55 protein-coding genes and 1 tRNA gene (2 of these 56 running past the window's edge) are annotated in these 55,456 nt (G+C 61.8%); 28 read left to right on the top strand and 28 right to left on the bottom strand.

Translation table 11 applies throughout. From position 1 onward, the window contains the following. Window positions 1-581 carry the 5' portion of an SDR family oxidoreductase gene (locus Q1K29_RS13590; RefSeq protein WP_300395644.1) on the bottom strand. Its footprint begins 193 nt before the window's first position, so the window shows 581 of its 774 coding nt (coding positions 1-581); its start codon is at window positions 579-581; the stop codon falls past the left edge of the window. Window positions 582-750: 169 nt separating this feature from the next. Here Q1K29_RS13590 and Q1K29_RS13585 point away from each other — a divergent pair, with 169 nt between their 5' ends. Further along, entirely contained in the window at window positions 751-2,451 is a 1,701-nt protein-coding gene (locus Q1K29_RS13585) for an ATP-binding protein (RefSeq protein WP_300395643.1), read from the top strand. Here Q1K29_RS13585 and Q1K29_RS13580 read toward each other — a convergent pair. The 6 genes from Q1K29_RS13580 to Q1K29_RS13555 form a co-directional block, all read right to left on the bottom strand. Then, window positions 2,448-2,738 carry a 4a-hydroxytetrahydrobiopterin dehydratase gene (locus tag Q1K29_RS13580; RefSeq protein ID WP_300395642.1) on the bottom strand — a complete coding sequence of 97 codons (291 nt, stop codon included), beginning with the start codon at window positions 2,736-2,738 and terminating at the stop codon, window positions 2,448-2,450. The genes Q1K29_RS13585 and Q1K29_RS13580 overlap by 4 nt on opposite strands. 5 nt (window positions 2,739-2,743) lie before the next feature. Next, the gene (locus tag Q1K29_RS13575) at window positions 2,744-3,355 is read right to left on the bottom strand and encodes a hypothetical protein (RefSeq protein ID WP_300395641.1); all 612 of its coding nucleotides are present in this window, start codon (window positions 3,353-3,355) and stop codon (window positions 2,744-2,746) included. Next, on the bottom strand, window positions 3,337-3,990 hold the full coding sequence (locus Q1K29_RS13570) for an HAD-IA family hydrolase (RefSeq protein ID WP_300395639.1): 654 nt from the start codon (window positions 3,988-3,990) through the stop codon (window positions 3,337-3,339). The genes Q1K29_RS13575 and Q1K29_RS13570 overlap by 19 nt, the downstream gene beginning before the upstream one ends. A gap of 20 nt (window positions 3,991-4,010) precedes the next feature. Then, complete coding sequence (gene bioB, locus Q1K29_RS13565; RefSeq protein ID WP_300395638.1) at window positions 4,011-5,042, bottom strand: biotin synthase BioB; 1,032 nt, start codon at window positions 5,040-5,042, stop codon at window positions 4,011-4,013. A gap of 138 nt (window positions 5,043-5,180) precedes the next feature. Further along, window positions 5,181-7,625: a PAS domain-containing sensor histidine kinase gene (locus Q1K29_RS13560; RefSeq protein WP_300395637.1), complete on the bottom strand. Its 2,445-nt coding sequence runs from the start codon at window positions 7,623-7,625 to the stop codon at window positions 5,181-5,183. A 123-nt stretch (window positions 7,626-7,748) separates the two neighbouring features. Continuing rightward, window positions 7,749-8,672: a DUF2785 domain-containing protein gene (locus Q1K29_RS13555; protein WP_300395636.1), complete on the bottom strand. Its 924-nt coding sequence runs from the start codon at window positions 8,670-8,672 to the stop codon at window positions 7,749-7,751. Window positions 8,673-8,794: 122 nt separating this feature from the next. Here Q1K29_RS13555 and Q1K29_RS13550 point away from each other — a divergent pair, with 122 nt between their 5' ends. Beyond that, entirely contained in the window at window positions 8,795-11,197 is a 2,403-nt protein-coding gene (locus tag Q1K29_RS13550) for a S8 family peptidase (protein ID WP_300395635.1), read from the top strand. Between the two features lie 9 nt (window positions 11,198-11,206). Continuing rightward, window positions 11,207-11,608: a hypothetical protein gene (locus tag Q1K29_RS13545; RefSeq protein WP_300395633.1), complete on the top strand. Its 402-nt coding sequence runs from the start codon at window positions 11,207-11,209 to the stop codon at window positions 11,606-11,608. A 10-nt stretch (window positions 11,609-11,618) separates the two neighbouring features. Here Q1K29_RS13545 and Q1K29_RS13540 read toward each other — a convergent pair whose 3' ends face one another. The 6 genes from Q1K29_RS13540 to Q1K29_RS13515 all read right to left on the bottom strand — a co-directional run bounded on the left by Q1K29_RS13540 (window position 11,619) and on the right by Q1K29_RS13515 (window position 17,580). Further along, a complete protein-coding gene (locus tag Q1K29_RS13540) occupies window positions 11,619-12,539 on the bottom strand; it encodes a hypothetical protein (RefSeq protein WP_300395632.1) in 921 nt (306 codons plus the stop codon). Window positions 12,540-12,630: 91 nt separating this feature from the next. Next, window positions 12,631-12,900 (bottom strand): DksA/TraR family C4-type zinc finger protein, encoded by a 270-nt coding sequence (locus tag Q1K29_RS13535; RefSeq protein WP_300395630.1) that lies wholly within the window; start codon window positions 12,898-12,900, stop codon window positions 12,631-12,633. Window positions 12,901-12,972: 72 nt separating this feature from the next. Continuing rightward, window positions 12,973-14,025, bottom strand: a complete 1,053-nt coding sequence (locus Q1K29_RS13530) for an SO2930 family diheme c-type cytochrome (protein ID WP_300395629.1) — start codon at window positions 14,023-14,025, stop codon at window positions 12,973-12,975. Beyond that, a complete protein-coding gene (locus Q1K29_RS13525) occupies window positions 14,022-15,284 on the bottom strand; it encodes a parallel beta-helix domain-containing protein (protein WP_300395628.1) in 1,263 nt (420 codons plus the stop codon). Before Q1K29_RS13525 ends, Q1K29_RS13530 begins: the two co-directional genes overlap by 4 nt. Before the next feature lie 143 nt (window positions 15,285-15,427). Further along, a complete protein-coding gene (gene ahcY / locus Q1K29_RS13520) occupies window positions 15,428-16,828 on the bottom strand; it encodes an adenosylhomocysteinase (RefSeq protein WP_350212251.1) in 1,401 nt (466 codons plus the stop codon). A 140-nt stretch (window positions 16,829-16,968) separates the two neighbouring features. After that, entirely contained in the window at window positions 16,969-17,580 is a 612-nt protein-coding gene (locus tag Q1K29_RS13515; RefSeq protein WP_300395625.1) for a tail fiber protein, read from the bottom strand. Window positions 17,581-17,756: 176 nt separating this feature from the next. On the opposite strand from Q1K29_RS13515, the gene Q1K29_RS13510 reads away from it, so the two are divergent. The 6 genes from Q1K29_RS13510 (at window position 17,757) to Q1K29_RS13485 (ending at window position 23,308) form a co-directional block, all read left to right on the top strand. Further along, the gene (locus Q1K29_RS13510; protein ID WP_300395624.1) at window positions 17,757-18,323 is read left to right on the top strand and encodes a hypothetical protein; all 567 of its coding nucleotides are present in this window, start codon (window positions 17,757-17,759) and stop codon (window positions 18,321-18,323) included. A gap of 74 nt (window positions 18,324-18,397) precedes the next feature. Further along, a complete protein-coding gene (gene polA, locus Q1K29_RS13505; RefSeq protein WP_300395623.1) occupies window positions 18,398-21,190 on the top strand; it encodes a DNA polymerase I in 2,793 nt (930 codons plus the stop codon). Window positions 21,191-21,201: 11 nt separating this feature from the next. Next, the gene (locus tag Q1K29_RS13500; protein ID WP_300395622.1) at window positions 21,202-21,666 is read left to right on the top strand and encodes a hypothetical protein; all 465 of its coding nucleotides are present in this window, start codon (window positions 21,202-21,204) and stop codon (window positions 21,664-21,666) included. A gap of 188 nt (window positions 21,667-21,854) precedes the next feature. Next, entirely contained in the window at window positions 21,855-21,980 is a 126-nt protein-coding gene (locus Q1K29_RS13495) for a hypothetical protein (protein WP_300395621.1), read from the top strand. Between the two features lie 142 nt (window positions 21,981-22,122). Then, the gene (locus Q1K29_RS13490) at window positions 22,123-22,860 is read left to right on the top strand and encodes a VOC family protein (protein ID WP_300395619.1); all 738 of its coding nucleotides are present in this window, start codon (window positions 22,123-22,125) and stop codon (window positions 22,858-22,860) included. Window positions 22,861-22,951: 91 nt separating this feature from the next. Then, a complete protein-coding gene (locus Q1K29_RS13485) occupies window positions 22,952-23,308 on the top strand; it encodes a hypothetical protein (protein WP_300395618.1) in 357 nt (118 codons plus the stop codon). Between the two features lie 23 nt (window positions 23,309-23,331). Here the strand turns inward: Q1K29_RS13485 and Q1K29_RS13480 are convergent, their stop codons facing one another. The 4 genes from Q1K29_RS13480 to Q1K29_RS13465 form a co-directional block, all read right to left on the bottom strand. Further along, a complete protein-coding gene (locus Q1K29_RS13480) occupies window positions 23,332-24,585 on the bottom strand; it encodes a sensor domain-containing diguanylate cyclase (protein ID WP_300395616.1) in 1,254 nt (417 codons plus the stop codon). A 110-nt stretch (window positions 24,586-24,695) separates the two neighbouring features. Continuing rightward, window positions 24,696-25,469 carry a phosphatase PAP2 family protein gene (locus Q1K29_RS13475; protein WP_300395615.1) on the bottom strand — a complete coding sequence of 258 codons (774 nt, stop codon included), beginning with the start codon at window positions 25,467-25,469 and terminating at the stop codon, window positions 24,696-24,698. After that, window positions 25,469-27,136 (bottom strand): energy-dependent translational throttle protein EttA, encoded by a 1,668-nt coding sequence (ettA, locus tag Q1K29_RS13470; RefSeq protein ID WP_300395614.1) that lies wholly within the window; start codon window positions 27,134-27,136, stop codon window positions 25,469-25,471. Before ettA ends, Q1K29_RS13475 begins: the two co-directional genes overlap by 1 nt. 195 nt (window positions 27,137-27,331) lie before the next feature. Beyond that, the gene (locus Q1K29_RS13465) at window positions 27,332-28,768 is read right to left on the bottom strand and encodes a hypothetical protein (protein WP_300395613.1); all 1,437 of its coding nucleotides are present in this window, start codon (window positions 28,766-28,768) and stop codon (window positions 27,332-27,334) included. A 146-nt stretch (window positions 28,769-28,914) separates the two neighbouring features. Here Q1K29_RS13465 and Q1K29_RS13460 point away from each other — a divergent pair, with 146 nt between their 5' ends. The 7 genes from Q1K29_RS13460 (at window position 28,915) to Q1K29_RS13430 (ending at window position 37,067) form a co-directional block, all read left to right on the top strand. Further along, window positions 28,915-31,245, top strand: a complete 2,331-nt coding sequence (locus tag Q1K29_RS13460) for a S9 family peptidase (RefSeq protein ID WP_300395612.1) — start codon at window positions 28,915-28,917, stop codon at window positions 31,243-31,245. A 123-nt stretch (window positions 31,246-31,368) separates the two neighbouring features. After that, on the top strand, window positions 31,369-32,739 hold the full coding sequence (locus tag Q1K29_RS13455) for a trehalose-6-phosphate synthase (RefSeq protein WP_300395610.1): 1,371 nt from the start codon (window positions 31,369-31,371) through the stop codon (window positions 32,737-32,739). Beyond that, the gene (gene otsB, locus Q1K29_RS13450; RefSeq protein WP_300395609.1) at window positions 32,739-33,470 is read left to right on the top strand and encodes a trehalose-phosphatase; all 732 of its coding nucleotides are present in this window, start codon (window positions 32,739-32,741) and stop codon (window positions 33,468-33,470) included. Before Q1K29_RS13455 ends, otsB begins: the two co-directional genes overlap by 1 nt. After that, window positions 33,467-35,236, top strand: coding sequence for a glycoside hydrolase family 15 protein (locus Q1K29_RS13445; RefSeq protein WP_300395608.1), 1,770 nt, complete (start codon window positions 33,467-33,469; stop codon window positions 35,234-35,236). The genes otsB and Q1K29_RS13445 overlap by 4 nt, the downstream gene beginning before the upstream one ends. Window positions 35,237-35,284: 48 nt before the next feature. After that, window positions 35,285-35,701: a DUF1330 domain-containing protein gene (locus Q1K29_RS13440; protein ID WP_300395606.1), complete on the top strand. Its 417-nt coding sequence runs from the start codon at window positions 35,285-35,287 to the stop codon at window positions 35,699-35,701. A 76-nt stretch (window positions 35,702-35,777) separates the two neighbouring features. Continuing rightward, window positions 35,778-36,329 (top strand): YbjN domain-containing protein, encoded by a 552-nt coding sequence (locus Q1K29_RS13435; protein ID WP_300395605.1) that lies wholly within the window; start codon window positions 35,778-35,780, stop codon window positions 36,327-36,329. A 33-nt stretch (window positions 36,330-36,362) separates the two neighbouring features. Beyond that, entirely contained in the window at window positions 36,363-37,067 is a 705-nt protein-coding gene (locus Q1K29_RS13430) for an HAD family acid phosphatase (RefSeq protein ID WP_300395604.1), read from the top strand. Window positions 37,068-37,077: 10 nt separating this feature from the next. On the opposite strand, the gene Q1K29_RS13425 is transcribed toward Q1K29_RS13430, so the two are convergent. Continuing rightward, window positions 37,078-37,545, bottom strand: coding sequence for a GAF domain-containing protein (locus Q1K29_RS13425; protein ID WP_300395603.1), 468 nt, complete (start codon window positions 37,543-37,545; stop codon window positions 37,078-37,080). Between the two features lie 149 nt (window positions 37,546-37,694). Here Q1K29_RS13425 and Q1K29_RS13420 point away from each other — a divergent pair, with 149 nt between their 5' ends. The 7 genes from Q1K29_RS13420 to Q1K29_RS13390 are packed head-to-tail and all read left to right on the top strand — an operon-like array spanning window position 37,695 to window position 44,350. Continuing rightward, the gene (locus Q1K29_RS13420) at window positions 37,695-38,438 is read left to right on the top strand and encodes a hypothetical protein (RefSeq protein WP_300395601.1); all 744 of its coding nucleotides are present in this window, start codon (window positions 37,695-37,697) and stop codon (window positions 38,436-38,438) included. Beyond that, entirely contained in the window at window positions 38,435-39,655 is a 1,221-nt protein-coding gene (locus Q1K29_RS13415) for a DUF4350 domain-containing protein (protein ID WP_300395600.1), read from the top strand. Before Q1K29_RS13420 ends, Q1K29_RS13415 begins: the two co-directional genes overlap by 4 nt. Beyond that, window positions 39,642-40,598, top strand: a complete 957-nt coding sequence (locus Q1K29_RS13410; RefSeq protein ID WP_300395598.1) for a MoxR family ATPase — start codon at window positions 39,642-39,644, stop codon at window positions 40,596-40,598. The genes Q1K29_RS13415 and Q1K29_RS13410 overlap by 14 nt, the downstream gene beginning before the upstream one ends. Further along, the gene (locus Q1K29_RS13405; protein WP_300395597.1) at window positions 40,595-41,908 is read left to right on the top strand and encodes a DUF58 domain-containing protein; all 1,314 of its coding nucleotides are present in this window, start codon (window positions 40,595-40,597) and stop codon (window positions 41,906-41,908) included. The genes Q1K29_RS13410 and Q1K29_RS13405 overlap by 4 nt, the downstream gene beginning before the upstream one ends. Next, the gene (locus tag Q1K29_RS13400; protein ID WP_300395596.1) at window positions 41,905-42,903 is read left to right on the top strand and encodes a stage II sporulation protein M; all 999 of its coding nucleotides are present in this window, start codon (window positions 41,905-41,907) and stop codon (window positions 42,901-42,903) included. The genes Q1K29_RS13405 and Q1K29_RS13400 overlap by 4 nt, the downstream gene beginning before the upstream one ends. Next, window positions 42,900-43,865: an RDD family protein gene (locus Q1K29_RS13395; protein WP_300395595.1), complete on the top strand. Its 966-nt coding sequence runs from the start codon at window positions 42,900-42,902 to the stop codon at window positions 43,863-43,865. The genes Q1K29_RS13400 and Q1K29_RS13395 overlap by 4 nt, the downstream gene beginning before the upstream one ends. Then, complete coding sequence (locus tag Q1K29_RS13390) at window positions 43,862-44,350, top strand: DUF6265 family protein (RefSeq protein WP_300395594.1); 489 nt, start codon at window positions 43,862-43,864, stop codon at window positions 44,348-44,350. The genes Q1K29_RS13395 and Q1K29_RS13390 overlap by 4 nt, the downstream gene beginning before the upstream one ends. Before the next feature lie 130 nt (window positions 44,351-44,480). On the opposite strand, the gene Q1K29_RS13385 is transcribed toward Q1K29_RS13390, so the two are convergent. Next, window positions 44,481-44,557: transfer RNA gene (locus tag Q1K29_RS13385), tRNA-Ile, on the bottom strand. Between the two features lie 102 nt (window positions 44,558-44,659). On the opposite strand from Q1K29_RS13385, the gene Q1K29_RS13380 reads away from it, so the two are divergent. Continuing rightward, window positions 44,660-45,421, top strand: coding sequence for an SIMPL domain-containing protein (locus Q1K29_RS13380; RefSeq protein ID WP_300395592.1), 762 nt, complete (start codon window positions 44,660-44,662; stop codon window positions 45,419-45,421). A gap of 109 nt (window positions 45,422-45,530) precedes the next feature. Then, window positions 45,531-46,994 (top strand): hypothetical protein, encoded by a 1,464-nt coding sequence (locus tag Q1K29_RS13375; RefSeq protein WP_300395591.1) that lies wholly within the window; start codon window positions 45,531-45,533, stop codon window positions 46,992-46,994. Between the two features lie 6 nt (window positions 46,995-47,000). Here Q1K29_RS13375 and panD read toward each other — a convergent pair whose 3' ends face one another. The 5 genes from panD to Q1K29_RS13350 all read right to left on the bottom strand — a co-directional run bounded on the left by panD (window position 47,001) and on the right by Q1K29_RS13350 (window position 49,924). Continuing rightward, the gene (gene panD / locus Q1K29_RS13370; protein ID WP_300395590.1) at window positions 47,001-47,366 is read right to left on the bottom strand and encodes an aspartate 1-decarboxylase; all 366 of its coding nucleotides are present in this window, start codon (window positions 47,364-47,366) and stop codon (window positions 47,001-47,003) included. A gap of 164 nt (window positions 47,367-47,530) precedes the next feature. After that, on the bottom strand, window positions 47,531-48,538 hold the full coding sequence (locus Q1K29_RS13365) for an NAD(P)-dependent alcohol dehydrogenase (protein WP_300395589.1): 1,008 nt from the start codon (window positions 48,536-48,538) through the stop codon (window positions 47,531-47,533). 81 nt (window positions 48,539-48,619) lie between these two features. After that, the gene (locus Q1K29_RS13360) at window positions 48,620-49,009 is read right to left on the bottom strand and encodes a VOC family protein (RefSeq protein ID WP_300395588.1); all 390 of its coding nucleotides are present in this window, start codon (window positions 49,007-49,009) and stop codon (window positions 48,620-48,622) included. Next, window positions 49,009-49,431, bottom strand: a complete 423-nt coding sequence (locus Q1K29_RS13355) for a secondary thiamine-phosphate synthase enzyme YjbQ (RefSeq protein ID WP_366524218.1) — start codon at window positions 49,429-49,431, stop codon at window positions 49,009-49,011. Before Q1K29_RS13355 ends, Q1K29_RS13360 begins: the two co-directional genes overlap by 1 nt. 73 nt (window positions 49,432-49,504) lie before the next feature. After that, a complete protein-coding gene (locus Q1K29_RS13350; RefSeq protein ID WP_300395585.1) occupies window positions 49,505-49,924 on the bottom strand; it encodes a VOC family protein in 420 nt (139 codons plus the stop codon). Between the two features lie 77 nt (window positions 49,925-50,001). On the opposite strand from Q1K29_RS13350, the gene Q1K29_RS13345 reads away from it, so the two are divergent. Continuing rightward, on the top strand, window positions 50,002-50,649 hold the full coding sequence (locus Q1K29_RS13345) for a metalloregulator ArsR/SmtB family transcription factor (RefSeq protein ID WP_300395584.1): 648 nt from the start codon (window positions 50,002-50,004) through the stop codon (window positions 50,647-50,649). 102 nt (window positions 50,650-50,751) lie between these two features. Further along, window positions 50,752-52,041, top strand: coding sequence for an O-acetylhomoserine aminocarboxypropyltransferase/cysteine synthase family protein (locus tag Q1K29_RS13340; RefSeq protein WP_300395583.1), 1,290 nt, complete (start codon window positions 50,752-50,754; stop codon window positions 52,039-52,041). 57 nt (window positions 52,042-52,098) lie between these two features. Here the strand turns inward: Q1K29_RS13340 and Q1K29_RS13335 are convergent, their stop codons facing one another. After that, the gene (locus Q1K29_RS13335) at window positions 52,099-52,893 is read right to left on the bottom strand and encodes a transglutaminase family protein (protein WP_300395582.1); all 795 of its coding nucleotides are present in this window, start codon (window positions 52,891-52,893) and stop codon (window positions 52,099-52,101) included. A 218-nt stretch (window positions 52,894-53,111) separates the two neighbouring features. On the opposite strand from Q1K29_RS13335, the gene Q1K29_RS13330 reads away from it, so the two are divergent. After that, window positions 53,112-53,591, top strand: a complete 480-nt coding sequence (locus tag Q1K29_RS13330; RefSeq protein WP_300395581.1) for a DUF3592 domain-containing protein — start codon at window positions 53,112-53,114, stop codon at window positions 53,589-53,591. Window positions 53,592-53,597: 6 nt separating this feature from the next. On the opposite strand, the gene Q1K29_RS13325 is transcribed toward Q1K29_RS13330, so the two are convergent. The 3 genes from Q1K29_RS13325 to rpoD all read right to left on the bottom strand — a co-directional run. Continuing rightward, a complete protein-coding gene (locus tag Q1K29_RS13325; protein ID WP_300395580.1) occupies window positions 53,598-54,341 on the bottom strand; it encodes a DUF72 domain-containing protein in 744 nt (247 codons plus the stop codon). Between the two features lie 68 nt (window positions 54,342-54,409). Further along, window positions 54,410-54,892 carry a GFA family protein gene (locus Q1K29_RS13320; RefSeq protein ID WP_300395579.1) on the bottom strand — a complete coding sequence of 161 codons (483 nt, stop codon included), beginning with the start codon at window positions 54,890-54,892 and terminating at the stop codon, window positions 54,410-54,412. 130 nt (window positions 54,893-55,022) lie between these two features. Continuing rightward, window positions 55,023-55,456: the 3' end of an RNA polymerase sigma factor RpoD gene (gene rpoD / locus Q1K29_RS13315; protein WP_300395577.1), read on the bottom strand. 1,537 nt of this gene lie beyond the right edge of the window; 434 of the gene's 1,971 nt are visible here — the last part of the coding sequence; its start codon lies off the right edge, out of view — the gene reads right to left on this strand; the stop codon is at window positions 55,023-55,025.

The raw sequence follows: 55,456 nt of genomic DNA, 5'->3' as shown, positions 1-55,456 counted from the left end.
GTGTTGATAAAAACGGGGTGCACCGAATTGCAGCGGATCTTGCCACCGGTCTTGGCACAGTGCAGCGCAATCGACTTCGACATATGACGCACTGCCGCCTTCGCCGTATTGTAAGCAATGTAATTGCCACTCGCGACAATGCCGGCGATGGATGAGATGTTGATGATCGAGCCAAGGCCGTGGTCACGCATCAGCGGGATCGCATACTTGCAGCCATGGAAAATGGAGTCGACGTCGACTTCCTGGACCTTGCGGAAAGTCTCGTAATTCTCGTCCTCGACCGAGCCAAGCGAGCCGATACCGGCATTGTTGACCAGGATATTCAGACCGCCCATGGCCTCATGGGCCTCTTTCAGCACGGCCTGCCAGCGATCCGCATCGGTTACATCATGCTGCCAGGCAAAGGCGGTGCCCTCGCCCAGCTCTGCATTTATCTCGGCAGCGACCTTCGTCGCGCCTTCACCATTGACGTCCGTCACGGCGACCTTGGCGCCTTCGCGCGCCAGCATTTTCGCGGTTGCCTCGCCGAGCCCCTGCGCCCCGCCAGTCACCAGCGCCATCTTTCCTGCTACGCGGCCCATGCCTCTCTCCCTTCGCATGTATTCTTGATCATGGTGCCTCAGTTCCAGCTTGGCCGGCAAACGTCAAGCAGACTTCTGGCTCATGGGCGTCTCGCGCTCATGAAGAATTTCTCAACGATTCTAATGCAATTTGGGGCAAACGCGGGGGAAAAGCGTGGGAGGAAAGTACGTGCCAAAGAGAAAAGCCCTGAACCTGAGTTTGGATCAGATGCTGGAAGCCGTGGCGCAGATCGACAACGGCTTCGCCTTGCATGCTTCCGATTTCAGCCTCCTCTACGTGAACGAGACCGCCCGCTCGCACTTTCCCGAATTCTATCGTCTGCTCGATGAAGGCCAGTCGCTGGAAGACGCGATGTACAACAGCACGCGTGCCATCCTTGCAACAGGCGTCAAATTCGCCGCGCAAGGCATAGATCTTGAGACATATACCAAGCATCTGGTAACGCAGGTCAGGAACTTCGGCACAATCGATGTCGAGACGACGGATGGCCGGGCGATCAAGGCCACGTTTTCGAAACTGCCGGACGGCACCGTTCTCTGCATCAGCTCCGACATCACCGACGTCCGCGAACACGAACGAAAGCTCCGTCATGCCAAGCGTGAAGCGCTTGCCGCCAGCGAGGCAAAGTCGGAATTTCTCGCCTCCATGAGCCATGAAATCCGCACGCCGCTCAATGGCATACTTGGCATGGCGCAGGCGCTTGGTCATCGTGACCTGAAGCAGGATGAATGCGAAATGGTCGAGGCGATACTCGACTGCTCGAAATCGCTGATGACGCTGCTCAATGATATTCTCGACCTGTCAAAGATCGAGGCCGGCAAGCTGGAAATCACACCCATCTCGGACGACCTGCGCCACAAATTGCGCCGTACCGAGAGCTTCTACCGGCCAAAAGCCACGGAAAAGGGCCTCTCACTGCGCATGATTGTCGACAAGTCGGTTCCCTCGCAGCTGGAGTTCGACCCCGTTCGCCTGCGCCAGTGCATCGATAATCTCGTATCGAATGCCCTGAAGTTCACCCATGAAGGTGGCGTAATTGTCGCCGCAACGTCGGAAGACACCGAGGATCCGAACCGGGCCCGGCTCAAGATCCATGTGTCCGATACCGGCATCGGTATGACGGAAGAGCAGGTTGAAAAGCTTTTCCAGAACTTCCACCAGGCCGACCACTCAACCACCCGCTCCTATGGCGGGACAGGTCTTGGACTTGCGATTTCACGCAAGCTTGCCCGCAAGATGGGCGGGGATATCAGCGTCGTTTCCAAGAGGGGTAAGGGATCCATATTCACCCTCACAATCGAAGCAGGCCGTGTTGCCCGACCCGCAACGAGATCTAAAGAACCGTTGCGAGATGTAAGCGCCGTTCCGGAATCATCGCTCCGCCCCGAGACAAGCGAACATACAGGTCTCACCGGAAAAACCGCCCTCATTGTTGATGACAATCATATCAATCGCCGCGTTGCGCGCCTCTTCGTCGAGCCGCTCGGCCTGGAAGTGCTGGAAGCTGATAGCGGCATAGAGGCGCTGCAGCAGCTTTCCGCACACCATATCGATATTGTCCTGCTCGACATTCACATGCCTGAGATGGATGGCCCGGAAACGCTTGAACACATCCGTGCCAGTGACGAGCCCTGGTCGAACGTTCCTGTCGTGGCCCTGACGGCCGATGCCATGGCCGGGGATCGCGAGCGCTATCTCGCACTCGGTATGTGTGGCTACGTCGCAAAGCCGATCGACGAACGTCAGCTGATGTCCGTTCTGCGCCGATCCCTGTCAGGCGTATCCGCTCATTCAGAGGATGACGACGATGAAATGGATGGCCGCTACGGCAGCAGCCTCGATTCCATGATGCAGAAAAAGCGCGCCTAGGCGAGTTTGCCCGCCAGGGCGTCCATCTTCCCGGCGAGATCAATGTCCTTTTGCGTGACGCCACCGGCATCATGCGTTGTGAGCGTGACCTCGACGGTATTGTAGACATTGAACCATTCGGGATGATGGTCGGCCTTTTCGGCCTGCGTCGCCATCGCGCTCATAAATCCGAAAGCGGTCGAGAAATCGGCGAACTTGAAGGTCTTTGTAATGGCTTCCTTGCCATCGGCCTTGTCCCAGCCCTTGAGCTGACCGATTGCCGTGCCGGGGTCCATCTTGTCTGCCATAGGGATCAATCCTCGCTTTGCGTCTCATGGACATAATAGAGCCAGCGGCCATCTGAGGCGATCGCCATGCGAACACCCGGATAGCCACTGCCTTGTCTTATCTTCTCAATCCCCGCCTCGCCGACAAGTTCCTCCAGCCGCGCACGCTGGCGAAAGTTCAGACGCTCCGGACGCAGGTCGCTGGCGTCGAGAGCAGCCAGGTCCGGCCACACATACCAGGTCTCTCCGCCCACCGTACGCGTGCCATAGGGCCCGTCCAGCAAGTCTTCCATCCGCAGGATCGGGTCAAACCCCGTTCGCCGCAACAAGTCCCAGTGAGCGCGGTGCGAAGCGCCGGCAAAGTTGGAAATGAAGCCTGGCTGGCTGTCTGCATAGCGAGACAGCCGGTAAAGCGAGTTGGTCTCGATGATCTCTCGCAACCTGCCGACAGTCGTCTTTGCCTCTTCCGTCAGCTCTGCGGTCTCTGACTCGTGCACCGCATCGGGCTGCATGTAGTCAGGCGCTTCCTCGACCTGTAGGCGCACCGTGTCGCGAGCGGGTTCCTGACCGCAGGCACTGACGAGCATGGCGGCCAGCATCAGGCCCGCCTTTACGTGCCTTATGCGGGAACTGGCCATCCCGTCGCCTCCGAAAGGTCGTGGAGAAGCTGGTCCTCACTGAGCACCTTGATGGTCGTCATGCCCATGGCCCTGGCCGGCTTCAGGTTGATGCCAAGATCATCAAGATAGACGCAGTTTTTCGGGTCGACGTCGAGCGCCTCGCACATCAGCGCGTAGATGCGTGGGTCAGGTTTGCGGATACCAAGCTTGGAACTCTCGATCACTTCATCGAACAGCTCGAACACTTTCGCAATTTCGCTAGCCCGGGCTTCATCGTTCTGCATGCCGGCGCCCTTGCCGACCGGAGCGTTGTTGGTGATGCAGCCGACTTTCACCTTCGCCTTGGCCTGCTTCAGCGCCTCAACGACACGCGGGCGCAGGTTTCCGGACAGAAGCCCGAGAATATCCTTGCCGGGTACTTCATGGCCAAGGTCCCTGCTCTCCTCACGGAAGAGCTGGTCGAACTCGTCTGCGGTGACTTTCGACTGCTCAAGTTTCGCCCAGGCATTGGTGTCCCCATTGCGGGCATTCACCGAGCGAATGAAATCAGTCGGCAGGCCGCGCTCGGCCTCGTAGCGGTTGAAGGCTTCGAATGGCGAGGACGTCAGAACGCCCCCGAAATCCCATATCACCGCCTCGATGCGATCACTCATGGACTTGCTCTCCTGTACGTTCAGACCGACTGCGGCTCGCCGATCAGTGTATGACGGCGCACAGGTGTTGCTGGCGTTGCTGCTGTCGCGGTCTCTTCCTTCGAGGCATGCTCAAAGCCCATCGCCTTCAGCAACGCCTCGTCACGCGTTTCGCCCGGATTGTCCGTGGTCAGCAAGCGGTCGCCGACGAAGATGGAGTTCGCCCCCGCCAGCAGGCAGAGCGCCTGCCCCTCCTCGGTCATCGCTTCACGGCCAGCAGCAAGGCGGATCCAGCTTTTTGGAAAGACAATGCGGCAGACGGCCAGAGCGCGCGCCATTTCAACAATGCTGACAGGCGGGCTGTCGCCGAGCGGCGTGCCCTCGATCGGGACCAGCATGTTGACCGGCACGCTTTCGGGGTGCGGGTCGAGCTTGGAAAGCTCGTGGATCAGGCCGATCCGGTCCTCGCGGCCTTCACCCATGCCAAGGATACCGCCGACGCAAAGATTGATGCCCGCCTCACGGCAGTAGGCGAGCGTCTCCAGCCGGTCCTCATAGGTCCGCGTCGAGACGACCGTGCTGTAATACTCCCGCGAGGTGTCGAGGTTGTGATTGTAATAGTCGAGCCCGGCCTCTTTCAGCGCCTTTGCCTGATCCTGCTCAAGCATGCCGGCAGTGACGCAGGTCTCCAGGCCTTCGGCTTTAACGGCAGAGACCATCGCAGCGATCTTCGGGAGATCGCGGTCCTTGAGGCTGCGCCAGGCAGCCCCCATGCAGAAGCGATCCGCCCCGCCGGCCTTTGCCTCTCTGGCTGCAGCAACCACGTCATCGAGCGGCATCAGCTTTTCAGCCTTCAGGCCCGTATCGAAGTGTGCCGACTGGGCGCAATACCCGCAATCTTCGGCGCAGCCGCCGGTCTTGATCGAGAGGAGCTGGCTCTTCTGGACCTTGCCGTCCGCCCAGTTGGCGGCCTTCACGGCGAGCGCCTGCCCGATCAGCGTGTCGAGCGGCGCTTCATAGAGCGCGGCAATATCTTCTCGGGTCCAGTCATGGCGGGGATCTGTCTGCGGCATGGGGTCTCCTATTCCTCCGGACACTTCGGATGCCAGCCTGCCAATCTCCTGGCGGGCCCTCACGGGCATCCTTCTCACGGCAAAGGCCGACGCTTTCAAGCCCCGGCCTCCATTTTCATACTGTTGTTAGCGCTACGCTCAGGCGCTGGCCTCGACCGGCGTGTTTTCGAGCGGCGTGCGCTTGGTCATCACCGCTGTGACCGGCAGCCAGACGACAACTTCGGTGCCGCCGTCAGGGATCGACTTGATCCCGACATTGCCGCCATGCAGGTCGACGAAGTTCTTCACCAGGGCCAGGCCGAGGCCGGCACCGCGCTGGTCGGAAGAGGTGAAGCTGTCAAAGCTGGATGCCTGCCGGTCGGCCTCGATGCCCTTGCCATTATCCTTGACCGAGAGGATCGCCATGCTTTCGACGCGGCTCGCCGAGACGGTGATGTCTCCCCCCGGCTCGGTGAAGCGCATGGCGTTGGACAGGAGGTTGAACAGCACCTGGCGGATGCGGCGCTTGTCGGCATGCACAGTGCCGAGCCCCTTCTCGATCTCGGCATGTATGCTGATCTCGGTATCGCTGGCCTGTCCAACAGCGAGGTCGACGCTTTCCTGGACGACCTCGGCAAGCTTGAAATCCTCAAGGTCGAGATCCATCCGGCCCGCCTCGATCAGGGCGAGATCAAGAATGTTCTCAATCAGCTTGTTGAGATGATCCGATGCCGTGAGAATGGATTTCACATTGTCCATCTGGCGTTCGTTCAACTCTCCGTTTGCCCCGGACTCAAGGAATTCCGCATAGCCAAGAATGGTCGTCAGTGGCGAGCGCAGCTGGTAGCTGACATTGCGCACAAACTCGGTCTTGAGGCGGTCAGCCGCCTCGAAGGCCTCGGCCCGGCCGCGAAGCGCGCCTTCAACGGCCCGCTGGGCGGTAACATCCGCAAAGGCGATCAGCGTATTCCCGTCCGGCAGGGGCTGGGTCACATAGGTCAGTGTCGTGCCGTCAGAGCGTTTCATCTCGCCCGTCGTCATCTGGCGGGCATTGGCCGACGGATCAGTGATGTGGCCCTTGATCTGTGACCAGGTCTCCCGGTCATGGAAGAGCGGGATGCACTGCTCGATGATCACATCATAATCTGGCGTGTCCTTCACGAGCTGCGGATCCAGCGACCAGAGCGACTCGAACGCCTTGTTGGAGAGCTTCAGCCGGCCATCGGAGCCGAACACCGCAACCGCCTCATGCAGGCTGTCCAGCGTCGAGGTCTGCGTCTTGATCAGCGCGTTGAAACGCGTCTGCAGATCGAGCTCGCCGGTAATGTCCTTGAACAGCAAGAGCAGCCCGCCCATCGGGTGGCGCTGGCGGGTAACCTGCAGCGTGCGGCCATCCGGCAGGGACCACTTGTCTTCCTCGATGCCGGAGATGTCGAGATAGTGCGAGAGTTCATTGGCACGCCACTCGGCATAGTCGGCGCGCGCGGGCAGACGGCGGCGCTCGCGCAGCTTGTCCAGCAGTTCACCATGGCTCGGGCTGTCGAGCAGGAAGCCTTCTTCCAGCTCCCACATCGCCGCGAAGGCCCGGTTATAGAAGGTGAGCTTGCGGTCCGGCCCGAAGATGGCGACGCCATCAGCGACATGGTTCAGCGTCTCGTCATGCGCCTTCACGTGGCGGTTGAGGTCCTCGCGCGCAGCCTCTTCCTCTGTCACATCGAAGGCCATCGCGCCTGCCCCACCCGACAGCGGGAAGGTCAGCACGCGCATCGCCCTGCGTTCTTCGCCGACAACGATATGACGTGTGGCGTCAATGTCCTTACCTTCGGAGATGGTGCGGCGCATCTGGTCAACGGCCTTGTCGTCCAGCATGATCTGCCGGTCGAGCGTGCGGTCAAGCGAGCTGCCCTCGACCGCTTCGATATAGGCCGGGTTGGCCCATTGCAGACGGCCCACGCCTGACACACGCCAGGCCGGGAACGGCGCCTTGCCGAGCATGTCGAGGAAAGCGGTCGGATCGCGTGCAATGACCTGGCGTGCTTCTTCCAGCTTGCCGCGCGCAGAGCTTTCTTCGAGGCCCTTGATGGTGGAGTCGGTAATCCACACGACCGCGCGGGCACCGGCGGTGCGGCCATCGGCTTCGAGGAAGCGGCCTGAAGGACCAATCAAGGTCAGCGAAAAAGGCTGGCCGTTCTCGCGCAGTTCGCGTAGGCGGATGCGAAGCGTCGTGTCCTGTCCGGCCCCGTCACGGGCCTCAAGATCGGCGAGGCCTTCAATGATCCGGATCGCCGGATCGACGGAGACCGCATCGTCGGTGAAGCGCAGCAGGCCAGCGAGCGCAATCGGCGAGCCATGGATTTCCGGCGCGGCGATGGTGTCGCCCTCATCTTCCAGCGTCTCGCCCTGCCAGACGAGAATAACGCCCGGATGCGCGCCCAGAACCGATTTCAGTTCGGCAAGATCGGTCTCCGCATCGCCGGCGCGTTCGCGATATTTCTTGGCTGCGCCGCGTGCGCCTTCCGACGTCCGCAAAGCCCAGAGAATAAAGGCCAGACCGAGCGCAAGCGCACCCGCGGCAATGATGATCGGGACTTGTTCAGCGGTCATAACATCCCTCCGGCGCGAATCAGTTGCACGCTGGGCCAATCTACTAGTTAACGGAATGGCCGGTTCTCGTTAAGGCCGTCTTAACGGGGCAGTAACCCTTGGCAGCGCAGACGCGCCTCATCTTCAAGGGATTGTGGATAGGATATGCAAGGCGCCGGGGCGGAGGCGTTTCAGGTTTTCGTCCTCATTCTCGGTCGCGGCCACAAGCACGGCATAGGCAAAAGCCCTGAGATTATGCCGCCGCGCCAGCGCACTTTTGGAGCCGAAAGCCTCCTCCCAGTCAGATAACGGTGCCGGCTGCGCGAGCGACTCGAACCAGGACGTCAGCTCTCCTTCACTCAACAGTCCCCTCTGGGTCAGGAACAGGATCGGGCGTGAGAGACGGCGCGGCTCATCAAAGATGAAAGCCGGGGCCTCATCCGATGCAATCTGACCACCGATGGCGTCAAGGATCCGCCGCGCCTCAGCCTCGCCGATGGCCGGGTTGAGGCTGAGCTGCATCAGCAGGTCAGCACCATGTGCCACGCCATGGCGCCAGCCATCTTCGTCGTCGAAACCACGATAATCGCTGACGCTCTCCACATAGGAAGCCCCTGTCTCAACCAGGCCGGTACGCTCCTCCCCATTCATCCACGGATCGACGCGGTCGGTCCGCGCGACTTCCGAGAGCACCAGCGCGGCAAAGGGCTTCAGGAAGCCCTCCGGATCGGCTGTCTCCGGAGAAAGATCGCCACTCAAGGCCTGCAGCAGGTCGCGGCGCGTCGCTTCCGTTACCAGCCCGGCGCGCATCAACCGCGCCAATGACCCATAAGCGAAGCCGTGGCGGATATCGGGATCGGCGTGGCCGAGACAGGCAGCGATCGCGAGCGCGAGGCCACCCACCGGCTCACCTGCAGAGACTATGGCGGCGACCTCCGTCTCCGCAGCCAGCGCCTCACATGTCTGGTCCGGATTGGCCGGGGTCGTTCCTGACCCCTCAGCGCCGGCCGCCGCGCAGGCGCTCGACATCAGGCATAGAAGGCCAAAAGCCATCCCGAGACGTAGCATCCATTCCTCCACCCTGCGCGCGCGTGGGTTCGCGCCTTGCGCGAATGTTGGGGACGTATCAAGCTGCAGGCAAGAAGAATTCGGCGCGGACACATGCTGCGTCTCATCGGAGAGCCGATCACATGCCCTCAAGACTGTCCCCTCGCCCTCACATGTCCCGCCTCCTGCTTAGTGCCTCGCTGGCCGTGCCGCTACTCCTCGGTGCAGCTGGCTGCGCAAGCGGAGGTGGCGGCGGCAGCGCAGCGCCGGTCAGTCCCCCGCCTCCCCCTCCGCCACCACCACCTCCTCCACCCCCGCCGCCGCCTCCACCGCCAGCAAGTTCGTTCGAGACGAGCGAGTATGATTTCACCGGCGGCCTGCCTTTCCTCGGCGCATCGGCGGCCTATGCCGAAGGCGCGACGGGTGCGGGGATCACGATTGCGGTGATCGACACACAGGTCGACGAAACCCACCCCGACCTTGTCGGGCAGGTTCTCTCGACCAGCTTCGATATCTATGAGGCGACCCGGGCCGACGACGATATTGACCAGGAAAGCCATGGCACGCTGGTGTCCGGAGTGGCCGCCGCAGCCAAGGATGGTGCGGGCATTCACGGCATCGCCTTCGAAAGCGATATCCTCGCCATCCGCACAGACCGGCCGGGCAGTTGCCAGGAAACCGGTGAAGACGAAGGCTGCCGCTTTCCTGACAGTGCCGTCGCCGATGCCATCGATGCCGCGATTGCCCGCGGCGCGCAGGTCATCAACCTGTCGCTAGGCGGTCAGCCGGATTCCGATCCCACGCTGGAAAACGCGGTGCGCCGAGCCGCTCAGGCTGGCGTCCTCGTTGTCGTTTCGGCCGGTAATGACGCGGTTCCGCCCGGCCCGGCGCCGGATGATCCCAGCACTGTCCTGCCTGCAGAAGGCATTTCACCGAACGAACCCGCCAATGTCGCCGGCTCTACTGGGACGCTGGGCCGCGTGGTCGCCGTCGGGTCGGTCGATCTCAGTGGCGTCATTTCGGACTTCTCCAATCGTGCTGGCGATGGCGAAAACGGCTCCAGCACCAATACGAAGAACTACTATATCCTTGCCCCCGGCGAGGGCATCGTCACCTCTGGCCCCGATGATGACCAGTTCTTCCCCGATCGCCCGACCTGTACAGCCGGAGAGACATCGGGATGCAACGATGCCGATAGCGAGGGCGACTATTACAGCGTCAGCGGCACATCCTTTGCTGCGCCCTATGTGTCTGGCGCGCTGGCGCTGATGCTCGACCTCTTTCCCAATATGACCCCGGAAGATGCACTCGCCGCCCTGCTGGAAAGCGCCGACGACTATGTCGATTCCGATCCTGACCCGATACGGGACGAAGCCGCGGGCGTCGGCGTGGATGCTGTGTCAGGCGTCGGTATCATGAACCTCGAAGCCGCCTTCGCCCCGCAGGGCACGACAAGCTTCTCCATCGACGGAAAGGCGGTCCCGACCAGCACCGCCATCGTCCCGGCCTCCGGGGCCTTCGGGGACTGGGCGAGCCAGCCGGGCGCACTGGGAAGACTTGTGTTCACCGACAAATTCGATCGCGCCTACCGCTTCGATGCCGCAGCAATCATGCCCACAGGCGAAGCCCGCGTGGCCGACTTCGACGTTCGCGCTGATTCCGCTGCAGGCCAGTCCCGCGCCTTCCGGCAGGGCCCGGTCACCTTTTCCTATCACCAGCCTGCCTTCCGCGATGACCGCTTCCTGCCTTATGACGAGGCCCCGATGGGGCAGTTCACCGCCGAATACAATTTCTCCGGGGGCTCGATTGAATTCGGCCGCGGCTTCGGGGCGAAGTCCCTCGCGCCGGAAGTCAGCCTGATCAACGAGGCCGGCGCCCGAACCGGCTTCTCAGATGGCGGCTGGGCGCGTTTCAGCCACGATGTTGGCGAGATGTCCTTCGAGATCTTCTCGTCCGACGATGAGGACCTTGCCGTCTCAGGCGTTGGCCTGTCTCGCATCGAAGAGAAATGGGGCCTGCGCGGCCAGGTCAGCACCATTCGCGATGACCGTACGGCGCTTGGCGGTGTCATCCAGGGCCGCTTTGGCGGCGAAGACCGCTCAGTCCTCTCGGCCTATGCTCTGGAAGGCGCCTACCGTCCATTGCAATCCCTGCGGCTGTCGGCCGGCATGGAAGCGGCTTCCGTCGACCTGCCGGGCGTCGACACAAGCAGTGTGTGGACCAGCCGCTGGTCGCTTGGCGCCGACACGGTCACGCCCGCCGGCGTCTTCGGCCTGACGGTCGCCCAGCCGCGCCGCGCTGAAACCGGTACGCTCAACTTCAGCGGCATCACCGGCCTTGATGAGGATTTCAACTTCGTCTCCGAGACGATCAATGCCCCGCTCAGCCCGAGCGGGCGCGAAATCAATTATGAGGCGAGCTGGGGCTTCGGCCTGCCGGGCGGCGTGGATGCAGGCCTGACCGCAACGCTCTCCACCCAGCCGAACCACGTCGCGAACGCAGACAGCGCGAGCGTCTACTGGTTGTCCATGTCGAAGACATGGTAGGCTTGAGACATGAAACAGATTGCTCCCATCCTCACCGCCGTCCTGCTGGGCGCCTGCACGACACAGGGGGCCGGCATGGCTGATGATCCCTCAGGCGAACCCATGCCGCAGGTTTGCAATGTCACCATCACGGACACGTCCGCCTGGAAGGACAGGATGCCAGGCCCCGAAGGCGCCAATGGCAACCTGGTCGTGATGCTTGAAGTCGAGAATGACGACATCTCGCGGCGTTTCGAATCCCAAGGCATCCGGGATGACGGCACGCTGGTGCTCGACATTGTCGAATGGGACCAGCCCGCCGGTATCGGCAAGATCGTTTTCCGTCAGAAAGGCATTTCGCCCGACCGCGTCGAGATCCGCTGCGGTGGCGAGACCGTGAAAACAATCGAAGAGATCATGGACGTCTACTAGGACGGGCCGGTCAGCTTCCGCCGGCAACCCGGGCTTCAGCCTCTTCGCGCGTGCCCCATAGCGGCAGCATGTTCGACTGGTAGAGGATCGATGTGACAGGCTGAGGCGCGAACGGCTCGGCCGGAACAGGCCCGGCGAGGATAGCCTGAGACCCGACACCTCCGGTGCGATAGAGCTGGACGTCCGCGCTCGCGCCGATCATGCCGCGCAGGGTCTGGCGGTGGAATTTCTGCGTTTCCTTGAAGTCGGCTTTCCACTGCTCGACATAACTCGGTGAGTCAAAATCCGGATTGAGCTTCTTCGCGCCAGCAATCCTTGCTTCGACCGGGATGGCCGGCCCGCGCGGCTTAACCCGGCATCTCGAATTGGGGCTGTTGCGCATGGAAACGAAGCCGATATTGGCGCCATCGGGTGCATTGGCCACCATCGCGCCCTCGTAAGACATGACGGCGATACCATCGATTTCCGCGCCCGGTGCAAGCTGGATATTCCAGAGCATCTCGTCATAGGAGGCGAGCACCAGGTACACCGGGTCTTCCGTCTCTGTGACCATGACATCGGTACGGCGAACATTGCCGAGCATGCCATACTGGACGGTCTTTCCATCCGGCGTCTTCCAGGCAGCATGAAGCGGTATGTTCTGCCCTCCGCCATAGCTGTAATAGTAATAGACCTTCGCCCGCCCACCGGCCCGCGGCATGCGGCAATGGCTCGGCATGCGGTATTCTTCGAATCTCGGCGCAGGCGCTTCGGCCAGCCAGGTCTCGGCCGCTGTCATCACATCGCCAAAGCGGACACCGCCCTGGTCTGCTGCAGTGACAATCGGCGTATTCGCGGAGAGGTTGGACCGGTCCGCACCAGAAAGCGACGCATCACATCCCCCAAGTCCAATGATGCAAAACGCTGCTGCGATCCAGTATGGCCGGCCCATTCCCGTCCCTCCCCAAGCAGGCACAGAAAAGCACACTTCGGTTGCAGCCAGCCGAAAGCAATGTGTTGAATTTGATCTATTGCGGAGGGCGCTATTTCAGCTGGCTGTCCTTTGAGCCACGCCGGTTTATACCGCCACGCTGGGCGAGATCGGCATCGCGCTCCTGCTGGCATTCGACACAATGGGTAACGCCAGGCACCAGTTCGCGGCGCTTTTCAGGGATCGGCTCGCCACATTCCACGCAGTGGGACAGGCTTTCGCCATGCGGTTGCTGGCGCGCCTGAATGCGCATCAGCTCGTCCTTGATCGAATCCTCGATCTGCTCGTGAACCGCCCCATCCCGGGACCATCCGCCAGCCATGGCGCTTCCTTTCCGTACTTGTACTTGATCACGGATGTAGGAGCGATGGCCGGGCGTTTTGAGCCCTCCGGTTCAGTCGCCTGAAGCAGCAGTCTCCATCCCGGCAATCCACGCCCTCACCAGCGCCACGCCGTCAGCATCGATAAGAGAGCGGCCAAGCTCCGGCATCGCTATGCCGGCTTCGGTCGAATCCATTCGATAGGTCAGGATCGACCGGTCCGGCCGCCCCGGTTCGATAACGAAAACAGCATTCCCCGATCCGCGACCGGCGGCGGTTGGGTGTTTGCCAATGCCGAGTTTGGTCGGCTCATCCACGCTCCAGCCGAGAAACAGCCCCGAATTCGAGGCCGAGCCTTCCAGGCGGTGACAATGCGCGCAATTCACATCGAGATAGGCACGCGCCCGGTCTTCCAGGCTGGCGGTTTCGTCAGACGAGTCAGGCACGGTCGGCGGCGCATCCGGCAGTCCGCTCAGTATTCCGCGCGCAGACCAGTCGGCCAGCTGGGCATGCCCATACGGACCCTCATGATTGAGATTGCGCGCCTTCGGCCCGATCGGGGCGATGGCATCGCCGAGCTGGTGGCAGGTCTTGCACTGGTTCTGGTTCGGGACGCGGTATTCGGTCTGGATCGCATTGCCTTGCGGGTCGGTGAAGGTGAGGTCGAGCCATGCGCCTGCCGGGCTGTAACGGGCCTCGGTTTCTTCCGCGTTCCAGACATAGGGAAAGGCCGCCCAGCCGTCCGGTTTGTGGATCAGCAGCCGCGTCTCGCGATAGCGCTCATCCACGGACGGCTGGCGCATATCGGGAGCGAAGGCAAAGGTCTTGATGAGCACGGTGCCGACCGGGAAGTCGAACACTTCATCGTCTTCATAGCGGGCGGTCTCGCCGTCCGGAACAAAGACCAGACGGTGCTTGGCGGCATGATCGGAAAAGAGCGGGTTTACCAGGTCATAGGCAACAACGCCCTTCGCCGGCTCGCGCGCGGCCAAATCTGAGAAAAGGCCATAGGCGGCGAGGGTCGCAGGCGGCTTTTCCGCCAGGATCGCCGCCATGTCGGGCCCTGCCGCCTTCTCACCACAGGCGGCCAGCAACAGGGCCAGCAGGGTGGTGAGCGCAGACCTCATTCCGCGTGGGCGAGCTTCACCGGTTGTAGCTCTCCGAAAGGCTCTGAGTCCGGACGCTGGTCGCTCGGCGCGGCGTTCGACACGTTGATCGGATAACTGCCCAGGCCGAGATTGACGAAACCGATATCCTCACCTTCATCGATCACGAGGTTCACATCCGTGTCCTCCTCCTCGCCCCAACGGGTAACGCCGTCCCAGACGATCGGTGGCAGGTTGCCGCCCAGAAGCGGGGCAAAGGCGCCAAGCTCGCCTTGCGGATTGTAGCCGCCATTCTCGTAGGAATTGTCGGCAATAACGATGTTGCGCGGCAGCGGATTATAGTCCTCATCCGTGAAAGGCTCGCTATAGGCGATGATCGCCACCTGGGCCGTCTGGTTGTTGCGGAAGGTATTCTTCTCCACCACGACCTTGTCGTTCGCCATGATGATCACGCCTGTGCCGGACGGCACGCCAGCGACGATATTGCCGGGCGGCGCAAAGTTGCGCGTATTGTTCTCGTAGATGTCGTTGTCATAGATACGCGTCGAGTTGCCGCCCATCACCGGCAGGTCCGGCAGATCGAAAATGAGAATACCGCCGGCATTGTCGGTGACATCATTATCGTAGACTTCCGCATTCGTGGAGTTCTCGATCTCAATCCCGGCGACATTGTAATGCGCCTTTGAGTCGCGAACGATGATGTTGTCCGACTGGCCGACATAAATGCCGGCATCAGACGCCCCGCGAACGGTAACGCGCTCGACCAGAACATCCGTGCTTTCCACTGGATAGACCCCATAGGCCCCATTCTCTTCATCCGGCTCGCCCAGCCACTCGACAGTGAGGTCGCGGTAGATGATGCGGTCGGCGTCCTTCGACTTGATGCCGTCGCCCTTTGTTTCCTGGATGGTGAACCCCTCGAGCGTGACATCATCAGAAGTGACGAGCAGTCCCTCGCCAGAGCCACGCTGGCCCGAGAAATCGAGAATTGTCTCGCCCTGCCCCGCGCCCCTGATCGTGACGCCGTCAACGTCGAGGGAGAGACCGTCACTCATCCGGAAGGTACCGGCCGGAAGCGCGATGGTCGCGCCTTCCTCGGCTTCGATGAGGGCCGTCTGGAGCCGGGCCGGGAAATCCTCCCCGGCTTCGAGCGTACCTGGCGTCGTCACGCTGGTTTCCCCGGGCGCCGTGTCTTCAAGCGCTTCGCTGCTGGACTCTTCGGGTCCACCGCAAGCGGCAAGCAGTGCCGCACTCGCAACGGTCGTGATCATGATACGCATTGCAGAAAGGCCTCCCGTCCTTCTTATCTGACGGGAGTGTCACTTTTTTCTGGAGTCTCCGCAAGAGCGGGAAAGAGACACCCAAACGAAAAGAGGCGCCGGACATCTCCAGCGCCTCTTCCAATGACCTATATGGCAGCCGCCTAGTAGCGGTAATGCTCCGGCTTGTAGGGACCGGACGGCGTGACGCCGATATAGTCGGCCTGCTCATGGCTAAGCTCGGTAAGGCCGACATTCAGCTTGTTGAGATGCAGGCGTGCCACCTTCTCGTCGAGATGCTTCGGCAGCGTGTAGACGTCGTTCTTGTACTCGCCCTTGTTCTTGTGAAGTGCGATCTGCGCCAGCGTCTGGTTGGTGAAGGACGCCGACATCACGAAGGACGGGTGGCCCGTCGCATTGCCGAGGTTCACGAGACGGCCTTCGGACAGCAGGATGATCCGCTTGCCATCCGGGAAGGTGATCATGTCGACCTGCGGCTTGATGTTGGTCCACTCGAAGTTCTTCAGTGCCTCGACCTGGATCTCATTGTCGAAGTGACCGATGTTACAGACGATTGCCATGTCCTTCATCGCCCGCATGTGATCGACGGTGATGATGTCCTTGTTGCCGGTCGCGGTGACGAAGATGTCTGCGGCGCCAACGGTATCGTCGAGCGTCTGGACATCAAAGCCATCCATCGAGGCTTGCAGGGCGCAGATCGGATCGACTTCCGAAACCGTGACGCGGGCACCGGCGCCGGCCAGCGACGCGGCAGAGCCTTTGCCGACATCACCATAACCGGCGACGAAGGCGGTCTTGCCGGCCATCATCACGTCGGTCCCGCGGCGGATCGCATCGACGAGGCTCTCGCGGCAGCCATACTTGTTGTCGAACTTCGACTTGGTCACCGAGTCGTTGACGTTGATGGCGGGGAAAGGCAGCTCGCCTTTCTTGGCCAGTTGATAAAGGCGGTTCACACCCGTGGTAGTCTCTTCCGAAACGCCCTTGATCTCGGCCTTCACCTTGGCAAACCAGCCTGGCGTCTCGGCGATGCGCTTCTTGATCTGCTTGAACAGTGCGACTTCTTCCTCGGATCCCGGATTTTCGAGCAGGGACGGGTCCTTCTCGGCCTTCTCGCCAAGAATGATGTACATGGTCGCGTCGCCGCCATCATCGAGGATGAGGTTGATCATCTTGCCGTCCGGCCACTGGAAGATCTTGTCGCAGAACTGCCAGTACTCATCGAGCGTCTCGCCCTTGTGAGCGAAGACCGGAGTGCCAGCATCCGCGATCGCGGCAGCCGCATGGTCCTGCGTGGAGTAGATGTTGCAGCTTGCCCAGCGCACTTCGGCGCCCAGCGCTTCCAGCGTCTGGATCAGCACAGCCGTCTGGATCGTCATGTGGAGCGACCCGGCAATGCGAGCACCCTTCAGCGGCTGGTCTGAGCCATACTCCTCGCGGGCAGCCATGAGGCCCGGCATTTCGGTTTCTGCGATGGCGATTTCCTTGCGGCCATACTCGGCCTGGGAGATGTCCGCTACAGCGTAATCATTCGACATATCAATGATCCTTTATACGTTTATATGAGCGATCTAACGAAGGCTTTGCCCGAAAGCAAGGGAGAGGGGCGGGTTTGTCAGCGCCTAAGTGAAAAAGCCTGCCAGATCACACTGGCAGGCTCTGTTGCCGTCACGGATAAGACCGGTCAGTTGCGCGAAGGATAGATGCCTTGCGTGGCCACACAGTATTGCAGCGCCAGCGAGGGCTGGTGGGCCGCGAAGGGCTGTCCGCCCCCCGTCTCCTCCACCGAGACCGTGCCTTCGACCATGGGCGCATCTGGGGCCCCCGCCGTATAGGCATCGACGTCCGTGGATGTGAAATCCGCTGGCGCGTTACCAGCCGGGGACCTGGCATCCGGTGCTGCGGTGCTCGCCATGACGCTGGCACCGTGCGCATGGGCCGGCAGGTTGGCGACGCTGAGCGTGGTCTGCTCGGCGCCGAATCTCGCGCCCTGCCGGTGATCCGTCAGGCCCTGCCCCTGCCCGACACCAACCACCACGCGTCCGCGAAGATCAGGCAGGGCGAACGTGGTTCGGCCATCACCGCCAAACGTGGTGCCATAGAGCGAGAAGAGCGCCTGATACTGGTTGATCGCCAGCAACTGGCCATTCGCCGGTACCCAGCTCCGGGGGCAGAACGTATACGGATAGATCGCCACCTCGCCGATATAGGGGTCAGGCCCGGCGGCTGCCGTGGGCGCCTGCGCGGTGGCCAGTCCTGCAGCAGCCATAGCTGCCAGCGCATACTTACCTGTCATGATGGGTGTCCTCCCTTTTCATCCAGCCTGTCTGGAACACCGGCAGGCTAGCCCGGCCAGCCACAGGCGTCATCAGAAACGCGAACGTAATTTTTCGGGATCTCACTGATTAGTCATGTGGTATTCAGGCAACACGGACTTATAGTAATAGTTTACGGAAGTGACCAGGAGGTCTCATGATCCGCTCGATTGCCGCGCTCTCTGTTGCGCTCATCGCCTTTGCCGTCCCGACAGCGACAGCCGATGCTGAAGACGATGCCCTCGTCCGGCTGCCCGGGTCCGGCGAAGTGAAGTCGGACAGCGACAAGTCGAAACTCAAGACCGAACGGCTCAAGCCGGGGGGCGGATTGCTCGCCTCATTCGATGCCAATGAAGATGGCCGCATTTCGAGGGGCGAACTTGATGCCGGAATCGAACGCGCCTTTCTCGAGGCCGACGGCAATAATGATGGTACGCTGACGGCGATCGAACAGCAGAAATGGGCGGGCGGCCTGCCCACACGCGACGACTCGCTCGCCAACCCAGTCCGTTTCGACCCGAATCTCGACCGCCGGGTGAGCTTCAAGGAATTCAGCGACGTCATCATCGATCTCAGCCAGGACTATCGCGAGGAAAACCATGCCGAGCTGCGCGTCGCCTCGCTACGGGCACCCAAGGATGATCGCGAGAACAAGCGTATCTATGAAGGCATCCGCGCGCCCGATGCGATGAGCCAGGACCGCACCAGTCGCCAGGAGTACTGAAGCCTCTCTTACCTGAAGGCGTGACCTGCGCTGCTTGCGCCGCTAAATGAGCGGTAGCCAGCGAGGAATCACCCATGCCCACAGCGCCCATCACGGAAGACAGCCATCTCTACCTCATCGATGCGAGCGCCTATATCTTCCGCGCCTATCATGCCCTGCCGCCGCTGACGCGGGCCTCCGACGGCCTGCCCGTCGGCGCGGTGTCAGGCTTCTGCAACATGCTCTGGAAGCTTCTGGAAGAGCTGAAGGGCGATGAACGCCCGACCCATTTCGCCTGCGTCTTCGACAAGGGCAGCTACACCTTCCGCAACGATCTCTATGCCGAATACAAGGCCAATCGCGACGAGCCGCCGGAAGACCTGCGCCCGCAATTTCCGCTGGTACGGGAAGCCTCCATCGCCTTTGCCTGCCACGCGCTTGAACTCGAGGGCTATGAGGCTGACGACCTGATCGCCACCTATGCCCGCCAGGCCGAGGCGAAGGGCGCGCGCGTCACCATCGTCTCCTCCGACAAGGACCTGATGCAGCTGGTGACCGAGAAGATCACCATGCTCGACACGATGAAGAACAAGCATCTCGGGATCGAGGCGGTTTACGAAAAGTTCGGCGTCGGGCCGGAGCTGGTCGTCGATGTCCAGTCACTGGCCGGCGACTCCACCGACAATGTTCCGGGCGCGCCTGGCATCGGCGTGAAGACCGCCGCCCAGCTGCTCGAAGAGTATGGCAGCGTCGAAACCCTTCTCGAACGCGCCGAAGAGATCAAGCAGCCGAAGCGCCGCCAGACCCTGATCGACTTCGCCGACCAGGTGCGTATTTCGAAACAGCTGGTCAGGCTCGACGACAATGTGCCTGTCGAGGTGACGCTCGAAGACCTCGCTGTCTGCGACCCCGACCCGACAATGCTGATCGACTTCCTCGAAAAGATGGAATTCCGCACGATTACGCGCCGCGTGCGCGAGACATTCGAGGCCGAAGGCGTCATCGAGGAAACTACCGCCGGCGATATCGGGTTCGATGCGGACAGCTATGTCTGCATCCGCGATTTCAAGACGCTCGAAGAATGGATCGCACGCGCCCACATCGCTGGCGTCATCGGTGTCGATACCGAGACCTCCAGCCTCGACTGCCAGACCTGTGACCTCGTCGGCATCTCCATCGCACTGGCGCCCAATGAGGCCTGCTACATCCCGCTCGGCCATATCGATCCGGACCATTCCGGCGGCGACGACTTCTTCGATGCCGACCCGCCGCGCCAGATCCGCAAGCAGGACGCGCTCGATGCGCTGAAGCCCCTGCTCGAAGACCCGTCCGTCCTGAAAGTCGGCCAGAACTTCAAATACGACCTGACCGTTTTCAAGCGCAACGGCATCGACGTCACCCCGGTCGACGACACGATGCTGATCTCGTTTGCGCTGCATGCCGGCATGCACGGCCACGGCATGGACGAATTGTCGGAGCGCTACTTCCATCACTCGCCCATCCCCTTCAAGGAGGTGTGCGGGACCGGCAAGTCACAGATCACCTTCGACCGCGTGCCCCTCGACAAGGCCACCGAATACGCCGCCGAGGATGCCGATGTGACGCTGCGGCTCTGGCAGTATCTGAAGCCCTATCTCCACAAGGAGAAGGTCACCACCGTCTACGAGACGCTCGACCGTCCGCTCATCCCGGTGCTCGCCGCGATGGAAAGCGCGGGCATCAAGGTCGACCGCGAGCATCTCTCGCGCATGTCGGCCGATTTCCAGCAGCGTATGGCGGGCCTTGAAGACGCCGCCTACAAGGCTGCAGGCACCGAGTTCAACATGGGCTCGCCCAAGCAGCTCGGAGAGATCCTGTTCGGCGAGATGGACTTGCCCGGCGGCAAGAAGACCAAATCCGGCCAGTGGTCGACCGATGCAAGCCAGCTCGAATTTCTCGCCGCCCAGGGCCATGAGCTGCCGAAGATCATTCTCGACTGGCGGATGCTCTCGAAGCTTCGCTCAACCTACACAGAAGCCCTGCAGGAGGCGATCAATCCGGAGACGGGCCGCGTCCACACCTCCTACTCCATGGCGGGCGCCCAGACAGGCCGGCTCTCCTCCACCGATCCGAACCTGCAGAACATCCCGATCCGCACTGAGGAAGGCCGCAAGATCCGCGAAGCCTTCATCGCCGAGAAGGGCAATGTCCTCATCTCCGCCGACTACAGCCAGATCGAGCTTCGCCTGCTTGCCCATATCGCCGACATCGACGCGCTGAAGAACGCCTTCAAGGATGGTCTCGACATCCACGCGATGACGGCGAGCGAGATGTTCGACACGCCGATCGAAGGCATGGACCCGAGTGTCCGCCGCCGCGCCAAGGCGATCAATTTCGGCATCATCTACGGCATTTCCGCCTTCGGGCTGGCCAACCAGCTCGGCATCGAGCGGGGCGAGGCGTCGGACTATATCAAGGCCTATTTCGAGAAATTCCCGGGCATCCGGAAATACATGGACGAGACCAAGGACTTCGCGAAGGAGAACCTCTACGTGCAGACGGCCTTCGGCCGGAAGCTGCACCTGAAGGAGATGAATTCAAAAAATGGCGCCCAGCGCGCCTTCGCCGAACGCCAGGCCATCAACGCCCCGATCCAGGGCTCCGCCGCCGACATCATCAAGCGCGCCATGATCGCCATGCCGGACGCGCTGGCCGCGAAGAAACTCGACGCAAAGATGCTGCTCCAGGTCCACGACGAACTGATCTTCGAATGCCCCGAGGATCAGGCGGAAGACACGATTGCACTGGTGCAGTCCGTGATGCAGAAAGCGCCGCTTCCGGCGCTGCAGCTAAGCGTGCCACTGGACGTAGATGCGCGTGCGGCAGGCAGCTGGGCGGAGGCGCACTAGCGGAGTTCAAAATGACGCTTGAAAACCGCCCATCGCTTGCGCTGCAACTGGTCTCTGAAGGACATCAGCGAGACGCGGCATTTCTTCGAAATTTTGCGTTTCTGGGCGCCGGCGTCTCAGCAGTAGTAATAAATATCGCACTTTCAGTAGATCTCAACATCAACGGGTTCGTCGCTGAGATATCTGGATGGGCAGTTATAGTCGCTGCATTGGCGATGTTTGTGACTTCTTACTTCCAAGCCATGTGGGCCACTTACGAAGCAGGATTAATTCACGATGAAAGGGTAAAATACGTGCTCGACACCAGCGAGCTGGTTACTAACATTGAGACTGCAAATGCCTATTTGGGAAAAAGGCAAAACCGCCGTCAATCGAGCGTCTTGCTGAAGTGGACCGCAAGAGTTCTGGTGCTGTCGGTCCTTGTGCTCTTTATTGCTTTGATTTCCTTCCTAATCAGCCTTCCTCTAGGCTTCTAGGCTGTTAACCCCATTGCATTCCCCTTCGCCGCGCCCGATATCTACCCCACGCCTTTTGCGGCTCACTTCATACCAAATCCGCAAAGCCCATCCGGCGCTGTCCCTGCCTGAACGACCATTCCGTTCGTCGGCCCACAGGGGCAAACAGCACCGCCTTTCCGGCGCTGCCACAGAAGTGACCCGACCCCATGTCGAAACAACAGAAATCGAACCGCGAAATCCGGAAACCCAAAAAAGAGAAGCCGAAGACGAACGCCTCCAATCCGTCGGTGAAGACCGGCGTGCAGAACGTTTTCGACCAGCGCAAGAAGTAGGGTGCCATTCCCCTCTTCCAGCCGTGGGAGAGGGGGCACCGGCACTGTATTCATTGCAGCGCTCGCGCCTGGCTCCAACAAGAGTCAGCCCAACCGACTTTCTTCTTGGCTTAACCCGGCTGTCGCGTGCTAAGCCTGAACCATGTCCCGGTTACGTTTAAGACAACTCGTCATCGCCGCCGAAAGCCTGAAAGTGGCAGACCGGCTTCAGGAAGTCCTCAATCTCCGTGAGCCCTTCGCAGACCCGGGCGTGGCGGAGTTCGGCCTCGAAAACGCGGTTTTCCCGATCGGCCACCAGTTCCTCGAAGTGGTCGTGCCAACGCGAGATGACGCCCCTGTCCGGCGGTTTCTGGATCGCAATGGTGAGGGCGGCTACATGGCCATCTTCCAGACCGACGACCTCAAGGCTGCGCGCCGGCGCATTGATGGCTCCGGCATCCGCCGGGTCTGGGATATCGACCTCGACGACATTGCCGCCAGTCACCTGCATCCGGCGGATGTCGGTGCCGCGATCGTGTCCATCGATGAAGCCCATCCCTGGGATGGCTGGCGCTGGGGCGGACCGCACTGGGAAAGCAACTCCATCGAGGGCGAGCTCTCCGGCGCCATCCTCGAAAGTCCGGACCCGAACGCGCTTGCTTCCCGCTGGGCCGCCGCCCTCGGGGTACCGGCCTCGACCCATCCGGACGCCACGAAAATCTCGCTTGAGGAGGACCAGACCCTCGTCTTCCAGCAGGGCGCAGAGACAAGGCTGGAAGGCTTCTGCATCAGCATCAACAATGCGATGAAGGCGCTGGAACGTGCCGACCGCCTGAAGCTAGAGAGCAATGGCGACAGCGTCATCATTGGCGGCGTTCGCCTCGTGCTCAACAACGAGTAAGCCAGGCAGCGTCTAGCCTCACCCCCGTCACAGCGTCTATGGTTCATCTCCAAAGGGGCCGACAGCCGGCTCCCCTTACAAGGAGTGGGTGATGGACTGGTTCAATGAAGTGTTCGATCTTGCCGCTGTAGCCTCGGGTGCAGGACTGGCAGGCGGTGGCGGCGCCGCCGTGGTCGCCTGGACGATCAAGGGCGCCATCGTCCGGTTCATCGTCCGCACGCTGGCCACAGCTGTCATAACCGGGATCGGCTTCTACTTCCTGCTCGGTGCGCTTGGATTCCAGATTGTGCCCGAGGATGAAGTCGCAACCGGACCAGCCGGCATGGCGATGGACGAAACGAGCGATACCTTCATGCCGCAGGGCGCTCGCCAGATACCCGAAGAAGCCGAAGAAGAAGGCGGCAAGACGAAGATCATCGTCAAATCGCCCTTCCGCCGCGATGGCTAGCTGTCGCCTTCAGGAGAGGGGCTCTAGCGGAACTCGACCTCGAGATGAGTCCGTGTTCGCGACGTTACCTTGCAGGAGGCATCGAATCCGTCAGACGGGATCAGGAGGCGGAATTCGTTCGGCACATCGACCGTGGAAATGAGCGACAGCCCGGCCCCCTGCTCACCGAGCGTTCGGACCGTGCAGTCAATGCTTGAACTCCCGTAGTTGAAGCTGATCTTGCCGGTCTTGAGCACCCGCCGGCGGGCTGCCTTGACGGGGATTTTTTCGCCACCCCAGGCTTCGCAACGATTACGGCCGGCATGCTTGGCCCGGTAGAGCGCGGCGTCGGCATTGGCCAGCAACGTCTCGAGATCGTTCGCGGCCACGGCAAATCCGGCGATGCCAAAGCTTGCCGTCACCCGCATCGGCTTGCCGTTGAACTCCAAGCGGAGCGAGGCAATGTCCCGCCTCAGCTTCTCGGCAACCTCCATGGCACCTTGGCGTCCGGTCTCCGGCAGGAGAATTGTGAACTCCTCGCCGCCTACTCGCGCGAAGAGGTCGCTCTTGCGCATCCGCGGGGTGACCGCTTTGACCACGGCCTTCAGGACCTGGTCGCCGGCCGCATGGCCCAATGTGTCATTGACCTGTTTGAAATGGTCGAGGTCGAAGCAGATCGCCGAAAGGTCATGACGATGCCGCTGCGCCAGCGCGGCGATGCGTTCGCTCTCATGCTGGAAAGCCCCGCGTGAGAGAATGCCCGTAAGCTCATCCGTGCGCGCCCGGATGCGAAGCTCCATCTGATCGACCACGATGTCGGCGAGGTCCTGGAGCACCTGGACGTCTTCATCACTGAACGCACGCGGCTTCCTGTCGATAGCGCATAGCGTTCCGACGGCGAACCCCTTTCGCGTCTTGAGCGGCACGCCGGCATAGAACCTGATATTCGTCTTTCCCGCGACGAAGGGATTGTTGGAGAACACCGGGTCCTTCGACGCATCGGGGATGACCATCATCTCATTTTTATTGAGCGTATGCAGGCAGAAAGTCTCGTTGAGCGGTGCCTCTTCGCCTTCCATGCCGCTGATTGCCTTGTACCACTGTCGATGGGCATCGATGATGGCAATGAAAGCAATATCTACCCTGAAGATCGCCCGAACCAGTCGCACGATCCTGTCATAGGGTTCCTCATTCGGGGTATCGAGGATGTCGAGAGTATGCACCGCTTCAAGGCGACGCGCTTCCTGATACTCGCTTCTGCTGCCCCCCTCAGCCGTTCTGGCCAAGTCTACAGCCATATACTGCCTTTCTGCGGACACGCGGTCGGCCCGCACCTGTCTTGAGAAAGCATAAGACTAGATAATGGAAGTTAGGACCGTATTACCAGAATACGGCGACCTGCCCACACTTAACGCCCATCTGCTGGCTGCATCTCGATCGCCCCCTCAGGCGTCAGGTCGACCGCGTACATGTCGAGCGCAGCTTGTATCGTGAATACGCCATACACGCCCCAGATCGCGAGCATCACAACGGTCACAAGCGCATAGGGACGGGCAAACCGCGCCTCACCCGGCATCTGGTCGAAGCCCCATGCGATCAGGAACAGCATGGCCGAGGCCAGAAGTACCGCGCCGACGACATCACTCGGCCAGTGCGCGCCAAGATAGACCCGCGAAAACCCGATCAGCATGATGAGCAAGGTGAACGCCGCCACGGCAAGGCGTCCGCGCATCCGCGTCAGGGCGTGCATGGCGAAGATCGCCAGGGCGCCATAGATGACCGTGGAATTCGTCATGTGGCCAGACGGGAAGCTGAACGTTTCAACGCCAGCATAGAGATCCGCCGTCGGCCGGGGCCGCCCCACGAGAACCTTTACGCCCTTGACGATAAGCGGGGTCAGGATGAAGGCCGTCGCGCACGCCGTTGCCGGCCACCAGGCCCGCCGCACCAGCAGGATCAGCACGACCGAAACAGCGATAAGCGTCAGCGCCGTCGCATCGCCAAACAGCGTGACGAGGACAACCAGCCAGTCCAGGGGCGGATTGCGAAGCGCAATGACTGCATCGCTGAGCGCCTGGTCGAGCCCGGTGATCGCCGCACCGGAATGAACCAGCAGCCCAAGTCCCGCCAGCGCAGCCACAGCAAGGCCCGCCGGCAGGAGGTGGGAGACCGTGTGTCTCACTAGCCGCGGGCGAACTTCTTGAATTTCACCCGCTTCGGTTCGACCGCATCGGGGCCGAGGCGGCGCTTCTTGTCTTCCAGATAGGAAGAGAAGTCCCCTTCGAACCATTCAACATGGCTGTCGCCCTCAAAGGCGAGGATGTGGGTGGCCATGCGGTCAAGGAACCAGCGATCGTGCGAGATGATGACCGCGCAACCGGGGAAGCCATCGAGGCCTTCTTCCAGCGCCTGCAGCGTTTCGACGTCGAGATCGTTGGTCGGTTCGTCGAGCAGCAGGCAGTTGGCGCCCTGGCGCAGCATCTTGGCAAGGTGCACGCGGTTGCGCTCACCACCGGACAGCAGGCCGACCTTCTTCTGCTGGTCGGAGCCCTTGAAGTTGAAGGCGCCTGTATAGGCGCGCGAGTTCACTTCAACGCCCCCGAGATCGATCACGTCGAGACCGTCGGAAATCTCTTCCCAGACATTCTTCTTGTCATCGAGCTTGTCGCGGCTCTGGTCGACATAGCCGAGCTTCACCGTATCGCCGACACGGATCGAGCCGGCATCCGGCTCCTCGTCGCCGAGGATCATCTTGAACAGCGTCGACTTACCGGCACCGTTCGGGCCGATCACACCGACAATACCGCCCGGCGGCAGCGTGAAGGTGAGGTCGTCGATCAGCAGATTGTTGCCGAACGCCTTGCGGATCTGCTCCGCCTCGATGACGAGATTACCGAGACGCGGTCCCGGAGGAATGCGGATCTGGGCGTGCGAGACCTTCTCGCGCTCGGCCTCTGCGGCGCGTTCTTCATAGGCCTGGATACGGGCTTTCGACTTGGTCTGGCGCGCCTTGGCACCGGCGCGGACCCATTCGAGTTCTTTTGCCAGCGTGCGCTTCTTGCCGGCGTCCTCGCGGGCCTCCTGCTCCATCCGCTTGGATTTCTGTTCGATCCAGTCGGAATAGTTGCCCTTGTAAGGAATGCCGCGTCCGCGATCGAGTTCGAGAATCCAGTTTGTGATCCGGTCGAGAAAATAGCGGTCGTGGGTCACGAGGATGACGCAACCCTGGAAGTTCATGAGATAGTTCTGGAGCCAGTTCACCGTCTCCGCGTCGAGATGGTTGGTCGGTTCGTCCATCAGGATCATGTCGGGCTTCGAGAGAAGCAGCTTGCAGATCGCGACGCGGCGGATTTCACCGCCTGACAGGTTGGTGACATCGGCATCATCCGGCGGGCAGCGCAACGCTTCCATCGCCATCTGGATCTTGGAATCGATGTCCCAGGCATCGGCCTGGTCGACCTTTTCCTGAAGCGCCGTCATCTCCTCCATCAGCTCGTCGGTATACTCCTCGCCGAGCTTGGTGGAGATTTCGTTGAACTGGTCGAAGAGCTGCTTCTCCGGGCATTCGGAGGCAATGTTTTCGAAGACCGACTTGCTCTCATCCAGCTTCGGCTCCTGCGGCAGATAACCGACCTTGATGCCGTCCGCGGCCCAGGCCTCGCCATTAAACTCCTGGTCCTCGCCGGCCATGATGCGCAGCAGGGTCGACTTACCCGAGCCATTGACGCCGACAACGCCGATCTTGGCATCCGGCAAAAACGAAAGTTGGATGTTCTCGAAGACCTTCTTGCCGCCCGGATAGGTCTTGGAGAGGCCTTGCGTGTGATAGACGTATTGAGGTCCGGCCATGGGCGATGATCACTCTTTGCGTTCGGGGTAAATGGGGAGCGTGCGGTGTAGACGCGCGACGGCTCTGAAATCAAGCTGGAAGGTAAAAGTTTGGGAGCCGGTTACAACCGTGCACGTGCAGGAGTTGGCTCTGAAGCACCAGAGCCAACTCCTGCAAAAGCCAAAAACGCCTCTAAATCGAGGGAGAGCCAGAAGCTAGCGACGCATTACTCGAGCGACCGGACTCCGGAACCGCGCATCCAATCCCTCCACGGCCATGAAATCACCCGTGACATCAAAGAGCGCAGTCTCTCCAGACCCATCAATCGCAACAAGCTTCAGCGTTGCATCGACCGATCCGGAAATCTTGCCGTCACTGCTTTCATCGATGGTGACGCTCCCTGACTTGAAATCGATAACAACGAAGTCCTGCCCGTCGCGCCGGACCATTCCCATTGGTTGAAATTTATTGGCGTAAGCCTCAAGCTCAGCCTCATCCATCTCCGACAGGGCCGAACGGCTCATCGCACGAGTCACCTCATAGGTGCCAGCGTCCGGCGTACCATTGACCGGTCGCATAAGTAGCAGGACCGAGCCTTTTGCAGTGCCTTCCTCCGGGTAGAGCGCAATACCGAAATCACCATTCGACATCTCGCGCCAGGCTGCCCGGCCGGTATCAACAGAAAGGTCCGGCCCAATCGACAGGTTGAGACGTCCCCCCTCGGGAATACGCTCAGATTCTTTAAGCATTTCAGTGACGAAGAGGGCGCCAAGCATCACGTCAGCCTGCTCGACCGGCAGCACTGGAATTTCGGCAAGGGTCTCCGGCAGGAAAGCTTCCGCGGCTTCGACCCTGGAAATGGCAGAAATGCCAGCCAGTCCGGCCGGGCCTTCCCCTTCCTGCGCGACCACGGCACCCAGATCGCGCATATCATCAGCGACCAACTCGTGAATGGCTTCATCCAGAACCTCGATCCCGGATGTGGTGAAATAGGCCGAATCGTAGGCGTTCGGGATTATTTGTAGCGGCGAGTACGGCAAGGAGTCAGCAAACCAGAAGTCGCGCGTGCTGCTGACTGTCTGTTGATCGCGGACCTCGCCATCACGGTCGTAACGCGTGAGATTGTAGCTGACCGTCAATTGATGGTGTTCGGCCTCAAGACCAGCAATCACCCTGTCATCATCCCCTGGCGCGAAAGAGGTCTCAAGGTCCTCGATACTCCAGCTTGCCATCTCCCCATCCAGTTCCGGGTCATAAACTTCGCCATCAGCATAGCGCTGCCCCTCCTCAAGGGTGACTGGGGACTCCTTGACCAGGACACCGCCTGCAATCGGCTCCGGTGAGACGATCCGTCCGTCTGTGGCGGGCCCGGCAAGAAACATCGCGCTGCTTGAAAGATCGAAATCATCCGGATCATCCGACATCAGTGGCGTGTCTTCGCTGGCAGGATGGATATGCGCGATAGACAAGCCCTCTGCATTGTGACGCACGGTCACGATTTTCGGATCTCCGTCCGTCTTCGGGTATGGCAAGTCATACTGGTAAGCGATCGGGAGGACCGGACCAGTTTGACTTTCCTGTGCAGCAGCTGTGCCTGAAATAGTCGCGGTGAGAAGAATAGCCGTAGTTCCGGCAATGGCGCGATTGGACATGAAATGTCCCCCTTATTGCGTCGGCAATGAGCCTATCATCCCATTCGGGCTCAAAAAAACCCCCTTAAGATTGCAACCCATTACTCTTGATTGCACCCGCCAAAGAGGGGCTGACAGGCAGAAAACTGGCGCTAGTTTCCGCCATTATGCGCATATCACTACTCGGCCTCGCCGCCGCCCTATTGTCTTCCACCTGCGCCGCACCCGGCGCGCTCGCCCAACCAGAACAGGACTCCATGGCTTCAGAAGAGCTGACGATCGAGCGTCTCTATGCTTCGCCCTCCCTCAACGGGCCCTCTCCGACCGGCATCAAGTATTCCCCCGATGGAAAGCGCGTGACCTTCCTGAAGGCCCGCGAAGACGATGCGAGCCGCTATGATCTCTGGCAGTTCGATGTCGAGACGGGCCAGCCTTCCATGCTGGTCGACTCCACTCTGCTCGAGCCGGAAGAGGTAGAACTCTCCGAAGAGGAAAAGGCGCTTCGCGAACGCAAGCGGATCGCCGGGCGCAAGGGCATTGTCGATTATGACTGGGGCACGAGTGACACCATCCTCGTCCCGCTGGGCGGGGATCTGCATCTGGTGACGCTGGGCGAAGGCGGCCCCGAGACCCGCCAGCTCACCGAGACCGAGGCCTATGAATACGATGCGCGCGTTTCACCGCGCGGCAATTACGTCTCCTTCGTGCGTGACGGCGCGGTCTTCGTGATCGACCTGTCGAGCGGCAAGGAGCGCCAGGTCACGCCAGACGCCGAACCCGAAAAAGCGATATCCTATGGTGTGGCCGAGTTCGTCGCCCAGGAAGAGATGAGCCGCTACACCGGCTACTGGTGGAGCCCGGACGAGCGTTTCATCGCTTATACCAGGGTCGACGAAAGCACCGTCGATGTGATCGAACGCTTCGACATCAAGGCCGACAAGACGACCGTTATCGACCAGCGCTATCCGCGCGCCGGGCAACCAAATGCGAGGGTCACCCTGCTCGTCCGGGATCTGGAGGCCGATAAGGTAAGCATCCTCTACGGCGTCGGTCCGGACACCTATCTCGCGCGGGTCAACTGGGCCGGTGAGAGCCTCTGGTTCCAGACGGTGAACCGCAACCAGACAGAAATCACCTATCACCGTACCGACGGAAAGCCGTGGCGCGTCTGGTCTCCGCTGAGCGAGACGCAGGATAAATGGGTCAACCTGTCGAAGGACGTCATTGGTCTCGACAACGGTATCCTGCTGACGACCGAAGAGACCGGCTACCGCCACATCGCCATCTCGCCTTTCGGCAACCAGTCCGACGAGCTCATCTTCCTGACAAGCGGGAACTGGGCAGTGGATGAAGTGAAGAGCATCGATCGCGAAGCAGGGCTGGCCTACTTTACAGGCTTCCGGGACACGCCGCTCGAGAAGCACCTTTATGCGGTACCGTTGGATGGCGGCGAGATCACGCGCATCACCGAGCCCGGCAAGTCATGGTCCGTCACCGTAGCGCCGGACGGGAGGTCCTTTGTCGGTACGTCGTCGTCGCCGGCGCAGCCGCCCCAGACCGGGCTCTATCTCGTTGATGCCGAGATTCCGGATGACAAGATCCCCGACGAAGGCAATCCACTCCGCACGCCAGACATGCTCGAACCGGTCGCAAAACGCATCGCCTGGATCGAGGAAAACGCCCTCGACGCCGATCACCCCTACGCCCCCTTTCTTGATATGCATGCCACACCAGAATTCGGCACGCTGGAAGCCGAGGATGGGCAGGCGCTTTATTATTCCATCCTGAAGCCGGCTGACTTCGATCCCTCAAAGACCTACCCCGCCATCGTCGAGGTCTATGGTGGCCCGCATGTCCAGACGGTCGACCGTGACTGGGAGAGCATCAGCGACCAGTATCTCGCTCGCCAGGGCTATATCGTTTTCCGGCTCGACAATCGCGGCATGGCCAATCGCGGGAAGGCCTTTGAGGACGTCATCTACCGACAGACCGGCGGCCCGGAAGTGCGTGACCAGCTCGTCGGCGTCGAGTGGCTGAAATCCCAGCCTTTCGTGGACGGTGACCGCGTCGCGATCCAGGGCTGGTCCTATGGCGGCTACATGACGCTGATGACCATCCTGCAGGCGCCGGAGGACACCTTCGCCGCGGCTATCGCGGGGGCGCCGGTCACCGACTGGTCGCTCTACGACACCTTCTACACGGAGCGTTACATGGACACACCGCAGGACAATCCGGATGGATACGACAAATCATCGGTCTTCTACCATCTCGACCGGCTCGAGACCGGGATGCCGCCGCTCCTGCTGGTGCACGGCATGGCGGACGATAACGTCACCTTCGACAACTCGACCCGCCTGATGGCAGAGATGCAGGAGAAAGGGATCCCGTTCGAGCTGATGACGTATCCCGGCCAGCGCCATGGCATTCGCGGACAGGCCCTGCAGACCCATCTCATGAAAACGCGGATGAACTTCCTGAATCGGAAGCTCAAGCGCTGATACGGGCCGCAGGACACCCGGTGGCAAATTTTTGGGCCAACCGGTTGTTTTTGCAGCCATGAGGCCACACAAAACTTGAATCCCGGCATCAGGAGTAGATGGTCGCCAGCGCAAGGAGCCATCATGGGCAGACTGATCGCGATTTCGAACCGCACCGCCGCTGACGCCAGTGCGCGGGCTGGCGGGCTTGCCGTCGCCGTATGGGAGTCGCTGACCTCCACGGGAGGCATCTGGTTCGGCTGGAGCGGGAATATCGTCGAAGGCGAGGTGGGTGAGCCGGACGTCTTCACGGACGAGAATGTTGAATTCGTCACCACCGACTTTACCGAGGCCGAACATGACGGCTTCTATCTGCAATATGCCAACCGGGTTATCTGGCCTGTTTTCCACTACCGCGTAGACCTTGCCCACTTCGGCAATACCGATTTCGACACCTATGCTGGCGTCAATGAGCGGATTGCCGGCCTGGTGGTGCCCCGGCTGAAGGAAGGCGACTCAGTCTGGGTGCATGACTATCACTTCCTGCTGATGGGAGACTTCCTGCGCCGGGGTGGCTGGCAGGGGCCGATCGGCTTCTTCCTGCACATCCCCTTCCCTTCCCCGGAAATCTTCCAGGCCCTGCCCGAGCATGAGCGCATCGCACGGGCCATGTGCGAGTTCAGCGTTCTCGGTTTCCAGTCGAAGACAGACCGCTCCAACTTCGTGCGCTACCTCGTTGAAAACTATGATGCGGTTGATGAGGGCGATGGCTGGATCGCGGTGTTCGGGCGGAAAATCCGCGCCAATGCCTACCCCATCGGCATCGATGCGGAAGGCTTCGCGAAAGCCGCCGTCAGCGAACGGGCCACGACAGCGGCCACGCGCATTGGCCGTTTTCTCGGCGGGCGAAACCTCGTCCTCGGCGTAGACCGGATGGATTATTCCAAGGGCCTGCCGCAGCGGTTTGAGGCGGTCGGCAAGCTGTTCGATCATTTTCCGGCCACGCGTGGCGTCGTCTCGGTGACCCAGATCGCCCCGCCGTCGCGGTCCAAGGTGGAGGAATATCGCGACCTGCGTATCCAGCTCGACGAGCTCGCGGGACGCATCAATGGCGACTATGGCGATCTCGACTGGATTCCGCTGCGCTATCTCGCCCGCTCCTATGACCGGCGCGAACTTGCCGGGCTTTACCGCATCGCACGGGTCTGCCTTGTAACGCCGCTGCGAGACGGGATGAACCTTGTCGCCAAGGAGTACGTTATGGCGCAGAACCCCGAGGATCCGGGTGTCCTGATCCTTTCGGAGTTCGCCGGCGCCGCTGAACAGCTCTCTGAGGCCCTCATCGTCAATCCGCACGACACCTACAAAGTGGCAGAAACCATTTATCAGGCGCTCGAAATGCCGCTGGAGGAACGCAAGGCCCGCTGGACGAAGCTGCGCGATATCGTTGTCGCGCAGGACATTACATGGTGGCGGCACAAATTCCTCGATGATCTCTCGACCGACCTGACTTGATGACAGCTGATCTTTCTGCCCCACCGCGCCTTGATGAGCGCCATGCGCTCTTCCTCGACTTTGACGGGACGCTTGCGCCCATACAGGACGACCCGGACGCCGTAATCCTGCCACCGGACACCCGCGAAGCGCTGGCGGCACTCGAACCACTGCTCGGCGACGCCATCGCCATCATCAGCGGCCGCGACATCCGTGACCTCTCGGCCCGCGTGCCGCTCGCCTACTGGCGTGCCGGCGGGCACGGGCTGGAAATCTGCGGTCCCGATGAAACACCCGCAGCAAAACCGGCCGGTGCCCCGCGAGACATTGTCAAGGCGATCGAGATGATCACGACAGGGCTTGAGGGTGTGCGCGTCGAACACAAGGGACCGGTCGTCGCCATCCATTACCGCCAGGCGCCCGACATGGGCCCCGCGCTTCTGGCCCGGCTGGAAGATACGCTGCACGACAATCCAGACTACAAGGTTCAGGCCGGCAAGATGGTGATCGAGGCCAAGCCCGCGCATGCCAACAAGGGAAAAGCGGTTGAAATGATGCTCTCGCATCTGCCATTCCGCGAACGTGTTGCCGTCATGATCGGGGACGACACCACAGACGAAGACGCCTTCAAGGTCGTCAACCGGCTCGGCGGCCTTACCATCAAGGTCGGCGAAGGAGAAACAGCGGCCACCTACCGGATGTCCAGCACGCAGGATGTCGCCAACTGGCTGATCGAACAGGGGAAACGATGAGCAATCTCGAACTCGGCATCATCGGAAACGGCACGGTCGCAGGCCTGATCGACGAGGACGCAAACTGCGTCTGGTTCTGCCTGCCGCGCATCGATGGCGAGCCGGTTTTCAACAAACTGCTCGGCGGACGTGGCCAGTTCGCGGTCGGCCTGCAGGGCCATACCAAGAGCACCCAGACCTATCAGCGCAATACGGCGATCATCGAGACGGTTCTGGAAGCCGAAGACGGCTCCGCGATCCGTGTTACCGATTTCTGCCCGCGCTTCATGGACCGCGGCCGCATGTTCCGCCCGGCCTCCATGGTCCGCCGGATCACGCCGCTGAAAGGCATGCCGCGCATTCGCGTCGAGCTGTTCGCACAAAGCCGCCGCGGCGAGATCAACATGGTCACCCGCCGCGGGGTGAACCATATCAGTTTCCTCGAAGAGGATTCCGGCTTCCGCGTGACGACCGACGCGCCGGTTTCCTACGTCATGGACGGTCGCGACTTCGTCCTCGATCGCGAAGTGAGTTTCCTGCTCGGCCCCGACGAAAGCCTGTCTGACCGGGTTGGCGTGATCGCACTGGAATGGCTGGAACGGACCGCCGACCACTGGATGAGCTGGTCACGCCGCCTCGCCACCCCGCCAGACTGGCAGGACGCCGTCATTCGCGCCGCCATCACGCTGAAACTCTGCGTCTATGAGGAAACCGGCGGCATCGTCGCGGCCCTCACGACGAGCATTCCCGAGCACGCCGATTCCGAGCGCAACTGGGACTATCGCTTCTGCTGGCTGCGCGACGCCTATTTTACGGTCACGGCGCTCAACCGCCTCTCGGCCGTCGGAACGCTGGAGCACTATCTCGCCTATCTCCGGAACACTGTCGCCCATACGCGCGGCGGGCATATCCAGCCGGTCTACGGCATCGCGCTGGAGAACGACCTGACCGAAAAGATCGCCGGCGCCCTGCCCGGCTATCGCGGCATGGGGCCTGTCCGCTTCGGCAACCAGGCAGCCGAGCACATCCAGCATGACGTCTACGGCCATGTCGTCCTCGGTGCGAGCCAGGCCTTCTTCGACGACCGCCTCTACGCCAAGGCCGGCGCACTGGAGTTTGCGCATTTCGAAGGCGTCGGCGAGCGGGCCTATGCGGTCTGGAACACGCCGGATGCCGGCATCTGGGAGTATCGCGGGCGTGCGCAGGTCCATACCTCGTCGGCCATCATGTGCTGGGCGGCCTGCGACCGGCTGGCCCGGATCGCGACCTATCTCGGCATGGAGGAGCGCGCCACCTACTGGACAGGCCGGGCCGACGAAATCCGCGAAGGTGTGCTGGAAAAGGCGTGGAACGAAAAACGCCAGGCCTTCACCGGGGCCTTCGGCGAAGATGCGCTCGATGCTTCGGTCCTGCTGATGGCGGAAATCGGGTTCATCGACGCGAAGGATGAGCGTTTCATCAAGACCGTCGAGCGCGTCGATGAGGAGTTGCGCGATGGTTATCACGTCTTCCGCTACAAGGTGGAAGACGATTTCGGCCTGCCGCAGACCGCGTTCACCGCCTGCACCTTCTGGCATATTGATGCGCTTGCCCGCATCGGACGCATCGAGGAAGCGCGCGCCATGTTCGAAGACGTGCTGGCCCACCGCACACGCCTGGGCCTGCTATCGGAAGACATCGACACGTCCAAGGGAGAGCTCTGGGGGAACTTCCCGCAAACCTACTCCATGGTCGGCATCATCAATGCCGCCAACCGGCTCAGCCGGAACTGGGAGGATGTTGTCTGAGCCAGCTGCACGCGTAAAGGTGTCCCTCAAACGAGAAGGAGGACCACCGTGCCAGCCCTGCAACCGACAACCGACCAGATGCGGACCTTTGCCAAGGACGCACATGACGGCCCGATCGTCATGATCAACCTGCTGAAGTTTCACGACAAGGCCCGGTACAAGGACAGCGATCCCGAAAAGGCAGAAAACCTGACGGGCGAGCAGGCCTATAACCGTTATGGCAAGGGGCTTGAGGCCCTGTCCTCCGATCCGAAGATCGGGTTGAAAGTCCTTTATGCCGGCGAGGTGAACCGCTTCCTGATCGGGGGCGACGAAGACTGGGACCGGGTGCTCGTTGTCCTCTACCCATCGCGCCAGCACATGCTCACCATGATGCGGGACCCGCGCTATCAGGAGGCCCATCGCCATCGCGAAGCCGGCCTCAAGCACCAGGACCTGATCGAGACCCACCAGATACCCGGCTAAGGCAGTGGGCCTTGCCGATCCGGGCGACGCGATGCAGCATTAACCCTGTTTGTACGCATGAGACCGGGAAGAGCCCATGAAACTCAGCTCCTGTATTCTCGCCTTCAGCCTTGCTGCCCTGCCGGCCACAGCGCAGTTCACCAACAGCATGCCCGGCACACTCGTTGATCAGGAAGACGGTGCCCCTGACCGGAAACTCGTGGATGCCCGAGACCCGGAAGCAATCGCCAGGATACTGCGCGAACAGGGCTATGAAGCGGCCATCGAGAAACAGGAAAACGGCGCCGTCGAGATACAATCGAAGTCGGGTCACGCAAATTTCTGGCTCTATTTTCATGCGTGCACGCCGCACTTCACCGAATGCGAGATTATCACCTTCTCATCCGGTTTCGACTTCGAGACCGCGCAGCTTCCCGATATTATCGGCAACTGGAACGCAACACGGTTTTCCAAGGCCTATCTCGATGCCGATGGCGACCCGTTCGTGGAATTCAGCGTCAACATGAAAGACGGCGTGACACGCGAGAACTTCGTCGACACGCTGGACTGGTTTACCATGGAGATGTCCGCCTTCATTGAGCGCATCGGCTGGAATGCAGGGCTCGCCGAACAGGCCCAACCGATCTAGGAAAGGCCCGTCTCAAAGCGAGGATCACCAATCATGCGTCTTCTGTCCGTCCCTGCCCTGCTCGCCATCGCCCTTGCTGCCTGCACGACCACAACCGCGCCAGCAACAGACCTCAGCCCCGGTGTGGACTGGGTCGCCAATTCCCCCGGTTGGGCCGAAGAGGCCGAAGCTGTTTATGACGAGGCGACGGCCTATGTCGAAACCGTCGCAACCAACCGGCCGGAAGGCAGCTGGGCCGTCGCCCTCGATATCGACGAGACGGTGCTCAACAATGTCGACTACCAGATCCGCCTCGAACAGGCCGATGAGACCTACTCACCGGAGAGCTGGCACGCCTGGACGGAGGAGAAATCGGCTACGCTCGTGCCCGGCGCAAAACCCTTTATCGAGCGTGTGAACGAACTTGGCGGCCACGTCGCTCTTGTCACCAACCGCGCCGACACCGAACAGCTCTGGACAGAGGAAAACCTCGCCGAAGTCGGTCTCACCCGGCACGATGATTTTCGCATCCTGATGACACGCGCCTATCCGGAAGGCGTTTCCAACAAGACGCCGCGCTACGCCATCATCCCGGCCATGCTCGGGGCGCAAGGCTATCCGGGTGTCGAGGTCGTGGCCTATCTGGGCGACAATGTTGGAGACAAGCCCGACGATCTGGGCGAGGCGGCCTTCTTCTGTATCGACCAGGGTGCCATGTATGGCGAGCCATGCGCCGCCGTTCCCGGTCCGGGCCGGTAGGCCGGCACTGTCAGGCGGTCAGCAGGATCTTGCAGATCGCCTCAAGGCCTTCCTGATCGACAGCATCGAACGCGTCATATTCGGTTGAATCGACGTCCAGCACGGCGGCCAGCGTCCCGTCACGATCGAAGACCGGAACGACAATCTCGGAGTTCGAACGTGAATCGCAGGCGATGTGGCCGGGGAAGGCATGCACGTCCGGCACGAGTTGGGTCTTCTGCTCAGCCGCGCATACCCCGCAAACCCCTTTGCCGAAAGGAATGCGCAGGCAGCCCAGCGTGCCCTGATAAGGACCGACGACGAGCTCATCGGCTTTCTGCGGATCGACCACATAGAAGCCGGTCCAGAAAAAGCGCGGGCGGAAAGCCTCCGCCAGAAGGCAGGCGGCAGAGGCATAGCGCGCAGGGACATAGGTCTCGCCCGCGACGATGCTTTCGATCTCGGCCTTGAGCTCGCGATAGTGTGCCTGCCGGTCCATCTCTTTTTCCTTCTACAGCGTCCGCGCCATATCGCGTCTTGGGCCGAACTTCTCAAGAGCCCCATGGACGCCGCGCTGCTGCTCTGAAATAGTCGTAATCTGTGGGTGGAGTGGCCGCCAGAGAGCGCCACAGGAGAGGAGGCCGCCGCGTGAGGGATGCTGTCCGGACGATCATCATCGCCTGGGTCATGCTTATTGGGCTTTCCTCAGCGCAGACGGCACTTGCCCAGGACAGCGACCGATCCGCAGGGGCTGAGCGCGACCGCATCGAGCGGCTGGTCGAAACGCATACCGACAACGACCGGCTTCAGACCGAGCGCCCCGAATGGACGCCCGAGATCGAGAACCAGAGATCGCGCGACCGTAACCCGATCATCGAAGCGATCGGAGACTTCTTCGCCTGGATCTTCCGCACGTTCGGCTGGGTGTTCAAGGCCTTGCTCATCGGCGCGGTGGTCTGCGCGATCGTCTATGCGCTCTGGTACATGTTCGGCGATGTTGTGGGCCTGCGTTTCCAGCGCAAGACGAAACCCGAAGGCCCTGACATCTCCGACATTCGCGACCACCGGCCAGACCCGAAACGCGCTGCCTCGTTGCTCGAACAGGCCGATGCCCTGGCAGCAGACGGCAAGTTCGCCGAGGCCGTCCACCTGCTCCTCTTCCGCTCCATCGAGGATTTGCGCGAACGTCGCACGGGCGGCGTCCCGCAATCGCTGACCGCGCGCGAGATCAGCTCCCTGTCTGACCTTACCCAGCGCACCCGCACCGCGCTCTCGCCGATCATCCGCGTAGTCGAGAACAGCTTTTTTGGCGGGCGCCCTGTCGACCGGGATGGCTGGCAGGAGGCGCGCGCCTCCTATGAGAGCTTCGCCTTCGGGGAGGCGCCGGCATGAGCGCGACGAGCGAACGCCTGCCCGAGAGCAGCAATCCATTTTCCGGACGGTTGATCTTCGTGCTGATCGCAGTGGGAATTGTCTCCTTCGCCGCCGTCATGTCGCTCATGGCCTGGTCGCCCGATCTTGCCCGCAAGGACCATCCCGGCGCGACGCCCTATTCCCGCTCGGCCACCGGCTATGCCGGCCTTGTGGACATGCTTGAAAGGGATGGCCGGGATGTCTCGGTTTCCCGCCGCAGCGAGCTGCTGACCTATAGCGACGGGCGGCTCATGGTCCTCACACTGCCGCTCAGTGGGCGCGGCTTCGAGATTGATGAGGTAACCGGCCCGGCACTGATCGTCCTTCCGAAGTGGTACTTCGTCGCCAATCCGGCACAGCGCGCCTTTGAACTCGATACGCGGCTGGCCAGAAAGGCCCGGGTGGATGGCCAGCTCGGTCTCATCGAGACGGAGGCAAGCCTCCATCGGCTGCGCAACCCCGGCCGGGTCGAAACGCCCTTTGGCCCTTTCACGCCAGACTTCGACCAGGAGATGCAGGTTGTGAAGTCAGACAAGCTCGAAGAGATTGTCGGCCTGCCCGGCGGCCAGCTCCTGTCGAAACTGCCCGACCGCGACATCTATCTTCTGTCCGATCCGGACCTGCTCAACAATTTCGGCCTGTCGCGCATCGAGAACGCGGCGATGGGGCTCAGCCTGATCGACTATGTCAGCGATGATGCGAGCCGCCCGCTCGTCTTCGACGCAACCATTCACGGCTTCGAACAGTCGGACAACCTGCTCAAGACGCTCCTCGATATCCCCTTCCTGGGCGCAACGCTGGTGGCGCTCGCCACGATGGGGCTGATCGGGTGGGCCGCTGCGATCCGCTTCGGCGCGCCTGAGCGTGAAGCGCCAGCCTTTGCCCCCGGCAAGCAGGCGCTCGCTGACAACTCCGCCGGCCTGATCGCGACGGCCCGGCGCGAAACGCGCATGGCGCCCGGCTACCTCTCGCTGACGCGCCGCGCGCTTGTGCGCGAACTTGGTCTGCCAAAGACACTGAGCGAGGCGGAAACGGCCGCCCTCCTCGACCGGATGGGACATCAGTCCGGGATCGAAACCGATTGGAGCCACGCCGGCGGCGCGCTTTCCGAACCGGCTTCGTCGCGCGACGATCTGAGACACAAGGCCCGCGCCCTCTGGCGCTGGCGCAGGGAGATAACACATGGAAATCAATGAGATTCAGGGGCTTGCAGACAAGATCCGTACCGAGGTCGCCAAGGCTGTGGTCGGCCAGAAAGCCACGGTCGACCTGATGCTGACGGCGCTGTTCTCGTCCGGCCACATCCTGCTGGAAGGCCCGCCCGGGACCGCAAAAACGCTTCTGACCCAATGCTTTGCCGCTGCAATCGATCTCGATTTCGGGCGCATCCAGTTCACGCCCGACCTGATGCCGGGCGACGTGATCGGCACGAACCTCTTCAACTTCCAGACAAACGAATTCTCGCTCACCAAGGGCCCAATCTTCACCGACATCCTGCTCGCCGACGAGATCAACCGCACGCCGCCCAAGACCCAGGCTGCCCTGCTGGAAGCCATGCAGGAGCGCAAGGTCACCATCGACGGCAAGCCGCAACCGCTGAACGACCGCTTCACCGTCATCGCCACGCAGAACCCCATCGAACAGCAGGGCACCTATCCGCTGCCGGAAGCCCAGCTGGACCGCTTCCTGTTCAAGCACGTGCTCGACTATCCGAGCCGGGAGGAGGAGCTCGCCATCGTCACCGGCCATGGCAGCCGCACCGGCATGAAAACCGCCTCGGCCTTCGGCGTCACTGCCGCGGTGAATGCAGACGACCTTGAAGGCGCCATCAACGCGGTTTCGAATGTCCGTATCAATGAGGACGTCGTCGCCTATATCGTCGACCTAGTCCGGGCCACACGCGAGACCCCGGCCCTCGAAACCGGGGCGAGCCCGCGCGCCGCTGCCGCGCTTGCGGCTGCCGCGCGTGCTCATGCAGCCCTGGACGGGCGTGACTATGTCCTCCCCGACGACGTGAAGACGCTCGCCACCCCGGCGCTTCGTCACCGCGTCATCCTTTCCCCGGCCGCCGAGATCGAAGGCCGCACGACCGACGAGACCCTCGCCGGCCTTATCGACCAGACCGCCGCCCCGAGATGATCGCACCCACCCTCCGCTCCATCTGGCTGATGCTGGCCGGTGTCCCCTTGCTGCTGTTCATAGCGGTGGCGGCCCCTGCGCTATGGACGCTGTCGGCGGGCTGGGTGATCGGGGTCCTGGCGCTGATGTTCGCCGACCTGGTGCTGGCCGGCCGCGCACCGGAGGCCGAGATCAGCGTCGATGCACCCGCGCTTCTCTACATGTCCGGTGAAGACCCGGCGGATGTCACGCTCGCCTTCGCGCGCGGCCCGCTGCCCGGCAAGGTCGAGGTCCAGCTTGAGACCAATGCCCTGATCGCCTCGCCGCCGCGCAAGATCCTGAAAGGCTGGATCGGACGGGCCCATACGAGCGCCTTCCCCCTGAAACCGATCCGGCGCGGCGAAGGCCGGCTCGAACGGCTGTGGGCGCGCTGGACCGGACCGCTGGGCCTCGTCGCGATCCGCAAGAGCGAGACGCTCGAAATCGCTGTTCCCGTCACACCGAACACGCGCTGGGTGAAGGAAGAGGCTGTGCGCCTCTACCAGCGCGACGCCGATTTCGGCATCAAGATGCAGATCGACCGCGGCGACGGATCGGAGTTCGACTCGCTGCGCGAGTTCACCACCGGCATGGACCGGCGCGCCATCGACTGGAAGCATTCCGCCCGCCACCGGATGCTGCTGGCCAAGGAATTCCGGACCGAACGCAACCACAACATCGTCTTCGCCTTTGATACCGGCCGCCTGATGAGCGAGCCGCTGGGCGGGGTTCCGAAACTCGACCGGGCAATCAATTCGGCCCTGCTGCTCGCCTATGTCTCGCTGCGCTCCGGCGACCGCACGGCGATTTTCGGTTTCGATGCGCGCCCCGGCGTGGCAAGCAACGTCCTTACAGGCACAGGCGCCTTCCCGCATATCCAGAGGCTGGCCGCCCAGCTCGACTATTCCGTCGAGGACGCGAACTACACGCTCGCGCTGACCTCGCTTGCCTCGCGGCTGGAACGGCGCTCGCTGATCATCCTGTTCACCGACTTCGTCGACACGATCTCGGCCGAGCTGATGCTGGAGAATGTCCGCCGGTTGACCGACAAGCATATCGTCCTCTTCGCAACCTTCGAGGACGAGGCGCTGGCCCGGATGATCAATGCCGAACCCCACAATGCCGAGGATGTCAGCCGCGCCGTCATTGCCGACACGCTGCTGGCCGAACGCGAGGTCGTCTTCCGCAAGCTGCAGCGCATGGGCGTCCAGGTCATCGAGACCAGCCCCGAGCGGTTCGGCTCGGAGCTTGTTTCGCGCTATCTCGACATCAAGCGGAGGGAACTCCTTTGAACGACCGCGTGATGAAATCCTACCGCTTCCGCGAAGAGCGCGAGGGCGACTGGGAACGCCTCGACCTGATCGTCACCCGCGCCGAAAAGCGTGGCGTGAAGGCGCTGTCGGACGAGGACATGACCGCCCTGCCCCGCCTCTACCGGCAGGCTGTCTCCTCACTCTCCATGGCGCGCTCCATCTCGCTTGACCAGAACGTGCTCGCCTATCTCGAGACGCTGTGTGCGCGGGCCTATTTCTTCGTCTACGGCACCCGCGCCAGCATGGGCCAGCGGATCGCGCAATACTTCCGCCGCGACTGGCCGGACGCGGTACAGGGCGCGCTGCGGCCGACCCTGCTTGCCGCGCTCTGCCTGTTCGGCGGCGGGCTGCTCGCCTTCTTTCTCTGCCTTCAGGACATGGAATGGTACTGGACCTTCCATCAGGGCTGGGACCCGCGCAATCCCGATGCGAGCTATGACAGCCTGCGCGACACCCTCTACACCGAAGAGACCAACATCGCCGACATGCTCGCCGCCTTTGCCGCGCAGCTTTTCTCGCACAATAGCGGGATTGCGATTTTCGCCTTTGCGCTCGGCTTCTGTTTCGGCATCCCGACGGCGGTGTTGCTTGTCTATAACGGCGTCTATCTCGGCAGCTTCTTTGCCGTCTTCTGGCAGAAGGGCCTGGGCGCCGAACTGACCGGCTGGCTGTTCATCCATGGCGTGACCGAGCTCTTCGCCATCGTGCTCGCCGGTGCGGCCGGGTTCATGATCGGTGGCGCGGTGGCCTTCCCCGGAACGAAGTCGCGCATGCAGTCGATGAAGGAAGCCGGCCATTCCGCAGCGCTGGTCATCATCGGAGCGGTCATCATGCTGTTTGTCGCCGCCCTGCTGGAAGGGTTCGGGCGCCAGATGATCAATGCCGACATGACGCGCTATGTCATCGCAATCGGCAGCCTGCTCTTCTGGCTCGTCTACTTCTACTGGCCACGCGGCCAGCGCGAGGCGGCATGATGGCGAAGGCTGCGACAGCCCCCGATACGCGCCGCGAAGCGCTCAAGCGCCGCGACATTCGCCTGAAGGAACAGGCCCGCCGGGCCAAGCGCGTGCGCGCGCTGGTGACACCTGAAGGCGCAGCGCTTAACCTGAAGATCGCAACCGCCTCGGAACGCGCAGGCGCCTTCCTGCTCGACTTCGCGCTTCAGATCATGCTGATCATCGCATCGGTCTTCGTGATCGCGTGGATGTTCTCGTCCATGGGCTTTCAAGGCTGGGCCGTTGCCGGCTCGCTGAGCGCCGTGATCGTTTTCCTGCTCAGGAATTTCTATTTCATCTTCTTCGAGATCGGCCGAAAGGCTGCCACGCCCGGCAAGCGTGCGCTCGGCCTGCGGGTGGCTGCCCGCAATGGCGGGCGGCTGACGGCGAATGCCGTGCTCGCCCGCAACTTCATGCGCGAGCTGGAAGTCTTCCTGCCGCTGTCTCTCCTGCTGATGACGGTGGAAGACGAGGTCAGCGCCTGGATCCGGCTGATGGGCATCGCCTGGACCGCCGTCTTTGTCCTCTTCCCCCTCTTCAACCGGGACAAGCTGCGCGTTGGCGACCTGATCGCCGGGACGATCGTCATCCACGCACCGAAGACGCGGCTGAAGAAGGACATCACCTCCGCTGCCCCGCTGGCCGCAGCAACGGCGTACAATTTCACCGCCGCGGAGCTCGATGCCTATGGCATTCATGAGCTCCATGTCCTTGAAGATGTGCTCCGCCAGTCGACCCGCGAGATCAAGTCTCGCGTCGCCGAGCGTATCCGTGACAAGATCGGCCGTGAAAAGGCGGCAGGCGAAGAGGATCTCGCTTTCCTCGAAGCCTATTACGCCGCGCTCCGCGCCCGTCTCGAACAGCGCATGCTGTTTGGTGAGCGCAAGGAGGACAAGTTCGATACCGGCAGCAAGGGCCCGCAAGAGGGAAAGACGCCATGACCTATCGCGCCTCCACTCTGGCTATTGCAGCGCTTGTTGCCAGCCTGTCCGCTCACGCCACTCCAGAGGCTGGTTATCCGCTGGACTGGATGTCCGGCTGCTGGAAGCAGCAGACTGGCGATACGAAAGAGGTGTGGTCGGCATCCGAAGGCGGATTGATGTTTGGCTATTCGGTCTCGGTGAAGGACGGGAAAGCAGGCTTCTTCGAGGATCTGCGGATCGACCAGCGCGGCGACAAGGCGCTCTACATCGCCTCGCCCAACGGCAAATCGCCGACGGCGTTCACCGAAACCGAGCGCACAGGTGCGACCATCGTCTTCGAAAACGCCGAGCACGACTATCCACAGCGCATCGAATACGGCGCCAACCGCGTAGCGCTGGTCGCGAAGATTTCAAAGCTGGACGGCAGTGAAGCGCGCCTGTTCGCCATGGGCCGGTGCGAAGAGATCGAAAGCGAAGCGCCGGAGCCAACCGGCGAGCCTTGAAGTCGATAGCCGGCCAGGCTGGTTTCACGCGCCGATACAAGGGCAAAGCATTGAGCCCCTGCCGGGGCATTCATTCCGTACAATCAGTCCACCGGACTGGTTTTTGGCGCAGAGCGCCACCCGGAATGAATGGTGGGCCCGGAGGGACTTGAACCCCCGACCAGACCGTTATGAGCGGTCCGCTCTAACCAACTGAGCTACAGGCCCGACCAGAAAAACGTGCGAAGACATCATGTCGCCGTCACGATCCCGCCGCAATGGCGCAATTGAATCCGGACTGCAAGTCCCATCAAGAGAGGAAACTTCATAATGAGCCGACTTTCCCCCCGCCCCTTCATCGCGCTGGCTGCGTCGACCGCCCTCGTCGCCTGTGGCACGAGCCTCGCCCAGACCGCCCCCACGAGTCCGGCAACAACCTCCACCCACCCCAATTCCATCCAGCCGGAAACCACGCTGCAGGTTTCCGCCACCGGTGAGGTCCAGCGCGCGCCGGACATGGCGACCATCACGCTTGGCGTGCAGACCGAAGCCAAGAGCGCGTCTGAGGCCATGTCCGAGAACGCGCAGAAGATGGACAATGTCTATTCAGCGCTCAGCGAGGCCGGCATCGCCGAACGCGACATGCAGACCTCCAACCTCTCGCTGCAGCCGCGCTATGACTATTCCAACCGCGATGGCGGCCCGCCGGACCTGGTCGGCTACACCGCCAGCAACCAGGTCACCATTACGGTGCGCAATCTCGATACGCTCGGCACCACGATGGACTCCATCGTCTCCCAGGGCGGCAACACCATCTCCGGTCTTTCCTTTGGCCTCGACGATCCATCGGACGCGCGTGACGAAGCGCGCCGCGAAGCAGTGAACAAGGCGATGGAACGCGCCGAACTCTATGCCGACGCCACCGGCTATCGCGTTGCCCGCATCGTGACGATCTCGGAAAGCTCCAGCGACATGGGTGGCCCGGTCCCGATGATGGCGATGCGTGCGGAATCCGACGCCTCGACCAAGGTTTCTGGTGGGGAAGTCGGTTACCAGGTCACTGTGAACGTGACATACGAACTCAGAAAATAGTCGCAGCACCGAGGGTTGAATCCGGGCTGGCGGGCCAATGAGGGCTCGCCAGCCCGTTGCGGCTTCTCTACAGTAAGCTCTCGGAGAGGGATGATCCGGGAGGGGACACATGAAGAGAACCGCTTTGATGGCGGCCTGTATCGGGCTTGCCGCCGCCTGCGCGTCGCAACCTGAACCGGCGCCAGCGCCGCCCGGCGACACACCATCCGAAGACAACAAGTATTCCGACGACTTTCCGCAGTCGGAACCGTCGCCGATCCCGTCGCGTCCGCGCTCTTCGCCTGACTATTATGATCCCAACGACCTGCCGGCCCCTGCTGCCGGGTATGGAAGCTCCGGCTCCAGGGTGACCAAGGATTTCCTGCCCTATATCGACATCGCCATAGACGAGGACGCCGCCAACTCCAACTGGGGCATCCCGCTGGAAGATCTCTACACCCGCATCCGGATCGTGACACTCGATCCGCAGGCGCGGGATATCGCGGGCACCGCTTCGGGGAAGTATACCGAAGCCCCGGCCCAACGGAACTACAAGGATGAAAGCCGCGGCTGGCTCTCGCGGATGATGGGCTCGAAAGAGGTTTCACGCGCCCTGCTCGCGGAATTCGAGATCAAGAAGCCGGATGTCACGGCCACCGAAGCGCTTTTCTCGGCGTCCTTCTCGTCCAACCGTGAACAGGGCGAAAGCTGGTCCACCGACCAGAGCCTCGCGCTCTATGCCACGCCATGGTTCAAGGTGTCCTCGAACACGACGCTCACAGCGAAGCTTCGCATGCAGCTGTCGGACGAGCGCGAGAGTTCGGGTGCGACGGCCAATGTCATGGCCTCCCTCACAAGCGCGGCCAGCCTGATCGCGCCAGCCTCATCGCTGGTGACCTATTTCTCAGCGCCGAGCATGCTGGAAGCCTCGAACTTCCTCGACACTTCGGTCTCCACGCTTTTCGGGCGCTCGATCACCGAACAGACGATCAGTACGCTGGCGCTCAAATCGTGGACGGAGAAGCCGATCCTGGTGGTCTATGCCGCGATGCCGGACCCAAAGGATATCCGCAATACGAAGGACCGCGACATGCTGGGCGGCTGGGCGATCTATCTCGATGCGCCCATCGTGTCGGTGTTTACCAGCGCCACACAGGCTGACGATCAGGGCTATGACGAATGGCCCGATTATCGGGGTACGGTCGGCGCCGACATTCTCGCCTTCAAGGTCGGCGACGAGCTCACAGTGTACGATTACATCTTCTCGCGGCTCGACCTGTTTGACCGTATTTCGAACCTGAATGAGGCGCCCGAGGCCGACCTTGCCCGTCTCATCTGCACGCGCATCGAGCGGGGCCTTTCGGAGATCGGCTTCAACGCCGCCGATTCAGCGGCAGGCGTCTGGGCGGCGGCGACCAGCGACCAGTTCAATTCCGACGCAAGCGCACTGCTCACCGATCCGCGCACCTGTGTGGCGATGACCCGTTGGGCAAACCTCAATGGCGTCGTAACGATGACAGAAGAGACGACATACCCCACCGCGCCGGAGAGCGATCCGGCCGATGAGGGCACTGATGTGTATGAGGAATACTAGGCGAGCCTAGTAGGCTGCGCTCGGCGCCTTCATTTCGTTCTCGTCGTCCAGCAGCACGACCGTCGGGGCATGCTGGCGGGCCTTGTCGGCTTCGATCGAGGCGAAAGCAGCGATGATCACCTTGTCGCCCACCGAGAAATGACGGGCGGCCGCACCGTTCACGCCGATGGTCCGCGACCCACGCGGCGCTTCGATCGCATAGGTCTGGATGCGGGCGCCATTGGTGACGTTCCAGATATCGACACGCTCATTCGGCAGGATGCCGGAAGCGTCCAGCAATTCCCGGTCGATCGAGACCGACCCTTCATAATGAAGGTCGCATTGCGTGACCGATCCGGAATGCAGCTTGGCTTTCAACATGTTGAGCAGCATCGATGACGTCTCCAGTCAGGGTTCAACTCTACGCCTGTTACAGTCTATATGGTCAGCCCTAAGCTCTGCGTAAAGGCATATGACGCACTGCAACACTTGGGCCATAAAGCATAGCTTGCCGCGTACGTGAAGGGCATGATCTGCCACGATACGCACTGCGAGCGCTACCACTCTGCAACGATCTTGCCGAAATGAGCGCCGCTCTGCTGGTGGCGGAACGCATCGCCCAGCGTATCGAGGCCAAAACGCTCATCGATCACCGGCTTGATACCGCCCTTTTCAAGCGCGCGGACAAAATCCTCCTGATCGGACCGCGAGCCGACGATCAGGCCTTCGACGCGGGCCTGCTTCTGCATGAGCAATGCTGTCGGCACATCACCGCTGACGCCTGTGAGGACACCGATCAGGGCGATATGCCCTCCAACGCGGACCGCGCGGATCGACTGGCCGAGTGTGCCCGGACCGCCAACTTCGACGACCTGGTCAGCCCCGCGCCCGCCGGTCAGCTTCATGACGGTGGAGCCCCACTTCTCGTCTTCCTTGTAATTGATCACATGATCGGCGCCGAGCGCCTTCACGCGCTCGAGCTTCTCGTTCGAGGACGACGTCGCGATCACTTCCGCGCCCATCATCTTGGCGATCTGCACCGCGTAAATGGACACCCCACCCGTTCCGAGCGCAAGCACCGTATCGCCGGCCTTGAGTCCACCATCGACAACAAGCGCGCGCCAGGCAGTCAGGCCCGCCGTGGTGATCGTGGCAGCCTCGGCATGGCTCCAGCCGGCCGGGGCGTGCGTGAAGGATGTTTCCGGCGCGATGACGACCTCGCGGGCATAGCCATCGATGCCGTCGCCGGGCGTGCCCGAGAAGTCCGAGACACGCGGCGGCCCGGCCAGCCATTGCGGGAAGAAGGTGGAGACCACATGGTCACCCTCGGAAAAGCCCGTAACGCCTTCGCCGACAGCCTCGACCATGCCGGCCCCGTCCGACATCGGAATCCGGCCATCCTCCGGCTTGCTCTGGCCCGAGGCGACGATCAGGTCATGGAAATTGAGCGAGGTGGCATGCAGGCGCACGCGGATTTCGCCTTTGCCCGGTTTTCCCGGATCGTCCAGATCGGTGAGGGTCAGTTTGTCGAACCCGCCCGGGGCGGCGATCTTCACGGCTTTCATGGCTCGCTCCTTTATTGCTGTCGAAGCAACGAGATGGGCCGCAAAAGGATGCAAACAAGCGCTGGCGCAGGTGAAAACGGATCAGATCCGCCAGGGCGGAAAGCGCCGCATCTCCCCTGCCTGATAGAGGCAGAGCAGATTGCCGGCCGGATCTCTCAGCCGGGCCTCTCGCCATCCCCATCGCTGGTCGGCCGGGGATTGCTCAAAAACGATGCCCTGTCCGGTGAGATCCTCATACGTCTCGTCCAGCCGGTCGCACTCGAAATAGACGAGCGGGTCGTCTCCGCCCGGCCAGTCCTCGACATGGTGCAGCGAGAAGGTCGCCGGCTCGCTCCCGTCCTCACTCTGCGGGCATTCAAAACGGGCATAGCGTGGCGGGCTATCGACGATCTGGACGAGGCCAAGGGTGGTATAGAACGCCACGCTCGCCCCATAATCCGTGCACGGAACGGTGACCTGGTTAAGCCTCATCACGCGCCGCCCATGTGAAGCACGATCTGTCGCTCATGCGGCCGGTCGCGATGCTCGAACAGGTAAAGCCCCTGCCAGGTGCCGAGCATCATCGCTCCATCGCTCACAGGGATACCGAAAGAAGTCTGCGTCAGCGCCGCCTTGATATGGGCCGGCATGTCATCTGGCCCCTCCATATCATGCACGATCCAGCGCATGGACGGATCATCAGAGAGCGGAACAAGACGGCGAAAGAACTCATTGAGGTCACGCTGCACATCCGGGTCGGCATTCTCCTGGATCAGCAGAGAGCAGGAGGTATGGCGGACAAAAACGGTAAGCAGGCCCTCCGAAACACCCGCTTCGGAGACGAAGCGGCGGGCCTGCCGCGTGAACTCATAGAGGCCCGGCCCGGTGGTGGAGACAGTCAGCGTATCGATCATGCGGGCCCATTGATAAGGCGAGACGCGCATCGAGTCAGCCCAGTCCCGGCAAGGATCGCAAACCTGCACCGCCTCAGTCATAGCGGTTCTTTTCGTCAGGATGATCTGAGAGATACTCGACGAACTCGAATTCGATATTGTTGCCGTCGATGAAATAGATGTTTCGGCGGTGCTCTGTCGCGGCACCCGGATTGGTGATCTCGTGTCCCGCCGCCTCCAGCCGGAGGATCAACGCATCCAGGTTCGACACTTCGAAAGCGAGATGGGCCAGCCCCGGCGCATGGCCTTTCAGGTCACGCGGGGCGCCTTCACCATTGTCCGATAGCGCGATGTAGGTCTCGTCATCTCCGAAGTGCAGCCACTCGCGCGGCTTGCCAGACCATGTCCCCTTGCCGCCACCCCGGACGCGCCAGTGCGGGAAAGCGGCCTTCAGGAAAGACAGGGTCGGTTCGATTTCAGAGACGACGAGATTGGCATGTTCGAGGCGTACCATTGCGCCCTCCTTTATAAAAGATTTTCCTTTATTTATTATGGCTTGTTTTTGAAAGCAATCCCTTTTATAAAAAATTCATGACCTCCTCTGCCCCCCCTCCGGCGCTCACTGCAACGCGCAATACGGTTCTCGACCTGCTCAAGCGCGAGGGCCCGCAATCGGCATCGGGGCTCGCTGAGCACCTTGGCGTTACGCCGATGGCTGTGCGGCTGCATCTCTATGAACTTGCCGAGGAAGGCCTCGTGGAGGAGACGGCCAAACCGAAAGGCCGTGGCCGCCCGACCAAGATCTGGTCGCTGACCTCATCCGCCTCGCGTATCTTTCCCGATGCCCATCAGGGGCTGGCGCTCGAGATGATCGGTTCGATCCGGGAGATGTTCGGCGAAGAAGGCCTTGCCCGGGTCATCGACCGCCATAGCGAGACCCAGCTTGCCCTTTACGAAAAGGAGATGGCCGGGCTGGAAAGCGTCAGTGCACGGGTGAAGAAACTCGCTGCGATGCGCACTCGCGAAGGGTACATGGCAGCAGCAGCCGAGGATGGCGATGACTGGCTGCTGATCGAGAACCACTGCCCGATCTGTTCCGCCGCCACCACCTGCCAGCGTCTCTGCGCGAATGAGCTGGACGTGTTCCGCTCAGCGCTTGGCGGAGGCTGCGAAGTCACGCGCGAGGCCCACCTTCTGTCGGGCGCGCGCCGGTGTGTGTACCGGATCAGGTCCGCCTGATTTTTCCAGAAAGCGTTGGACAATTTCTCCTGCCGCGGCAGAAGACACCGGGAGGCGCCACGGGATAAAGCGGCGCCAACAGGTTTGAGGGAGAAGATCACCATGTCCGATACGCCAATCAATGATTTCGACACGCTGCAAGTCCATGCCGGGACGGAGCCGGACCCGGCAACCGGGGCGCGGCAGGTGCCGATCTATCAGACGACGTCCTACGTCTTCCGCGATGCCGAGCACGCCGCCCGCCTCTTCGGCCTGGAAGAAGTCGGCTATATCTATTCCCGTCTCACCAATCCGACCGTCGGTGCGCTGCAGAACCGGATGGCGGCGCTGGAAGGCGGTGCCGGGGCAGTCTGCTGTTCGTCCGGCCACGCCGCACAGATCCTGGCGCTGTTCCCGCTGATGGCGCCCGGCCGCAACGTCGTCGTTTCGACGCGGCTTTATGGCGGCACGATCACCCAGTTCAGCCAGACCTTCAAACGCTTCGGCTGGTCGGCCCGCTTCGTCGACTTCGATGATCTCGATGCGATCAAGGCCGCGATTGATGAGGATACCCGCGCGGTCTTCTGCGAGACGATCGCCAATCCCGGCGGCTACGTCACCGATCTCGACGCGATCGCGCCGATCGCTGCCGAAGCCGGGGTTCCGCTAATCGTCGATAATACCACGGCAACCGCCTATCTCTGCCGCCCGATCGACCACGGAGCGACACTGGTCGTCAGCTCCATGACCAAATACCTGACCGGCAATGGCACCGTCACCGGCGGCGTCATCGTCGACAGTGGCACGTTCGACTGGTCGGCGTCGGACAAGTTCCCGTCGCTGTCACAGCCGGAGCCAGCCTATCACGGCCTCAACTTCCACAAGACGTTCGGCCCGGCCGCCTTCACCTTCCACGGCATCGCCATTGGTCTGCGCGACCTTGGCATGACGCTTAATCCGCAGGCGGCACACTATACGCTGATGGGGATCGAGACGCTGTCGCTTCGGATGGCCAAGCATATCGAGAATGCGCAGAAGGTCGCCGAATGGCTGGAAGGCCATGAGGCTGTGGCCGCCGTCACCTATCCGGGCCTCGACTCCTCTCCCTACAAGGATCGCGCAAAGCGCATCTGCCCGAAAGGCGCTGGCGCCCTGTTCACGATCAAGCTGAAGGGCGGATACGATTCCTGCGTGAAGTTCGTCGAGAGCCTGAAATTGTTCAGCCATGTCGCCAATCTCGGCGACGCCCGGTCGCTGGTCATCCACTCGGCTTCGACGACACATCGTCAGCTGACGGAAGACCAGCAGATTGCCGCCGGGGCTGCGCCGGATGTTGTGCGTCTCTCCATCGGCATCGAAGGCGCCAACGACCTCATCGCCGATCTCGACCAGGCCCTGAAGGCCGCCAGCTAGGCGCCCAAGGACCATGCAAGATACCGCCCGCGGGACAGTGTCCGGCGGGCGGTTTGCTCAACGCTGAGCAGCGGGCTCGATGACGGAGACGGCGACCATCTGACTGTTGAGATTGGCGCTGCCGAAGATGGTCATGAAACTGATATCGGTGGCATCGCGGCCCGAACAGATCCGCACGAGGTTGTCCTCGCGCGACATGCGCGACGGGTCGACAAGCCGCCACGCCCCATCGAGCCAGACCTCGACCACGGCATGGAAGTCAGGCGGCTGCAGGCCCGGCGCATAGGCTGAGACCATACGCGCGGGAATGCCGGCGGCGCGGGCGAAACTGATCAGGACGTGCGCATAATCGCGGCACACACCCTGGCGTTTCAGGAAGCTGTCCGTGGCTGTCGTCTCGGCCGTGCTCGACCCCGGCACATAGGCAAAACTCTCCTGAATCCATTCGACCATGCGCAGCACCTGGTCACCACCGACGAGATGACCGAAGCGCGTCGCGACGAACGTCTCCAGCCGGTCGGATTCACAATAACGGCTCGGGAAGAGATAAGGGATCGCCTCGACCGGCAGCTCCCGGCGCGGCGGCACATACATGCCCGACAGATTGACGGGCTGACGGCTGACATCCACGGTCGCTTCATATTCGAGCGTGATCTCGCCATTCGCTTCCATCCAGCGCATGCGGCCCCGTTCCTGGTCTTTTTCGACCGGAGAGAGCGAGGCCGGCCCGAACACGTCCAGCCGCTCTGCGACGATGGTCTGGTCCGGCAGCGGGAGGGCTTCCACGGCCAGCAGAACGTCAGTGGGAGCGGGAAGAAAATAGGACAGGGTAGCGTCGATTTTCACGCGCATGGGGAGTGTCTTTCCATTTCGAGGAGGCTCGCGGCGGCGCGCCTGTTAACCTCCAACAGAACGCCGCTCAACCCCTTGCAGTTGCACGGGCTGCAGACGCTGGACGAGAAATCTGAACGCCGCAAGCCCTGCCTGCCCCGGAGGAGGCATGACAGCGGCGTGAATCAGGTCAAGCTGGCCAATGAGGGTGCGTATAATCGCGAGGAGGTGGATGGGTCATGATCGCCAGGATCGTATTCAGGATCGTCGGACTGGGAGGCCTCGCCATTGGCCTTTTCGTCATTGGTATCGCACTCAAGGAGCGCGCGCGCTTTGTTGCCGTCGAGAAAGCCTCAGAGCGTGTGATCGGCATTGTCGTGGGGTATGAGGCGCTGGAATACGCCTTTTACGAGGACCGCAACAAGTATCATCCGGTCATCCAGTATGAAACGCTTGAGGGCGAGGTCCGCCGCTTCAAGGCGCAAGTCAAGGCATCACGCTCGGCCTATCCGCGTGGCAAGGCCGTCGATGTGCTTGCTGCCCCCTGCCCGGCCGGCGAGGATTGCGAGGCCGAACTGACGGACGGCATGACGGCGTTCATGCGCAAATGGTTCGGACTTCTGTTAGGAGGGGTGTTCGCCCTCGTCGGCGGCTTTCTCCTCTGGAAGCCGCCAAGCGAGTTCGGCGACGGCCACCAGGGCGGCCCGGTTGGGCCGTAATACCGACTACCGGCCCACGCGCTCGATCAGCGCCATCGCCGCCAACGGGTCACGCGCCTTGGCGCCGGAGATAAAAAAGGCATAGACGTCGCGCGTCTTCGCCCAGGCCTTGAGCTTTCCGGCCCAGCCATCAAGCGCCTTGGGCGCGTAGCCTGCCTTGTAGGTCTCGCGGCTCTCCTGCAGCCGGGCATAGGCAAAGCCCGCCGTCTCCACATCCGGCATCGGCCAGTCCTCTGCATCGGAGAAGACCAGCGCGCAATCATGCTGCGTCAGGAGGTCGGTGAATTCTTCCGTCTTGAACGTCTCGTTCCGCACTTCGATGGCATGGCGCAGCGCCACCCCGTCATGCTCCTTCGGCAGGCGCTCAAGGAAAGCCGAGAAATAGTCGGCATCGAATGTCCGCCCCTTCGGAAACTGCCAGTTGATCGCGCCCAGCCGGTCGCCAAGCTTCGTCACGCCGCCACCGACGAACCAGTCGATCGCCTCCTTCATCTCGTCGGGTGTCTTGCGGGAGGTCGTGAAGCGCTGCGCCTTGACGGTGAACCTGAAGCCGTCCGGCGTCTGAGAGGCCCAATTCTCGAAGACATGCGGCTTCTGATTGCGATAGAAAGTGGAGTTGATCTCGATGGCGGTAAGCTGCTGAGAGGCGTATTCAAGCTGTCGCTTCTTGGCGACGTCCTCGGGATAGAACGTCTCCTCCCACGGCTCATAATTCCAGCCGCCAATACCGATACGGATGGGATGGGTCATGGCCTCGCTCCGGTCTCTCGTGACGACGCTATCGCACATGAATGAGGCGGGCGACCTGAATCTTGCGCCTATGATTGCTCAAGGCCGAGACGCCTGTGCCAGTCGGCGATGCTTTCATCGGGGTAGACATCGAAGGCCTTGTCCTCTTCCCGTATATCCGGCTCGACCCAGGACGCCTTGCTCGCCAGCATGATGTGGGTGCGCTCCGGAGGCGTCGGCAGGTCCGTATCGATGGCGGAGGCATGCGGATGGATGAGATCCCGCCAGCGCTCATCGAAGGCCCAGAGCGCGGTACCGCACTTGCTACAGAACGCCCGTTCGCCGGGGCTCTCCTTGTCGCCCTCATCGTGGAGGATGGCATGGAAGGTCCGTACGGTGTCCTCGCCCTCTACGCTCAGCGTGTCGGCCTTTGCGCCGAGATTGATCGCATAGCCACCCGTGCCGGCCGTCTTGCGGCAGATCGAACAATAGCAAAGCATGTAGGGATAAGGATGCGGCGACTCGACGGTGAGGTTCACCGTCCCGCAGTGACAGGATCCTTCGAGTTTCATGGGGGCGCTCCCTTGTCACGGTGCCTGCGGTCTGAACACGCGCACAAAACAGTTGTTCCCGGAGGCCGCCGCAGCGGTCACATCTGAAAGAGCAATAAAAAAGGCGGCCCGCAGGCCGCCTTTTCGAAACTTAAGTATCCAGGAAACTCCGCAGCTTCCGTGACCGGCTCGGGTGCTTCAGCTTGCGCAGCGCCTTCGCTTCGATCTGGCGGATACGCTCACGCGTCACCGAGAATTGCTGGCCGACTTCTTCCAGCGTGTGGTCGGTGTTCATGCCGATGCCGAAGCGCATGCGCAGGACACGTTCTTCACGCGGGGTGAGCGAGGCGAGCACGCGGGTCGTCGTTTCGCGGAGGTTGGACTGGATCGCGCTGTCGACGGGCAGGAGCGCCATCTTGTCCTCGATGAAGTCGCCGAGGTTTGAGTCCTCGTCGTCGCCAATCGGGGTCTCGAGCGAGATCGGCTCTTTCGCGATCTTCAGCACCTTGCGGATCTTCTCCAGCGGCAGGCCGAGCTTTTCAGCAAGCTCTTCCGGCGTCGGTTCGCGGCCGATCTCATGCAGCA

Origin of the sequence: Henriciella sp. (assembly GCF_029937755.1) — a bacterium.
In the GTDB taxonomy this organism is placed as follows: Bacteria; Pseudomonadota; Alphaproteobacteria; order Caulobacterales; family Hyphomonadaceae; genus Henriciella.
This window is presented reverse-complemented; position numbering and strand designations above follow the sequence as displayed.

What these genes read in the sequence shown, in the direction of transcription:
- Q1K29_RS13580 (WP_300395642.1), bottom strand. Translation starts at nt 2,738, where the DNA reads ATGGCAGACAAGATGGACCCCGGCACGGCAATCGGTCAGCTCAAGGGC.
- Q1K29_RS13575 (WP_300395641.1), bottom strand. Translation starts at nt 3,355, where the DNA reads ATGGCCAGTTCCCGCATAAGGCACGTAAAGGCGGGCCTGATGCTGGCC.
- Q1K29_RS13570 (WP_300395639.1), bottom strand. Translation starts at nt 3,990, where the DNA reads ATGAGTGATCGCATCGAGGCGGTGATATGGGATTTCGGGGGCGTTCTG.
- bioB (WP_300395638.1), bottom strand. Translation starts at nt 5,042, where the DNA reads ATGCCGCAGACAGATCCCCGCCATGACTGGACCCGAGAAGATATTGCC.
- Q1K29_RS13560 (WP_300395637.1), bottom strand. Translation starts at nt 7,625, where the DNA reads ATGACCGCTGAACAAGTCCCGATCATCATTGCCGCGGGTGCGCTTGCG.
- Q1K29_RS13555 (WP_300395636.1), bottom strand. Translation starts at nt 8,672, where the DNA reads ATGCTACGTCTCGGGATGGCTTTTGGCCTTCTATGCCTGATGTCGAGC.
- Q1K29_RS13550 (WP_300395635.1), top strand. Translation starts at nt 8,795, where the DNA reads ATGCCCTCAAGACTGTCCCCTCGCCCTCACATGTCCCGCCTCCTGCTT.
- Q1K29_RS13545 (WP_300395633.1), top strand. Translation starts at nt 11,207, where the DNA reads ATGAAACAGATTGCTCCCATCCTCACCGCCGTCCTGCTGGGCGCCTGC.
- Q1K29_RS13540 (WP_300395632.1), bottom strand. Translation starts at nt 12,539, where the DNA reads ATGGGCCGGCCATACTGGATCGCAGCAGCGTTTTGCATCATTGGACTT.
- Q1K29_RS13535 (WP_300395630.1), bottom strand. Translation starts at nt 12,900, where the DNA reads ATGGCTGGCGGATGGTCCCGGGATGGGGCGGTTCACGAGCAGATCGAG.
- Q1K29_RS13530 (WP_300395629.1), bottom strand. Translation starts at nt 14,025, where the DNA reads ATGAGGTCTGCGCTCACCACCCTGCTGGCCCTGTTGCTGGCCGCCTGT.
- Q1K29_RS13525 (WP_300395628.1), bottom strand. Translation starts at nt 15,284, where the DNA reads ATGCGTATCATGATCACGACCGTTGCGAGTGCGGCACTGCTTGCCGCT.
- Q1K29_RS13515 (WP_300395625.1), bottom strand. Translation starts at nt 17,580, where the DNA reads ATGACAGGTAAGTATGCGCTGGCAGCTATGGCTGCTGCAGGACTGGCC.
- Q1K29_RS13510 (WP_300395624.1), top strand. Translation starts at nt 17,757, where the DNA reads ATGATCCGCTCGATTGCCGCGCTCTCTGTTGCGCTCATCGCCTTTGCC.
- polA (WP_300395623.1), top strand. Translation starts at nt 18,398, where the DNA reads ATGCCCACAGCGCCCATCACGGAAGACAGCCATCTCTACCTCATCGAT.
- Q1K29_RS13500 (WP_300395622.1), top strand. Translation starts at nt 21,202, where the DNA reads ATGACGCTTGAAAACCGCCCATCGCTTGCGCTGCAACTGGTCTCTGAA.
- Q1K29_RS13495 (WP_300395621.1), top strand. Translation starts at nt 21,855, where the DNA reads ATGTCGAAACAACAGAAATCGAACCGCGAAATCCGGAAACCCAAAAAA.
- Q1K29_RS13490 (WP_300395619.1), top strand. Translation starts at nt 22,123, where the DNA reads ATGTCCCGGTTACGTTTAAGACAACTCGTCATCGCCGCCGAAAGCCTG.
- Q1K29_RS13485 (WP_300395618.1), top strand. Translation starts at nt 22,952, where the DNA reads ATGGACTGGTTCAATGAAGTGTTCGATCTTGCCGCTGTAGCCTCGGGT.
- Q1K29_RS13480 (WP_300395616.1), bottom strand. Translation starts at nt 24,585, where the DNA reads ATGGCTGTAGACTTGGCCAGAACGGCTGAGGGGGGCAGCAGAAGCGAG.
- ettA (WP_300395614.1), bottom strand. Translation starts at nt 27,136, where the DNA reads ATGGCCGGACCTCAATACGTCTATCACACGCAAGGCCTCTCCAAGACC.
- Q1K29_RS13465 (WP_300395613.1), bottom strand. Translation starts at nt 28,768, where the DNA reads ATGTCCAATCGCGCCATTGCCGGAACTACGGCTATTCTTCTCACCGCG.
- Q1K29_RS13460 (WP_300395612.1), top strand. Translation starts at nt 28,915, where the DNA reads ATGCGCATATCACTACTCGGCCTCGCCGCCGCCCTATTGTCTTCCACC.
- Q1K29_RS13455 (WP_300395610.1), top strand. Translation starts at nt 31,369, where the DNA reads ATGGGCAGACTGATCGCGATTTCGAACCGCACCGCCGCTGACGCCAGT.
- otsB (WP_300395609.1), top strand. Translation starts at nt 32,739, where the DNA reads ATGACAGCTGATCTTTCTGCCCCACCGCGCCTTGATGAGCGCCATGCG.
- Q1K29_RS13445 (WP_300395608.1), top strand. Translation starts at nt 33,467, where the DNA reads ATGAGCAATCTCGAACTCGGCATCATCGGAAACGGCACGGTCGCAGGC.
- Q1K29_RS13435 (WP_300395605.1), top strand. Translation starts at nt 35,778, where the DNA reads ATGAAACTCAGCTCCTGTATTCTCGCCTTCAGCCTTGCTGCCCTGCCG.
- Q1K29_RS13430 (WP_300395604.1), top strand. Translation starts at nt 36,363, where the DNA reads ATGCGTCTTCTGTCCGTCCCTGCCCTGCTCGCCATCGCCCTTGCTGCC.
- Q1K29_RS13425 (WP_300395603.1), bottom strand. Translation starts at nt 37,545, where the DNA reads ATGGACCGGCAGGCACACTATCGCGAGCTCAAGGCCGAGATCGAAAGC.
- Q1K29_RS13415 (WP_300395600.1), top strand. Translation starts at nt 38,435, where the DNA reads ATGAGCGCGACGAGCGAACGCCTGCCCGAGAGCAGCAATCCATTTTCC.
- Q1K29_RS13410 (WP_300395598.1), top strand. Translation starts at nt 39,642, where the DNA reads ATGGAAATCAATGAGATTCAGGGGCTTGCAGACAAGATCCGTACCGAG.
- Q1K29_RS13405 (WP_300395597.1), top strand. Translation starts at nt 40,595, where the DNA reads ATGATCGCACCCACCCTCCGCTCCATCTGGCTGATGCTGGCCGGTGTC.
- Q1K29_RS13395 (WP_300395595.1), top strand. Translation starts at nt 42,900, where the DNA reads ATGATGGCGAAGGCTGCGACAGCCCCCGATACGCGCCGCGAAGCGCTC.
- Q1K29_RS13390 (WP_300395594.1), top strand. Translation starts at nt 43,862, where the DNA reads ATGACCTATCGCGCCTCCACTCTGGCTATTGCAGCGCTTGTTGCCAGC.
- Q1K29_RS13380 (WP_300395592.1), top strand. Translation starts at nt 44,660, where the DNA reads ATGAGCCGACTTTCCCCCCGCCCCTTCATCGCGCTGGCTGCGTCGACC.
- Q1K29_RS13375 (WP_300395591.1), top strand. Translation starts at nt 45,531, where the DNA reads ATGAAGAGAACCGCTTTGATGGCGGCCTGTATCGGGCTTGCCGCCGCC.
- panD (WP_300395590.1), bottom strand. Translation starts at nt 47,366, where the DNA reads ATGCTGCTCAACATGTTGAAAGCCAAGCTGCATTCCGGATCGGTCACG.
- Q1K29_RS13365 (WP_300395589.1), bottom strand. Translation starts at nt 48,538, where the DNA reads ATGAAAGCCGTGAAGATCGCCGCCCCGGGCGGGTTCGACAAACTGACC.
- Q1K29_RS13360 (WP_300395588.1), bottom strand. Translation starts at nt 49,009, where the DNA reads ATGAGGCTTAACCAGGTCACCGTTCCGTGCACGGATTATGGGGCGAGC.
- Q1K29_RS13355 (WP_366524218.1), bottom strand. Translation starts at nt 49,431, where the DNA reads ATGATCGATACGCTGACTGTCTCCACCACCGGGCCGGGCCTCTATGAG.
- Q1K29_RS13350 (WP_300395585.1), bottom strand. Translation starts at nt 49,924, where the DNA reads ATGGTACGCCTCGAACATGCCAATCTCGTCGTCTCTGAAATCGAACCG.
- Q1K29_RS13345 (WP_300395584.1), top strand. Translation starts at nt 50,002, where the DNA reads ATGACCTCCTCTGCCCCCCCTCCGGCGCTCACTGCAACGCGCAATACG.
- Q1K29_RS13340 (WP_300395583.1), top strand. Translation starts at nt 50,752, where the DNA reads ATGTCCGATACGCCAATCAATGATTTCGACACGCTGCAAGTCCATGCC.
- Q1K29_RS13335 (WP_300395582.1), bottom strand. Translation starts at nt 52,893, where the DNA reads ATGCGCGTGAAAATCGACGCTACCCTGTCCTATTTTCTTCCCGCTCCC.
- Q1K29_RS13330 (WP_300395581.1), top strand. Translation starts at nt 53,112, where the DNA reads ATGATCGCCAGGATCGTATTCAGGATCGTCGGACTGGGAGGCCTCGCC.
- Q1K29_RS13325 (WP_300395580.1), bottom strand. Translation starts at nt 54,341, where the DNA reads ATGACCCATCCCATCCGTATCGGTATTGGCGGCTGGAATTATGAGCCG.
- Q1K29_RS13320 (WP_300395579.1), bottom strand. Translation starts at nt 54,892, where the DNA reads ATGAAACTCGAAGGATCCTGTCACTGCGGGACGGTGAACCTCACCGTC.